Below are 44,796 nucleotides of genomic sequence, written 5' to 3'. Positions count from 1 at the left end.
CTCCAGGTGCTCGACGACGGACGACTGACCGACGGTCAAGGACGCACGATCGACTTCCGCAACGTGATCCTGGTGCTCACCAGCAACCTCGGATCGCAGTTCCTCATCGACCCGGCGCTGTCGCCGGAGCAGAAGAAGGAGTCGGTCATGACCGCGGTCCGAGCCGCGTTCAAGCCGGAGTTCCTCAACCGTCTCGACGAAACGGTGATCTTCGAACCGCTGTCGAAGGACGAACTCGCCGAGATCGTCAACCTGCAGGTCGCTTCCTTCGGGGAGCGTCTGAAGGACCGCCGCATCACGCTCGAGGTCACCGAGACGGCCCGCCAGTGGTTGGCCGACGAGGGCTACGACCCGGCCTACGGTGCCCGTCCGCTGCGCCGTCTGGTGCAGAAGGAGATCGGCGACCGTCTGGCGAAGGCACTGCTGTCCGGCGAGGTGCGCGATGGCGACACGGTCACCGTCGACAAGGACGCAGACAAGCCGGAGCTCACGCTCAGCTGAGGACGGGAAACGCCCCGGGATCCGAAAGGACCTCGGGGCGTTTCTTGCTGTGCACAGAACGGGCCGCAGCCGTCAGCCGAGGTACTGCTCGATCGCGCCGACGACGACCTCGGGTTCTTCCAACGGCACCATGTGCCCGCGGTCGTCCAGGACCTTGAGCTGCGCGTGTGGCATCTCCTCGTGGATACGACGAGCCAGCACCTTCGGCGTCAGCTTGTCGCGTCCGCCGACGATCACCGTCGTCGGCGTGTGTTCCAGCCTGGCCAGCGCAGCCACCTCGTCGTGCTTCATCAAGGCGCCGTAGAACGCTCCGTAGGTGATCAGGCTGACCCCGCCGGTGAGCGCCGTGGTGAGCGCGACGTCCTCGTCGCGGGCATCGGCACCGAACAGGTACTCGCGCTGTCGCTTGTCCCGGATCAGCCGTCCCGGCCGTCCGCGGAACGGCAGCCTCGACAAGGCTCGCATGATCTTCTGCTCGCCGGGCAGGCCGGTGCCGCGCAGCCCGCCGGCTGCCGTGGAACAGAACACGACGCCGCGGACGCGGTCGATCTCCTCGGGTGTCGCGGTGCCGGAGTAGGCCATGACGGTCATGCCGCCCATCGAGTGGCCGGCGAGGACCAGCGGCGATGCGTCGGGCACCAAGGCGGCGATCACCTCGCGCAGGTCCTGCCCCAGACGGCCGACCGATTCACCGGACGAGCGGTGCCGGCCGCCGGCGAGAGTGGACTCGCCGTGTCCGCGTTGATCCCACAACACGACGCGCACGCCGTCGTCGAGGGCATCGACCACCCGGTGCCAGGAGCGGTGGGTGAGCGTCCAGCCATGGGCGAGGACGACGGTCGGTGCGTCGGGTGCAGTTGCCTCGGAAGGGCGGCGGACGTACGCCGCGAGCAGGGCTCCGTCCGAGGCGAGGACGGTGTGGCGGTCGAGGGAGGTCATGCCTGCCAGCCAACACGAATACGGGGGAATCGCCCGGCTGCGGCACGCACCCCGCGTCGTTCGTGTCGGAACGAACAGCGGCCTGCTCCCGTCGCTGTTGAAGGGCCGCTCGGTTCAAACGGACCCGTTCATCCGAAGTTCTCGAACACAGGGGAGACGATCATGACCAACCACGACAATCGGCCACACAGCGAGCAGAAGCGTGCCCGCCCCAGCCGGCGGACTCTGTTGGCCGGTGCGGGGGCCACCGCGGTTGCCGCAGTCACCGGCGTTGCCGCCGCGTCCTCGGCCAGCGCGGACGGATTCCACTACCCTAAGGTGCGTCCTGGGCTGGTGCACTACGACGATGTGCTGCTGCTCAAGAGCTGGTTGCAGGCCAATAAGTACAAGCCGACCATCGGCAGCAGGTTCAAGGTCGCGTACTACGACCCGCAGACGCAGCAATTGGTCAAGCACTTCCAGGCGCGGTGCCGACTGAAGACCGACATGATCGTCGGACCCAAGACCTGGTGCGCGTTGATTGTCCGAACCGCGGGCCGGCAGAAGCTGCGCCGGGGGATGAGCACGAACGACGTCCAACTCCTGCAACTGGCGCTCAATGCCCGCTTCGACTCCGGTCTGAAGGCCGACGTGAAGTTCGGGGCGGCCACCGAACGTGAGGTGCGGCGCTATCAACGGATGGTCGGCCTGAAGGTCGACGGCGTCGTCGGTACGCGCACCTGGGAACGCCTCGCCGACGGACGCTGATTCATCGAACACCGTCGTGTCCGACGCGCGGTCGGCTGCGGGAACTTCCGGGGTTACCCGCGCGTCGGACAAGTCGGCCCGGACGGGCATCTCGATGGATAGGTTGGTTCCCATGCGCGTACGCACTTCGAAGTCCTCCGCACTCAGTACGGCCGGCGCCGTTGTTCTGGCGGCGTCCTTGCTCGTGACCGGGTGCAGCAGCACCAAGGACAAGAAGGAGGGGCCCACCGGCTCGTCCGGCAAGGAACTGACCGCCACCGACCGACTCACCGAGGCGAAGAAGGTGCTCGACGGCACCCCCGGGTACCACTTCAAGCTGCAGGGCACGGATGTGCCGAAGGACAGCAGCGGGGTGCTCTCCGGCGAGGGTGACGTCATCGCCAAGCCCGCCTTCAAGGGCACCCTCAACGTGCAGGCCGGGTCGCTCGCCGCGTCGGTGCCGGTGACCTCGGTCGACGGCAAGACGTGGGCGAAGATGCCGTTCTCCGCCAAGACCACCACGATCAACCCCAACACCTACGGTGCTCCCGACCCGAACGTGCTGTTCAGCAAGGACAAGGGTGTCTCGACGCTCCTGCCACAGACCAAGGGCGCCAAGCTCGGCGGCAAACTGCGCGACGGCAAGGACATCGTCCAGGAAATCACCGGCTCGCTGCCGGGCAGCGCGATCAAGGCGGTGCTCTACATGGGCGACGGCACCGGCACGTTCTCGGTGAAGTACGGACTCACCGACGACAATCAGGTGCGCTCGGCGCAGGTGATCGGACCCTTCTTCAAGGGCAGCGACAAGACACGCTACGACCTGACCTTCACCAACTACGGGCAGACGGTTGACATCACAGCGCCCTAAGGCGCTGCTGGCCACGGCGTCCGTCGCCGTCGCCCTCGCCGCCGCCGACACCTACGTCGTCGTCCTCGCCCTGCCCGACATGATGCAGGGCGTCGGGCTGGGCATCGACGCACTTCAGAAGGCAACCCCGATCATCAGCGGGTTCCTGCTCGGATACATCGCGGTGTTGCCCCTGATCGGACGCTTGGCCGATCTCGTCGATCGCCAGCGGATCCTGATGTGGTGCCTCGCGTTGTTCACCGTCGGCTCGGCAATCACCGCAGTCGCGGTCGATCTGCCGGTACTGGTGGCCGGACGCGTCCTTCAGGGCATCGGCGGCGGGGGCCTGGTGCCCGCGACGCTCGCGATCGTCGCTTCGCTCTGGCCCGTCGGCCAACGGGGGACGGCGTTCGGTGTGGTCGGCGCCGTGCAGGAGGTCGGCAGTGTGCTCGGCCCGTTGTTCGGCGCCTTGATCCTGCACCTGTGGGACTGGCGAGCGATCTTCTGGGTCAACGGAATCGGCGGCATCGTGCTGGCGATCCTCATCCGCCTCACCGGTGGCCGCAGTTCGCGCAGCGAACTCGCCTCGACGACCATTCCGCGGTGGTGGCACGCCCTCACGGCCGTCGCCGCACTGGCCTGCGTGGCGCTGCTCGGTCTCGCGCTCGTCGCACCCGAATCACTGACCACCTCGATCGAGTACGGCGACCCGTTCGTGCCCTACGAAGGACACGACGCACGGTTGATGACACCGGTCGGGCTCTGGGGTCTGGGCGCACTGTCCGCGCTGTTGGTGCTGTCGGCGCGGTACTGGTGGCCGATCCTGCGCCGTGCCGACCTGTTCGGGGCGTTGCTCATCGCGACCGTGCTGGGCTGCCTGGTGCTCACGTTCTCCTCCGCCAACCCCGAGACCGAGGTCGTCGGACCGATGGGTCTGTGGTTGTTGCCACTCGGCCTCGTCGCGATGGCCGTCTACCTGTGGTGGCACCGGCGGGCGAAGGAACCACTCATCGCCCGTGGCGCTGTGGTCGGACGCGTCCTGCCGGCCCTCGCGGTCTCCCTCCTGGTGGGCACCGCGATCGTCGCGATCGTCGTCGACGTGCCGATCCTGGCCCGGCTCACGGTGACCGATGACCAGACCGAGGCCGCGGTGATCCTCGTCCGGTTCCTGATCGCGGTACCCGTCGGTGCGCTCGTGGGCGGTTGGTTGCTGCGCAAGGTCGGCCCGGGCATCGTCTCCGCCGTGGGTCTGGCGCTTGCCGCGGTCGGGCTGTTCGCGATGTCACGGTGGAGCGGAAATGTCCTCGACACCGCTCAGGCGACCGTGGTGCTGATCGCCGTCGGGCTCGGCGTCGGCCTCGCGATCGCCCCGGTCAACGACGCGGCGCTCGCCGACGCGCGCGAGTCCGACCACGGCGTGACCTCGGCGCTGATCGTCGTCTCGCGGATGGTCGGCATGGTCGTGGGACTCGCATTGCTGACCGCCATCGGGCTGCACCAGTACTACCAGGAGATCTCGGCGATCTCGGCGCCGACTGAGGCCGACTACCGCGCGGCCGGGGTGCGACAGGTCAACACCGTCTTCCTCGGGGCGGCGATCGCTGCCACTGTGGCGGCGCTGCTGTCATGGTTCCTCGGTCGAAAGCCGTTGCAACGCATCGACGGTGAGCGGGCAACCACCGCGCTCTGATCGCTGCGCTCAGCGGCTGGTGAACTCGTAGTCGACCCATTCGGGGTTGCGGACCCGACGCTCGAACTCAGCGACCGTACCCGGCCAGAGGGTGCGGTTGCGGCCGCCCTTGTCGAGGTACCAGCTGCTGCATCCGCCCCGCTGCCACACGGTGTCGGCGCTGCGCTCATCGATCTGCGCCATGTGAGCCGGCACGACCTCCGGACGCACGCTCACCAGCTTCGCACCGCGGCGGTCACGCTCGGCGAGCAACTTCACGACCAGTTCGACCTGGGCCTCCATCATCAGCAGCACCGAGGTGTGGCCGAGTTCCGCGTTCGGCCCGAGCAGCATGAACATGTTCGGGAAGTCGGGCACGGTCACGCCGTAGTAACTGTCGATGCCCTCCTCCCAGCGCTGGGTCAGCGAGGCGTGCTTCGCGCCGAAGACATTGACCGACTTCCAGGCGGCGCTCGGATCGAACCCGGTCGCCAACACCAGCAGGTCGAGCGGGTGCTCGACACCGTCGGCGGTCACCAGACCGTTCGGTCCCGCATCGATGATCGGCTCGGTCGCCAGCTTCACGTTGCGGCGTGAGAGTGCCGTCAAGTAGTTGTCCGACAATGGAATTCGCTTGCAACCCAGCGTGTAGGCAGGCGTCAACTGCGCGCGCAGCTCTTCGTCGTCGACGGACGATCGCAGATGGTGCATGGCGCGCAGGCGCACCGCCTTCATCAGCGCGGGCTGCTTGACGAACCCCAGCGCGCGAGTCTCGTTGGCGGCCCTGATCTTGGCTCGTCGCGCCTTCATCAGCGCCGGACGGCGCTCGTACCGCTCCGAGGTCGCTTCGGAGATCTCGTGGTCGTTCTTGGGCATCACCCAGGTCGGTGTGCGCTGGAAGACGGTGAGCGCCGCGGCGTCCGCGGCCAGTTCCGGAATCACCTGGACGGCGCTCGCGCCGGTGCCGATGACGCCGACCCGCTTGCCGGTGGCGGTGGTGCCGGGCACCCAGGTGGCGGTGTGCATCAGTTCGCCCTGGAACGCGTCGAGGCCGGGGATGGCGGGGGCGGTCGGCACGTGCAACGAGCCGACGGCGAGCACCAGGTCGCGGCAGGTGACGGTCTCCAGTCCTCCGTCGGGTGTGGAGTAGGCGACCTCCCAGCGCGAGGTCTGCTCCTCGAACCACGCCTGCTGCACGGCCGCGCCGAACTGCACATGCCGGCGGACGTCGTACTGCTCGACGACGTACAGCAGGTAGTCCTGGATCTCGTCGCCCGGCGCGTAGGCGCGCGACCAGTCCGGGTTGAGTTCGAAGGAGTAGGAGTACAGGTGGCTCTCGACGTCGCAGGCCACGCCCGGGTAGCGGTTGTCGCGCCAGGTGCCACCGATCTCGTCGGCCTTCTCCAGCACCAGCACGTCGCGTCCGGCGGCCTTCGCCGCGATCGTCATCGCGATACCGGAGAACCCTGCCCCGATCACGACCATGTCGTGCTGGACGGCGGGCTGCAGGTCGGGCTGAATGGTCATGCCGAGCCGATTCCCCAGACCACTATGAGCACGATGTAGCCGACGATCAACAGCGTGCCGAGCCCGCCGATCACGATGCCGGCGATCGCCATCCCCTTGGATCCGCTGTCGTTCTGACGCTTGGCCTCCGGCAGCGCCATGAAGCCCAGGACCAGACCGATGGGGAAGCCGAACCCGCACAGACAGCCGGCCAGCGACGTGACCAGCGCCGCGATCGCCATGCCGTTGGTCTGCGGTTGCTGGGGAAAGCCGCCCGGAGGCGCGTAGCCGTATTGGTTGTCGTACTGATTGCCGTAGGGATGCGGGTACTGCGGTGCGCCGTACTGCGCAGGCTGCGCGTACTGCTGGGGTGCGCCGTAGGGGTTCTGCGGTGACTGATCGTTCACGGACGGGTCGTAGCCGTTGCCGCCGTAGGGGTTGTACTGCTCGTTCCCGGCGCCGTACGACGGCCGGCCGTAACCCTGGGCATGACCCTGCCCGTAACTCCGATCAGGCGGGGGCGAGCCGTAGGGCACTTCGCGCGTACCGGATGAGTCGTCGATCGGTTGCGTATGCGGCTTGTTCAGCGCACTCGGGTCGAGTCGCGGGGTCGCCCGGGTCGGCTCCTCGGAGTACGGGTGCTCGGGGTCGTAATTGCTCATGCTCTGCTTTCCCGGTGTTGAACGGCCGGGACGACCCTAACCGCCGCGGCTTCAGTCGAGCGTGACCACCACGGGCGCGTGGTCGGATGCGCCCTTGCCCTTGCGCTCCTCGCGATCGATCATCGCGTCGGTGACCCGGGAGGCGAGGGCAGGGGACGCCAGCGCGAAGTCGATGCGCATGCCCTGCTTTTTCGGGAAACGCAACTGCGTGTAGTCCCAGTAGGTGTAAACGCCCGGGCCGGGGGTGAAGGGTCGGACGACGTCGCTGAAGCCGGCGTCGACGATGGCCTGGAAGGCCGCACGTTCGGGTGCGGTGACATGCGTCCTGCCCTCGAAGAAGGCGACATCCCAGACGTCGTCATCGGTCGGCGCGATGTTCCAGTCGCCGGCGAGAAGGATCTGTGCGTCCGCGTCGTCGGCCAGCCAGCCCGTGGCGTCGTCGCGCAGCCGGGACAGCCAGTCGAGCTTGTAGTGGTAGTGCGGGTGGTCGATCTCGCGTCCGTTGGGGATGTACAGCGACCACACCCGGACGCCACCGCAGGTAGCGCCGATCGCGCGGGCTTCGGGTGCGATGGGTTCGCCGAAGCCGGGCATGCTCGGGAAGCCGACCGCGACGTCCTCGATGCCGACGCGCGAGATGATCGCGACGCCGTTCCACTGGTTGAGGCCGTGATGCGCGAGCTCGTAACCCTTGGCTGCGAGGTCGAGCATCGGGAACTGGTCGTCACGGCACTTGGTCTCTTGCAGGAGCAGGACGTCGAGATCGTGACGCTCGAGCACCCCCATCACTCGGTCGATGCGGGAGCGGACGGAGTTGACGTTCCAGGTCGCAATACGCACGGCCCGAGCCTAATCGCCGCCACCGACGGCCCGGGTCGGGCCGGTTCATGGGTGGGTTCATGGGTGGCGCGACCTAGGATCGGCGCCATGCCTACCGCACTCGTCACCGGCGCCAGCGCCGGCATCGGCAAGACCTTCGCCCACCAGCTCGCCGCGCGCGGCCACGACCTCGTCGTCGTCGCCCGTGACAAGAGCCGGCTGGAGGCGCTGCGCGCCGAGCTCGAAGCGCAGCACGGCATCCGGGTCGACGTGCTGCCCGCCGACCTCGCCGACCGCACCCAACTCGGCACCGTTGCCGACCGGGTCGGCGACCGGCAGCGTCCGGTCGACCTGCTGGTCAACAACGCCGGGTTCGGCCTGCGCAAGTCGTTCATCCGCAACACGGTCGAGGAAGAGGAGCAGATGCTCGACGTGCTGGTGCGCGCCGTGCTCGTGCTCTCGCACGCCGCCGCCCTGGCGATGAAGGAGCGCGGGGCCGGCAACATCGTCAACGTCTCCTCGGTGGCGGGCTTCATGTCGTCGGGCACCTACTCGGCGGCCAAGTCGTGGGTCACGGTCTTCTCCGAGTCGCTCGCCGTCGAACTCGCCGACACCGGCGTCAAGGTCACCGCGCTCGCCCCCGGCTTCACCCGCACCGAGTTCCACGACCGCGCCGGCATCAAGGCCCGCCAGGCCGCCCCCGACTTCATGTGGCTCGACGCCGACAAGCTGGTCTCCGACGGCCTGGCCGACGTCGACAGGGGCAAGATCCTCAGCATTCCGGGCGTTCAGTACAAGATCGCCGCCGGACTCCTGCGCGTCGTGCCCCGCTCGATCGTGCGCAAACCGAAGCTGGTGCGCCGTCACCGTCCGAACAAGGACTGAGCGCTCCCGCTCTAGGCTGTGAGCCGTGACTGACGCCGCTGCCGACAACTTCGCCACCACCTCCAACACCCCGGTCGACCTCGCCGCCGACCGCGCCCGCCTGCTCGAGCTCATCAAGGAGCAGGCCGTCGTGCACGGTCGGGTGACGCTCTCCTCCGGCAAGGGGGCCGACTACTACGTCGACCTGCGCCGCATCTCGCTGTCGGGCGAGGCCGCCCCGTTGGTCGGACGTGTGATGCGCGAGTTGACCAAGCAACTCGACTTCGACGCCGTCGGCGGACTCACCCTCGGCGCCGACCCGGTGGCCACCTCGATGCTGCACGCCGCCGCGGCCGCCGGCGACCGGCTCGACGCGTTCGTGGTGCGCAAGCAGGGCAAGGCCCACGGGTTGCAGCAGCGCATCGAAGGACCGTCGATCAAGGGCCGCCGGGTGCTCGTGGTCGAGGACACCACCACCACCGGCGCGTCGCCGACCGACGCGGTGCAGGCCGCCCGCGACGAGGGCGCGGAAGTCGTCGCCGTGGCCACCATCGTCGATCGCGCCACCGGTGCGCAGCAGGTCATCGAGGACGGTCTGGGCGTGCCCTACCTGTCCGCGTTCAGCCTGCAAGACGTCGGACTGGCCTGACCGGCGCCGCACCTCGCGGTCGACCCACGTGACGTGGGTCACTCCACGCCTCCTTCGGGGGTGGATCTGCGCAGGTCAGGACGCTTCACCACGCGTGGCCGCGGCGGTGAGGTCGGTGTGACCTGCGTGTTACGCAAGCAGTCGGCCGACGAAACACGGCGTCCATAGCGTTCCTCGCACTCGCTCACCGTCCGGGTGGGCACCTGCGTGCGAGGCGTTCATGGTCACCACAACCACCGAGCCGACCGATCTGGCGCTCGCCCCTCCCGTCGACACCGTCGACACCGCCGACGGGCTCGCCCGTCGGCCGGGACGTTGGCTCGACGGCTGGGACCCCGAAGACCCCGCCCAGTGGGTGGCGCACGGCCGCTCGATCGCACGGCGCAACCTCGGGTTGTCGGTGCTGGCGGAGTTTCTCGGGTTCGGGGTGTTCGCGCTCTGGGGCATCGTCGTGCCGCAACTGGCGGCCTTCGGCTACGTCGGCACGAACGCGTTGACCGACAGCCAGCAGTTCTGGCTGCTGTCGATGCCGGTGCTCGTCGGATCGGCACTGCGCATCCCTTACAGTTTCGCGGTGCCGCGGTTCGGCGGTCGCAACTGGACGATCATGTCGGCGCTGCTGCTGCTCGCGCCCACCCTCGGGTTGGTGGTCGCGCTGGAGAATCTGGCGCCCTTCCCCGTGCTGCTGCTCGTCGCTGCACTGGCCGGGTTCGGCGGCGGCAACTTCGCCTCGTCGATGACCAACATCTCCTTCTTCTTCCCGGCCGCCCGCAAGGGAGCAGCGTTGGGGCTCAACGCGGCCGGCGGCAATCTCGGCACGGCGGCGGTGCAGTTCGTCGTGCCGTTCGTGGTGGTCTGGGGAGCCGCGACGGCGACCGCCCCAAACCTCCCAGCGGCCGGTTGGATCTTCGTGCCGGCCGCGCTGTTGGCGGCATTGCTCGCCTGGCGCTTCATGGACAACCTGACGATGGCGGCGAACGACGGGCGCTCGATGCGACGGGCCACCCGGCTGCCGCACACCTGGCTGCTGTCGCTGCTCTACATCGGCACCTTCGGTTCGTTCATCGGGTTCGCAGGAGTCTTCCCGAAACTGCTGCACGACGCGTTTCCGGCCGAAGGTCTCAAGCTCGCCTTCCTCGGCGCCCTCGTGGGTTCGTTGAGCCGTCCGCTGGGCGGTATCGCCGCCGACCGGGTCGGCGGCTGGGTGGTCACCGTGGTCTCCTTCCTGGCGATGGCGGTCGGCGCCGGCGGTGCGGTGATCGCGTTGCGCACCAACGACTTCGGGCTCTTCATGGTCAGCTTCTGCTGGCTGTTCGTGTTCACCGGCGTGGGCAACGGATCGATCTACCGGATGATCCCCGCCGTCTTCGACGTGACGGCCACCGACCGCTCGCCGGCCGGTCGGGCCACGGCGGTGCGGACGGCGGGCGGCGCGATCGGGATCGTCGGCGCGATCGGTGCCTTCGGCGGGTTTCTGGTGCCGCAGGGCTTCGCGCTCTCCAAGTCGCACACCATCGACGCCGCCCACCCGGCCGGCACGATCGTGCCCGCGCTGCTGGTGATCCTCGGGGTCTACCTGCTGATGGCGGCGATCACTTGGGCGGCGTACGGCCGCAAGGGTTCTGCCCTCGGCAGCCACCGGATCTGAGGCGTGGCGATGACGCTCACCGACCTCGACTCGCCGCAGCGGCGGACGGGCACGACGGGCACGACCGGCACTGATACCGGCACTGATACGCACTGCCCCTACTGCGCGCTGCAGTGCGCGATGCGGCTCGAACCGGCTGACGACGGCAGGCTCGCGGTGCAGCCCCGTGACTTCCCGACCAACCAGGGCGGTCTGTGCCAGAAGGGTTGGACCGCAGCCGAACTGCTGGCGGTGCGCGACCGGATCACGACGCCGATGGTGCGGGACGCGGGCGGTGAACTACGCGCGGCGACCTGGCAGGAGGCGTACGAACGGATCGTCACCGCCGTCCGTGCGGCGCAACGGGCCGACGGCCCCGACGCGGTCGCGGTCTTCGGCGGCGGTGGCCTGACCAACGAAAAGGCTTACAGCCTGGGCAAGTTCGCGCGGGTCGCCCTCGGCACCGCCCTCATCGACTACAACGGCCGGTTCTGCATGTCGTCGGCCGCCGCGGCGGGCAACCGGGCGTTCGGGCTCGACCGCGGTCTGCCCTTCCCGCTCGCCGACCTCGGCGGCGCCGACGCGGTGCTGCTGGTCGGCAGCAACCCGGCCGAGACGATGCCGCCGATGACCCGGCACCTGGCCGGCGCCCGGCAGCGCGGCGGTCTGATTGTCATCGATCCGCGGCACAGTGCGACGGCGGCGCTCACCGACGACGGGGCCGGCCTGCATCTGCGGCCGCTGCCCGGCACCGACGTGGTGCTGCTGCTCGGCCTGCTGCACGCGGTGATCGCGGCGAGCGGCACCGACGACGACTACCTCGCGGCCCGCGTGGAGGGTTGGGGCGCGGTGGCAGCCGCGGCTACGTGCTGGTGGCCCGAGCTCACCCAGCAGGCGACCGGTGTGCCCGCCGATCAGATCCGGCGGGCCGCCGAACTGCTCCTGGCCGCCGCACCCCATCGCGGGGGAGCGGGGGCCTACGTCATCACCGGACGCGGCGCCGAACAGCACGCGCACGGCACCGACACCGTCACCGCAGCGATCAACCTGGCGCTCGCGCTCGGGCTGCCCGGTCGCGTCGGCAGCGGCTACGGCTGCCTCACCGGTCAGGGCAACGGGCAGGGCGGACGCGAACACGGCCAGAAGTGCGACCAACTGCCCGGTTACCGCAGCATCACCGACGCGCAGGCACGGGCGCATGTGGCAAAGGTGTGGGGTGTCGATCCCGACGCCATCCCCGGGCCGGGCCGCCCCGCGGTCGAACTGCTCGACTCGCTCGGTCGTCCCGGCGGCCCACGGGTGCTCTTCGTGCACGGCGCCAACCCCGCCGTCTCGGCACCCGACGCAGGCACCGTCCGCGAACGGCTCGCCAGTCTCGACCTGCTCGTTGTCGCCGACTTCGTGCCCTCGGCGACGGCCCGGCTCGCCGACGTCGTGCTGCCCGTGCCGCAGTGGGCCGAGGAGGACGGCACGATGACCTCCCTCGAAGGACGCATCCTGCAACGGGCCCGAGCAACAGACCCGCCCGACGGGGTGCGCGACGAACTCGTCATCTGGGCGCAACTCGCCGAACGTCTCGGTGCACCAGTGCAATTCGCGACCGACCCGATCGAGGTGTTCGCCGAGCTCGGGCGGGCCAGCGCCGGCGGCCGCGCCGACTACGCCGGAGCCGATCACGAGCGGGTGGCCCGCGAACCGGTGTACTGGCCGTGCCCCGACCGCGAACACAGCGGCACCCCACGGATGTTCCTCGACCGGTTTGCGACGCCGTCGGGTCGGGCGCTGGCGGTCGTGCCGTCGGTCGTCGGGGTCGACGACGATCTGCGCGAGGGCGCGCGCACCTACCTGCTCACCGGACGCGTGCTGCGCCAGTACCAGTCGGGCGCCCAGACCGCCCGCGTCGCGGCCCTCGGTCGGCCGGGCGAGCACCGGTTCGCCGAGGTGCACCCGCTCACCGCCCACCGCATCGGCGTCGAGGACGGCACACCCGTGCGCATCACCTCGGCGCGTGGCTCGTTCGTCGCTCCGACGCGGGTGACCACCGCGGTGCGGCCCGACTGTGTGTTCGTGCCGTTCCACGGCGACGGCGACAACCAGTTCTGCAACGACCTCACCAACCCGGCCACCGATCCGGTGAGCGGGATGCCGGAGTTCAAGGTGTGCGCGGTCGACGTGTCGCCTGCTGAGCACGGAGCAGGGACATGAGCGGCGACATGAGCGGCGACTCCAATGCACACCGCGTCGTCGTGGCCGGCCACGGCATGGTCGCGGCCCGCTTCGTCGAGGAACTGCAGACACTCGCCGCCCCGGGCGCCGTCGCGGTGACCGTGCTCGGGGCCGAACCGCACCTGCCCTACAACCGGCTCCTGCTCTCGGAGGTGATCGCCGGTCGGGCGAACATCAACGCGCTCACCCTGCCGGCCGCGTCCGAGCCGGTCGTCGTGCGCACCGACACCACGGTCGTCTCGATCGACCGCGCCGCGAAGGCGGTGACGGACGCCGACGGCGTGGTTCACGACTACGACACCCTGGTCTTGGCCACCGGCGCCGAACCACGGGTTCCGTTGCCCACCGACGATCTTCGCGGTGTGCGCACGCTGCGCACCATCGACGACTGCCGCGACCTGGCGGCGGCGGCGCGCCCCGGCCGCCGGATCACCGTGCTCGGCGGTGGGCTGCTCGGCATCGAACTCGCCTGCGGCCTCGCCCATCGCGGCGCCGACGTGACGGTAGTGCACCGGACGCCGGCCCTGATGGATCGCCAGTTGGACGCCGCTGCGGCACAGGTGCTCGCCGACTCGCTGCGCGCCCAGGGCATCGGGGTGCTGCTCGATGTCGAGGTGGTCGACGTGATCGGCCACGACGGCGCGGTCTGCGGGCTGCGCACCGCCGACGGCGCCGAGCTGCCGAGCGACCTCGTCGTGGCCAGTGCGGGAGTTGTTCCGCGCACCGAACTCGCCTGTGCGGCAGGGCTTCCGGTCGAGCACGGCATCGTCGTCGGTGTCGACCTGCGTAGCCCCGAAGACCCGGCCGTCGCCGCCATCGGCGACTGCGCCCAGGAGGAGGGCCGCTGGACCGGGATGTTGGCGCCCGGCTGGGAGCAGGCTCGACGCCTCGCCCACGACCTCGTCGGCCGGCCGGTTCGTGCCTCCGGGTCTGCCGATGCCGTCGTCACCCTCAAGGCGCGCGGACTCTCGGTGGTCACCATGGGCGCCGCCGGTGGTGCCGGACGCACGGTGACCCTCAGCGACCCGGGCGCCGGTCGGCACGTGAGTGTCGAGGTCGCGGCTGAACGGGTCGTCGCCGCGACCTGCATCGGCGCGCCCGACCTTGCGGCCGACCTCACCGCGGCGTTCGAGCGGCGCACACCCACGCCGAAGGACCCCACCCATCTGCTCTTCGCCGAGCTGCCGACCGGCACGGGCGCGGGCCAGGGTGCGGACCGCACCAACCTCGCGACCATGCCCGGCAACGCCACCGTCTGCCGGTGCAACGGCGTGACGAAGCGGGAGATCGTCGGCGCGCACGCAGCGGGTGACCGCGACGTCGAGGCGGTCGCCGCACGCACCCGGGCCACCACCGGATGCGGCGGATGCGCCTCGGCGGTGGAGGGGCTGCTCGCGTGGATGGAGGAGGTCGACCCGCCGTCCGACACCCGTCCGGCGAACGCGACGCCGTTGTCCACCCCGGCCGCGGCAGACGCGCACGCGACCCTCGGCGCTCACCCGTCGCCGGGCTCACCGTGAGCACGAATTTGCCTGCCCGAAACATTTTCGGACCTCGTGCCGAAACACGACGCACCTACTTTCGAACCATCCCGATGACCCCCGACGAAGCCAGGAGCCTGCGATGAGCCCGACCGACCCGAATCAGCGACACGTCGTCGTGGTGGGCGCCGGCATGGTCGCGCACCGCTTCGTCGAAGCCCTCCGAGCCCGGGACAACGCCGACAGCTACCGGGTGACGGTGCTGGCCGAGGAGCCGCGTCCGCCCTACGACCGCGTGGCGTTGACCTCCTACTTCACCGGCCGCGACCCCGACGACCTCGCGCTCGGGCAGGACCAGTTGTGGCGCGACCCGCTGGTGCGCCTGCGCAAGGGCGTCCGCGCGCTGCGGGTCGACCGGCTGGCCCGCGTGGTCGAATTGTCGACCGGGCAGTTGCTCAGCTACGACCACCTGGTGTTGGCCACCGGGTCGTACGCGGCGGTGCCGCCGGTGGCCGGCAAAGACCTGCGCGGATGTTTCGTCTACCGCACGATCGACGACGTCGCCGACCTGCGGTCGTTCGTCGAGAAGCTGCGGGCCGACCATCCGGGCCGGCCGGTGCGCGGAGCCGTCGTCGGCGGTGGCCTGCTCGGGCTCGAGGCGGCCGGCGCGTTGCAGGCGCTCGGCGCCGAGGCCACCGTGGTCGAGTTCGCGCCCCGGCTGATGCCGTTGCAGGTCGACGAAGGCGGCGGAGCGCAACTGCGCCGGCTCATCGAGGCGTTGGGGGTCACCGTCCGCACCGACACGGCCACCGCCAAGATCACCGACAAACGCACCGGACGGGTGCGGGCGATGACCTTCGCCGACGGCGACTCGATCGACGTCGAGGTGGTCATCTTCGCCACCGGCGTGCGACCGCGCGACGAACTCGCCCGCGACGCCGGTCTGACGATCGGCGAGCGGGGCGGAGTGGTCGTCGACTCCGGCTGTCGCACCGACGACGAACTGGTCAGCGCGATCGGTGAAGTGGCCTGCATCGACGGTCGGGTGTGGGGGCTCGTCGCGCCGGGCTACGCCATGGCGGAGGTGGTCGTCGACCGGCTGCTCGACGGTGAGGCGACCTTCCCGGGTGCCGACTCCTCGACCAAGCTGAAGTTGCTCGGCGTCGACGTCGCCTCGTTCGGTGACGCCTTCGCCACCACGTCTGGTTGTCTCGAGGTGGCCTATGCCGACGCGGTCAACGGCGTCTACAAGAAGCTCGTCGTCAGCGACGACGCCCGCACCCTGCTGGGTGGCATCCTCGTCGGCGACGCCAGCGCCTATGCTTCGCTGCGCCCGATGCTCGGTCAGGAACTCGCCTTTGACCCAGCCGCTTTGGTGGCACCCGAAGGCGGCGAAGCGGCGCAGCTGGAGCTGCCCGACGAAGCCACCGTCTGCTCGTGCAATAACGTCAGCGCCGGGCAGGTGCGCCGGGCCGTCGACCAGGAAGGGTGCTGCAGCCTCGCGGACGTGAAGGGCTGCACGAAGGCCGGCACGAGCTGCGGCTCCTGCCTGCCGCTGGTCAAGAAGATCACCGAGGTGCAGCTCGCCGCGGCCGGCGTCGAGGTCACCAAGGCACTGTGCGAACACTTCTCGATGAGCCGGGCGGAGCTGTTCGGCGCCGTGCAGGTCACCGGCCTCACCACCTTCAGCGCGATCGTAGAACGGCACGGCACCGGTCACGGCTGCGATGTCTGCAAGCCGACGGTCGCCTCGATCCTCGCCAGCCTGGGCAACGGGCACATCCTCGACGGCGAGCAGGGCGGCCTGCAGGACACCAACGACCACATGCTCGCCAACCTGCAGAAGGACGGCACCTACTCGGTGGTGCCGCGCATCCCCGGCGGCGAGATCACCCCGCAGGGCCTCATCGCGATCGGCCAGGTGGCCGCCGACTTCGACCTCTACACCAAGATCACCGGCGGCCAACGCATCGATCTGTTCGGTGCCCGGGTCGACCAGTTGCCGGCGATCTGGAAGCGGCTCGTCGACGCCGGCTTCGAGTCGGGCCACGCCTACGGCAAGTCGCTGCGCACGGTGAAGTCGTGCGTCGGACGCACCTGGTGCCGCTACGGCGTGCAGGACTCCGTGGGCATGGCGATCGCCCTCGAACTGCGCTACCGCGGACTGCGATCGCCGCACAAGCTCAAGGTCGGGGTGTCGGGTTGCGCGCGTGAGTGCGCCGAGGCCCGTGGCAAGGACGTCGGAGTCATCGCCACCGAGAAGGGATGGAATCTCTACGTCGGAGGCAACGGCGGATTCACCCCGCGCCACGCACAGTTGCTCGCCGAAGACCTCGACGATGCCGGCCTCGTGCAGGCGATCGACCGCTTCTTCATGTACTACATCCGCACCGCCGACCGGCTGCAACGCACGGCCGCCTGGCTGGAGGAGATCGACGGCGGGCTTGACCACGTGCGCGACGTGATCCTGCACGACAGCCTCGGCGTGGCCGCCGACCTCGACGCGGCGATGGCAAAGCACGTCGACTCCTACTCCGACGAGTGGCGCGACGTGCTCGACGACCCGGCCAAGCTCGCCCGGTTCGCGTCGTTCGTCAACGACGACACCCCCGACGACGACCTGCACTACGTGGTCGAGCGCGGCCAACGGCGTCCGGCCACCTCAGCCGAGCGCAGCGACCCGCAGATCGAGGTCGTCGATGCGGCGCGCCGTCCGGTGTTCCTGTCCGGTCCGACCCTGGAGATTCGCCGATGACCGATGAGATGACCGACGCGGTCACAGACGCGATGGCCGACCCGATCACAGACCCGGCGACTGCTCCCATCCACTGGACGCCGGTGGCCGACCTGGTCGCCATCCCGTTGGAACGCGCGGTGCCGGTGCGCGTGGGCGCCGCTCAGGTGGCGGTGGTGCGGCTCATCGACGGCTCGATCCACGCCGTCGGCAACCGGGACCCGTTCAGCGGGGCGCAGGTGATGGCCCGCGGCATCGTGGGATCGATCTGCGTCGGAGGCACGATTCACCGTACGCTTGTTTCTCCTATGTATAAGCAGACGTTCTACTTGGCGACCGGTCGGTGCACGACCGACGATCAGGTCTGCCTGGGCACCTGGAGCACCCGGGTGGTCGACGACCGGCTCGAGGTCGGCGAGTGCGTCGTCCCGCCGACCACGACGGATGTGTTGAGCGCATGACCCCGTTGCACGCGATGGATCTCGCCGGTAAGCCGGTGCTCGTCGTCGGTGGCGGCCCGATCTCGGCCGCTCGGGTTGCGGCGCTGCTCGCGACCGGCGCGACCGTGCGCGTGCACGCACCTACCCTGTGCGAAGACCTGCGCGATCTCTACACGTCCGACGCGATCGCCTGGAACACCGCCGCGGTGACCGCCGCCGATCTTGCCGACGTGTGGCTGGTCTCGGCCGACGAACAAGACCCCGCCGAGACCGAGCGGCTGCGTGCCCTTGCCACCGCGGCGAAGGCGTGGTTCGAGGGCGGCGACGCGCGCACCTACGACGCCGCGACGATCGACGACGCGGTCATCGAGGCCAACGTGACGCTGCGCGAGATCCGTCCCGAATCCTCGACCGGCAAGGTCGTGCTGGTGGGCGGCGGCCCGGGCGCCGACGACCTCATCACCGTGCGCGGACGCCGCGAACTGGCCCGCGCCGATGTGGTCGTCACCGACCGCCTCGCCCCCGTCGGGCTGCTGCGCAGCCTGGGCTCGACCGCCGAGGTCGTCGACGTCGGCAAGACCCCCTACCGCCACCCCGTGCCGCAGCACGAGATCAACCAGATCCTCATCGACCGCGCCCGCCGCGGGCAGTACGTCGTGCGGCTCAAGGGCGGCGACCCGTTCGTTCTCGGACGCGGCGGCGAGGAATGGATCGCGTGCCGCGAGGCCGACGTCGAGGTCGAGGTCGTGCCCGGCGTGAGTTCGGCCTTCGCCGCGCCGCTGGCGGGACTGGTGCCGGTGACCCACCGCGGGGTGGCCGCCGGCGTGCTGATGATCTCGGGTCACGACGAGGTGTCACCGGACGTGCTCGTGCAGTGGCCGCACACGATCGTCGTGCTCATGGGCATGGGGCGGTTGCCCGAACTCGCCGCGTCGCTGGTGAGCGCCGGCAAAGACCCCGCGACCCCGGTGGCGGCGGTGCACAAGGCATACAGCCCGCAGCAGCGCAGCGTGCGCGGCACCCTCGCCACGATCACCGAGCAGGTGCTGACGCAGCAGATCGGCAATCCCGCGGTGATCGTCATCGGCGACGTCGTCGGCCAACTCGCCGATCCCACCGATCTCACCGACCCCGACGGTGCTGACCCGGGCAACCCGCACGCCGTGAACGGATCTTCGTGAACCCGGTGGGCGACCAACTGGTCGGTGCCCGGGTGTTGCTCACCGGGCAGCGCCGCAGCGCCGAGCTCGCCGCAGCCCTCGAGCGGCGCGGTGCGCAGATCGCGCACGCCCCCACCCTGTCGGTGGTGCCTCACGTCGACGATGCCGAACTCCTGCGCGCGACAAAGGAGTTGATCGCCGAACCGCCGCAGATCGTGGTTGGCACGACCGGTGTCGGCTTCACCGGATGGATCGAGGCCGCCGACGCCGCGGGCCTCGCCGACGAACTTCTCGCCATGCTGCGCGACACCCGCATCATCGCCCGCGGCCCGAAGACCAGCGGCGCGCTGCGCGCCGCCGGACTCGAACCCGACTGGGTGGCTGAATCGGAGACCAACGCCGAGGTGCGCGACTTCCTGCTGTCCGAATCGATCGCCGACCTGCGGATCGCGGTGCAACACCACGGCGCCGGCTCCGACGGTCTCGACGAGGCGTTCACCGACGCGGGCGCCACGGTGCAACCGCTCGTGGTCTACCGCTGGGGGCCGGCTGCCGACCCCCGAGCCGTCGCGGACGGCGTCCGCCGCGTGGTCGACCGGGAGTACGACTCGGTGGTCTTCACCTCCGCACCCGGAGCACAGGCCTTCCTCGACAGCGCCCGCGGCCTGGGTCTGGAGCGGGAGTGTGTGGCGGCGATGGCCGTCGACGGCGGCGTCGTCGCCGCGGCCGTCGGCCCGGTCACCGCGGCCCCGTTGCGGCTGGTCGGGATCGATCCGATGGTGCCCGACCGTTTCCGGCTCGGCGCGCTGGTGCGGTCGTTGGTGGCGCACCTGCCGGTGCACGCGACACAGGCGGTCACCCCGGCGGGCACCCTGCGGGTCTGGCGTTCGGAGGCGGTGCTCGACGGCCGGCGGCTCAGCCTGTCACCGGCCGGCCTGGCGGTGCTGCACCGCCTCGCGGCCGCCGACGGTGCGGTGGTGACCCGCGAGCAGATCCTCGCGGTGCTGCCCGGCACCGCCGTCGACCCGCACGTCGCCGAGGTCGCCGTCGCCCGACTGCGCGACGCGCTGCCCGACCGTGATCTGGTCACCACCGTCGTCAAGCGGGGTTACCGCCTGGCGGTGGCCGACCGATGACGCGTGCGCTCGTCGTCTGCGCCCACGGCACCGACAACCCGCAGGGGCAGGCTGTCGTGCGCTCGATCGTCGCGCAGGTCGCGCGCCGTCGCCCCGACCTCACCGTGCGCGAGGCGTACGTCGACGTGCAGCAACCGGAGTTGCCGCAGGTCGTGAACGACCTTGCGGCGCAGCACGATTCGGTGGTGGTCGTGCCGCTGCTGCTGTCGTCGGGCTTCCACACCGAGGTTGACGTGGCGCAGGCCGTGGCGGCCCACCCGCACGCCCACGCCGCGCCCGCGCTCGGTCCGCACGCGTTGCTGGCGCAGGTGCTCGTCGACCGGCTCGTCGACGCCGGCGCGACGCTGAACGCCCCGGTGGTGCTCGCCGTCGCCGGATCGAGCCGCGCCGCCGGCGCGACGGACGCCGAACGGATGCGTGACCTGCTCGCCGAACGCTGGGCCGGGACGGTCGCGCTGGGCTATCTGGCCGCCCGGCAGCCTTCGGTGGACGACGCCGTCCGGGTGGCTGCCGCAGAGCACGGCGGCGACCCGGGCGCGGTGGTCGTCGCGAGTTACCTCATGGGGCCCGGCTTCTTCCACGACCGGCTCACCGGCCTCGGGGCACGGGTGTCGGCGCCGCTGGGCGACGACCCGCGGCTGGCCGAGTTGGTGCTGCGGCGGTTCGAGGGTGTGGACAGCTGATCCGGGAGCCGACCAGCACGTAGGCTGAGCGGCAATGCAACAGAAGGAGACTTGCTGATGACGTGGGTTCTGCTCGCCATCGTCCTGATCATCGTCCTGCTCGTGGTGTGGGGCATCTCGTCCTACAACGGCCTGGTGAAGAAGCGTAACCAGGTGCAGGAGGCCTGGCACCAGATCGACGTCGAACTCAAGCGACGTCACGACCTCATCCCAAACCTCATCGAGACCGTGAAGGGATACGCCCAGCACGAACGCGCAACGCTCGACGAAGTGCTGCGCGCCCGCTCGGCCGCGATCAGCGGCGGCGACACACCGGCAACCGCTGCGCAGAACGAGGGCCAGTTGACCCAGGCGCTCGGACGCCTCATGGCGGTCGCCGAGGCCTACCCGGATCTGAAGTCGAACTCCAACTTCCTCGGACTGCAGAACGAACTGTCGTCCACCGAGGACCGCATCGCCTCGGGTCGCCGCTACTACAACGCGATCGTCCGCGAACTCAACACCGCGATCGAGTCGATCCCGACCAAATTCCTCGCGGGTCCGGCCGGTGTCGCGCGGGCCGAGTACTTCGAAGCCGAGGGCAACGAGCGCGCCGTCCCGAACGTGAACTTCGGCACCGGTCCCGGCGGTACCGCAGGTGGTCCCGGCGGGTACAACATGCCCGACCCAGGTGACCCGGTCGAGCCGCACTCAACGCAGTACCCGCAGATCGAGCAGCAGGGTACGATGCCGAATCCCCTTCCGGGACAGCAGTATCCGCATCAGCAGTCGCAGCCGCAGGGTTACCCGCAGCAGGGTGGCCAGCAGCCGCAGGGCTACCCGGGCCAGGGCAACTGACCGCCTCGTAACAGTCGGAGCAGGACGAAAGGTCCGGACACCCCCGCGGTGCCCGGACCTTTCGCGAAGCAGTACGTCAGGCGCGCACCAGACGCAGGTATGGGTTTCGCGAGGTCCACCAAGAGAGCATCAACTTCGCAGGTCAGTGCACTTTGCCGACTACTGTGATGACGTGAGTACGGCGACGCTGCAACGCGATTCATCGGGTCTGCTGCCGTTGTGGCGCGCCGCCCAGGTGTTCCGTCTCGCCTCGCTGATCTATGCCGGTGCGGTGCAGTGGACCGTGGTCGAGCATTACGTCCGACCCTTGCTGAGTTGGGCCGTCTTCGCCCTGATGTTGATCTGGTCGGGCATCGCGGCGATGCTGCTCGCGTTCGGGTACCGCCGCCGCCGGCAGGTCGTCGCAGCCGAGGTCGTGGTGACGCTGTTGCTCATGGCTAGCACCTTGATGGTGGGCGGTAAGAACAACTATTTCGATCGCCACCAGACGGTGCCTACGACCTTTTGGGCCGCGAATGCGGTTGTCTCCGTCGCGATCCTGCTCGGTCCGTGGTGGGGACTGGCGTGCGCCGGTCTCGTCGGGCTGTCGGCGCTCGCGATCTGCAACCAACTCGACAACATCGGTTTCGACGCGACGCTGCCGATTCTGCTGACCGTCGGCCTTGCGGTCGGGATGGGAGCCCAGATCGTCCGGCGTGCCCGCGAGCAGATAGACCGGGCGATCCGGCTCGAGGCGGCCGCATCGGAGCGCGAACGACTGGCCCGGGAGGTGCACGACTCGACCCTCCAGGTGCTCGCGCTCGTGCGTCGCAGGGGCGCGGAAATCGGTGGTCCGACAGCCGAACTCGCCCGACTGGCCGCGGAGCAGGAGGACGCGTTACGCAAACTGCTGTCTCGTCAGGCCGGCGTCGAGGCGCCGGTGCCGGTGCCGGTGCCGGTGCAGCGTGACCTGCGATCACGCCTTGAGGAAGTACTGCCGACGCAGGTTTCCCTCGCCGCGCCCGGGCAACCGATCGTGCTGCCCGAGCAGATGACCGACGAGATCGTGGCCGTCGTGTGTGCCGCGATCGACAACACCGCCAAGCATGCCGGCGCCGACGCGAGGTCGTACGTCCTGCTCGAGGACGATGGCGAGGAGATCGTGGTGGCGGTGCGGGACGACGGGGCGGGTTTCGACCCGTCCCGGCTCGCCGAGGCAGCGGCCGAGGGCAGGATGGGTGTGAGCAAGTCGATCAGGGGTCGCGTCACCGACCTCGGCGGCACGGTCGACCTGTTCACCGCGCCCGGTGAGGGCACCGAGTGGGAAGTGCACATTCCGTCGACGGGAGCCGAGCAGCGATGACGACGATCATGGTGGTCGACGACCACCCGATGTGGCGCGACGGTGTCGGTCGTGACCTCACCGAGCACGGATTCGAGGTGGTCGCAACCGCGGATTCTGTTGCGGCAGCGGCGAATCGAGCAGCTGCGACCAAGCCTGACGTCGTCCTGATGGATATGCACCTTCCGGACGGAAACGGCGCACAGGCGACGGTCGCCGTGCTGGAACACTCACCGGCGACCCGGATTCTCGTGCTGTCCGCGTCCTCCGAGCGCGAGGACGTGCTGGAAGCGGTAAAGGCCGGTGCCAGCGGATACCTGGTGAAGTCGGCGAGCCAAGCCGAACTCGTGGAGGCCGTCACCGCCACTGCCGAGGGACAAGCGATCTTCACGCCCGGCCTGGCCGGTCTGGTGCTGGGGGAGTACCGCCGGATGGCGACCGTCCCGACGGGCGACGGACCGGACCTGCCCAAGCTCACCGACCGCGAGACCGAGGTGCTCCGGTTTGTCGCAAAAGGCTTGAGCGCCAAGCAGGTCGGCACCCGCCTCGGTGTCTCGCACCGCACCGTCGAGAACCACGTCCAGTCGTCCTTGCGCAAACTCCAGCTGAGCAACCGCGTCGAGTTGGCGAGGTACGCCATGGAGCACGGCCTCGACTGAGACCCGGCTCCGGTGTGAACGCCGTCGTCTGTACGCGTAGGTAGGGGAACGTTCAGGAAGTACCTATGTCGGTTGAGTAGTGCTACTCATGTCCGTTCGGCCGCGCCGAACCAGGGTTGAAGGCATGAACACGACACCGAACACTCAGCCCGGCCCGCAGGGTCAGCACCAGTACCCGAACGGCGCTCACTACAACACCGGATCCGGTCCGCAGCCGGCCTATCAATACCCTCCGCTCCGACCACAGGTCCGCCGACCGTGGTGGGAGCGCGACGGGGTCATCGGCAAGATCTTCGCCGGCGCAGGGGTCTTCGTGACCCTCATCGGCGTCGTCATGCTGCTGGTCATCGCTGCCCGAGCAGGACTGCTGCGCCCCGAGATTCGCGTGGCCGGCGGCGCACTGCTGTCCGGTCTGCTGCTCGCAGGATCGATTCGCCTGGAGTCGAGCCTCGGTGGACGCATCGGTGCCATCGCACTGGCCGCGACCGGTACCGCCGGCCTCTTCCTGTGCGTGGTCGCGGCGACCAACTTCTACGAATGGATCCCCGGAGCCGCCGGACTCGTGATCGCCGCGGCGATCGCGGCCGGCACGGTGGCGATCGCGATGCGCTGGAACTCTCAGGCTCTTGCGGTGATGATGACCGCCGGAGTCGGCGTGCTCGCCCCGGTGCTGACCGAAGGTCTCACCGTCCCGCTGATCGCCTTCCTCGTGCTGTTGCAGGCGGCCGGCTGCGTCCCCGAGTTCTCCAAGGACTGGCCGGCCATCGCAGCCGCCCGCACCCTGCCGGTGGCGCTCGCGGCGACGGTCGCCGCAGAACTGGAGTCGTACCGGGCCAGCACGCACGTCGCGGCCTACCTCGTGGCCACGATCGCTCTCGCCTCGGCACTGATGGCGAGCCGTCGCACGAACGAATGGATCACTGCCTGCGTGTACGCCGTCGCGAGTGTGCCGATGATCGTCGCCGTCACTTCGCTGACCGGTCCGGTCGCCGCGATCGCCGGCGCGGCGATCGCCGTGATGACCCTCGGCGCGGTGGTCGCCGCCCGACCGGTGGGTACCGGTACCTCTGCAGCCGCGGCTCTCGTGGTCGGTGCTGCACTGATGGCGTCCGCAGTGACCGTCACCCGCGGTCCGTGGTTGTCGGTGATCCTGCTCGGTATCGGTGTAGTCCTGGCAGCGTCCACCTACCAGGTGAAGAACCACTACGCCGCGGCGTTGTCGATCGTCTTCACCGCGGCCGGGTACCTCGCCGTCGCTGTCACGGGAGTCGGGACCTCGGTCGAGGACGAACCCGGCGTCGCGTTCACCGCGGGTCTGTTGATGACGATCTCCGCTCTGCTGATCGCGCTGGTCGGTGTGCGCCGCTACGGTGCGGACAAGGAAGGTGCCACCGCGCTCGGCACGATCGCTCTGCTGGCGAGCACCGGTCTGGTGCACCGCGGACTGTTCGCCCTCGTGCTCGGCGACGGCGGCCGCCCGGTTGCGCAGTTCGCGATCACGGTGACCTGGATGCTGATCGCTTCGGCGCTGCTGTGGCTGAGCCTACGCGTGGAGGGCAGCGCGACCGCGACCGTTTCGATGGGGCTGAGCGTCAGTGTCCTGGCGCTGGGCAAGCTGTTCCTGCACGACTTGTCCAGTCTGGACGGCATCGTCCGCGCCGGTGCCTTCATCGTCGTCGGTCTCACGCTCCTGGCGGCAGGCGCCGGGTACGCTCAGGCGTTCGCCAAGCGGGCCGCCGCACGTGGGGTGGAGGAGGAGCAGAGCGCCCCTCAACAGCCGCGCCCGATGGTGACCTGGTGAGCGGCATCGCAGACAGCGAGGCGCCCGGACCGAAGCGGTCCGGGCGCCTCGGCGCGTTCGCCGATCAGTTCTTGTGATCGCCGGTGACGATGTCGCGGGCCGCGTCCGTGGTCTCGTCGATGATCACCTCGGCCTGGCGGCGGTGGCGGACGTACTCGACGATCATCGGCAGCACCGAGAACGCCACGATGATCAGGATGGCGGTCTCCAGGTTGTCGCGCACGAACGCCACGTTGCCCAGCAGCGCGCCGGCTCCGACGATCAGCCCGACCCACAGGACGGCGCCGACACCCGACCAGGTGAAGAACCGACGGCGGTCCATCTTGGAGACGCCGGCAACGACGGTGATGAACGTGCGCACGATCGGCACGAAGCGTCCGATGACCAGGGCCTTGTTGCCGTGCTTGTCGAAGAACGCGTTGGTCTGGTCGAAGTACTTGCGTTTGATGATGCGCCCGTCCCGCTCGTACAGCGGTTCACCTAGTTTGCGTCCGATCTCGTAGCCGACGACGTTGCCGGCGAACGCGGCGATCATCAGCGCTGGGATCGACAGGTACAGCGGGATGCCGATGCCCTGGGAGCTGACCGAGAACATGCCGACCGCGAACAGCAGCGAGTCGCCGGGCAGGATCGGGAAGAACAGGCCGCACTCGATGAAGACGATCGCGAGCGAGATCCAGAAGAACGCCCCGCCGTACTGCTCGAGGAGCCACGCAGGGTCCATCCAGCTCGGGCCGAGAGCGACAGGAGCGAAAGTATGCATCACGGGACACCAGCGTACGGGGACGGATGATCGTTCCCTGAATGTCGCCCGCGAGCCGCCGTAATAGGCAGTGTCGCCGCCACTGAACGGGTGACCAATCTGCGGAATCGCCCGAATTCGGGCGGCGCCGCCCGCGGACGCTTCGGCCATGCTGCGTTCTTCTCCGCCGGCCTGTTCGCCCGGCGCATCGGTGTGGTGTCCACGGTCGTCCTGCTCGCTGCGTGCGGTGCGCCGAAGTCGGATTCGTCGAGCTCGACCAGTTCGTCTGCGGCCGGTTCGGGTACGTCGGCTGCGGCGTCCTGCGACAAGGCGTCGCTGAAGACGAAGACCGCGGGCAAGCTGACGATCGGCACCGACAACCCGGCCTACGAGCCGTGGTTCTCCGACAACACCCCGAGCAACGGCAAGGGGTACGAGTCGGCCGTCGCCTACGCGATCGCGCAGGAACTCGGCTACACCAAGGCCGAGGTGGTCTGGGCGAAGGTGCCGTTCAACAACGTGATCACCCCCGGCCCGAAGGCGTTCGACCTCGACCTCAACCAGGTCTCGATCAGCGAGGACCCTGACCCAGCTCGCCGACGAGTGGCTGTCCAAGCAGGGCGCGCCGAAGCTGTCGTGACCCGCCGCGTCCGCCCAGCAGTCGTCGTCGGGAGCCGGCGATGACCGCTGCCCCGAACGAAGCAACGACCAAGGACGACTGGACCCCGTCGGCCGTCGAGCGGGAACGGGCCGCCTACCGGGCGAGCCGGCAACGGAGATCCGCGCTCATCGCGACATTGAGCACGATCGTGGTGCTCGGTGTCGCCGGCACGTTGCTGGTCACCAGCCCGGGCTGGGCCGCCGTGCACGAAACCTTCTTCAACTGGGAGAAGGCGAAGGAGTCGTTCCCCGATGTGCTGCGCGGGCTCTGGCTGAACATCAGGGTGATGCTCATCTGCGGCGTCGTCATCCTCGCGTGCTCGATGCTGCTTGCGGTGATGCGCACGCTGCGCGGCCCGGTGTTCTTCCCGTTACGGATGTTCGCGGTGGTCTACACCGACCTGCCCCGCGGTCTGCCGTTGCTGCTGTTGCTGCTGCTGCTGGGGTTCGGCATGCCGGCGCTGGGTCTGCAGGGGCTGCCCGACACCAGCATCTTCTGGGGTGGCGTCGCGCTGGTGCTGTCCTATTCGGCGTACGTCGCGGAGGTGCTGCGCGCCGGCATCGAATCGGTGCACCCGTCGCAGCGTGCTGCTGCCCGGTCGCTCGGGCTCGGCTACGGCCAGACGTTGCGGTTCGTGGTGATGCCGCAGGCGGTGCGTCGGGTCATCCCGGCCCTGATGAACGACCTCGTGTCGCTGCAGAAGGACTCCGGTCTCATCGCGGTGCTCGGTGTGGTCGACGCGATCAAAGCGGCCCAGATCTCCACCGCCGTCGACTTCAACTTCACGCCGTACGTCGTCGCCGGCTTCCTGTTCGTCTGCCTCACGGTGCCGATGGCACGGTTCACCGACTGGTACGCGCGCAAGCAGGGCTTCCAGGGTGCGGGAGGGATGCTGTGAGCCTGCTCGAACTCGACGGTGTGCGGAAGACCTTCGGCGCGCACACCGTGCTGCGGCACGTCGACCTCGCCGTCGACGAAGGCGAGTGCGTCGTGCTCATCGGGGCCTCCGGCTCGGGCAAGTCGACGATCCTGCGCTGCATCAACCTGCTGGAGGAGGTCGACGACGGTGTCGTCACCTTCGCCGGACGCGACATCACCGACCCGCGGGTCGATGTCGACAAGGTGCGTGCCCAGATGGGTGTCGTCTTCCAGGCGTACAACCTGTTCCCGCACATGAGTGTGCTCGACAACGTCACGCTCGCGCCGGTGCGTGTGCACAAGCACGACCGAGCCGAGGCCCGCGATGCGGCGATGGGCATGCTCGAGCGGGTCGGCCTGGCGCACAAGGCGAAAGCCCGCCCCGACGACCTCTCAGGTGGTCAGCAGCAGCGCGTCGCGATCGCTCGCGCGCTGGTGAACTCCCCGCGGCTGATGCTGCTCGACGAGGTCACCTCCGCGCTCGACCCCGAACTCGTCGGGGAGGTGCTCGATCTGCTTGGCGAACTCAAGCAGGAGGGCGTCACGATGATCCTCAACACCCACGAGATGGGGTTCGCCCGCTCGGTGGCCGACCAGGTGTGCTTCCTCGACGGCGGACAGATCGTCGAACGCGGCGCCCCCGAGCAGGTGCTGGACCATTCGGAGAACCCCCGTCTGCAGCAGTTCCTGTCGCGTCTGCTGCACTGAGCCGCGTGTCTCAGCAGAACTCGGGCGACAGCCAGGTCGAGGACGAGATCGGTGTCGGGCCCTGGCCCGGCGACTGGCCGGTCGACGATTCCGGTGCCGTGCAGGCGCCCTACGACGAGCAGTTGTTGCGCGAGGGCGACCGGCGCAACGTCGAGGACCGCTACCGCTATTGGAGCCTCGAAGCGATCGTCGCCGACCTCGACACCTCCCGGCACGACTTCCATGTCGCGGTCGAGAACTGGGAACACGACTTCAACATCGGCTCGGTCATCCGCACGGCGAACGCGTTCAACGCCAAGGCTTTCCACATCGTCGGCAAGCGGCGGTGGAATCGGCGCGGCGCGATGGTCACCGACCGCTACCAGCACGAGTTCCACCACCCGACGGCCCAGGACCTCGCTGACTGGGCGGCCGCCGAGGGTCTGACGCTGGTGGGTATCGACAACGTGCCGGGCTCGGTGCCGATCGAGCCCTACGACCTGCCGCGCGGGTGCGTGCTGGTCTTCGGGCAGGAGGGGCCTGGGTTGTCGGCGCCGATGCGCGAGGTGTGCGAGGTGATCCTGCACATCGAGCAGTACGGCTCCACCCGTTCGATCAACGCCGGCGCGGCCGCGGCGGTGGCGATGCACGCGTGGATCCGTCGACATGTCTGGGGTCAGCGGCCGAGCCTGCCGATCGCCCGCCCAGACTCGCGTCGTACCGTGCAGCCATGAGCGCACGAAACGGAATGAGCCTGCTGCCCGCGACCGAGGTCCACACCGCGCCGGTCGTGGCGCTGGGACTGGTCGGCGGTTTCCTGGTCGCCCGCGAGAGCGGCATCCGCCCGCTGGGTGGCGTGCTGTTAGCCGGTTGCGGAGCACTGGCCGGACGCACCTGGCTGGCCAAGGGTGGCCCGGTCACCGCCGGCGCGCTGAGCGCTCTGTACCTGGGCGGCTTCGGCGGTTCGCACCCGCTGGCCAAGAAGATCGGCGCGTGGCCCTCGGTCGCTGCCGTCACAGCGCTCGCCGCGGGCGCGGCGTACGTCGCCTCCGACCGCCGCTGAGCTCACGCCGCGCCGGCCGAGGAGCCCGGTCGTTGAAGACCCCGGCGGGTTGAGGTTGATACTGGCCGCCTCAGTCGGCTCCACCACGACTGGATTCTGCCCGACCCAGCCTCACCCCAACGGATCAGCCGGCCTCAGCACCCTCGGCACGACGGATTTGGGGGCATCGGCTGGCAGTATTAGAGCGTGGAGTCTCGGATGGTCGCCGCTGGCGAAGAAGTCTGGCTCCACGTTGCGACGTGCGGCGAGGGCCCTGATGTGCTGGTCCTGTCGGGAGGGCCCGGATGCGTGAATTACCTGTCCGATGAGACATTGGCCCCGCACGGATTTCGCGCGTGGTTTCCCGACCCTCGCGGGGTGGGCCGTTCCGGCGGCGGCCCGCATGACATGGCGCAAGCGATCCTGGATCTCGAAACCATTCGTCACGAGCTTGGCATCGCCGCCTGGATGGTTATTGGACATTCCTGGGGATCGGACCTCGCAGTGCGCTACGCGCTGGAGCAACCTGCGCGTGTCAAGGCGGTGATTGGTGTCGCTGGTCATGGCCTGCATCGTGACCGGGAATGGTCCGACGCCTACGAAGCCGGTAAGTCGGGTGAACCATCAATCGCGATCGACTTCGTGCCGGAGATTCACGATTCCTTGTGGACATCCTTTCCGGACTGGATTCACCAGCCCACCCTCTGGCGACGCCTGGCTGACACGGCCGTCCCCATGCGCTTCATCGGAGCCGGCCACGACATCCGTCCGAACTGGCCATTGAGACAACTGGCGGCGCTCGTGCCCCGCGGCGAGTTCGAGTTCGTGCCCGACGTTGTCCACGACTTCTGGCATACAGACGGCCAGCTATGGCGTGCAACTATCACCGATGCCTGCACGCGCTATCTCTGATTCAGGCCCTCCACGCACGGCTCGCGCATGGCGGTGCGTCAGCCTCAGAGGAAGCGGGCTCCCTCGACGGAGGACTTCGGGCTCACCTTGCCGATGCGGGCGATGACCAGCTGGGTCGTCGAGTCGACGTCGCCGGTCTCATCAAGGATCACTTCGCCCGGCACGTTCAGAACGTCGTTGGCGACGTACCACTGCCGAAGCCTGTCAGGCTCGACCTTCGCTCGCATCGGGCGCCCCTCGTGTCGGCGCAACGTCTCCTCCAAGGGGACATCCAGATAGAACACATGAGCCGGTCCGCGATGAGTATCGATCAACTCGCGCAGCATGTCGCCGTAGTGCTCGGAGCAGAAGATCCCTTCGAGGATGACGTGGTAGCCGATACTGACGCAGTATCTGGCGCTCTCCGCGATGAAGGCGATGTTGTCCCCGCCCGCCACGTCATGTTCGCGCAGAACGGTTCGACGGAAGTGATCCTGGCCGATGTTCGCCGTACCTCTCCCCATGGCGAGCTGTAGTCGCCGGGCGATGGTTGTCTTGCCCGATCCGGAGTTGCCGCGCAGGACGACCAGGTGCTCACCGCTCACGCTTATGACTATGCCCTAGTCCGGGAGGTCCGATTTGCGATGCAAAGGACGCTTTCAACCCCTCGCGACCGAGTTCGAACCGACGGTGCACGCTGTCACGCGACTGCGGTCTCGGTGTGGGCGTAGTGCCAGGTGACGCCGGTGTCGGTGACGGTGGCGGTGAGGTGGTCGCGGTGGACTATGCGGTGGTGGGTGTTGCACAGCAGGGCACTGTTCGCCAACGAGGTGTCGCCGCCGGCCCACCAGGATTCGACGTGGTGGACGTCGCACATGACCGGTGGTCGGTCGCACCCGGCGTAGGTGCAGTGTTTGTCGCGGTGGATCACGGCTCGTCGTAGTTCGTCTTCCACCAAGCGTTTCTTGCGGCCGATGTTGAGGGGTTGGTTCTTCGATCCGAGGACGATCGGCAGGATCTTCGCGTCGCAGGCGAGTTGTCGGACGGTGTCGGGGGTGACGCCGGTGCCGGTGTCGCTGATCCCGAGGCCGGCGAGGATCCCGGCGAGGACGAGGAAGTCGACCGTGACGACCAACGTGGCGGATCCGCGGTGTTTGATCTCCCGGTCTGCGTCGACGGCTTCGGCGCCGAGACCCAGCAGCAACACCAGGGCGTCTGCGCGACGCTTCCCGGCGCTCCTGAGGTCGGGCTCACCGGTCTTCTGTGACGTGCCGTCTGGGCCCGGGGTGTGCCGGTGGTGCGGATCATCGCAACACGCTGATTTCGGTGATGGTCCGGCGAGCGAGTCGACGGCCTGCTTCAACTGTTCGGCGTGATCGGGCGACAGGTCGGCGGTGAACCTCACCATCCCGTTCGGTTCGTCCGACCAGGACAGTGATTCGACGCGTTGGTGCTCGTCCTCAGCCTGGTCGAGGACCTCGTCGCCGTACTGGGCGAGGATGCTCTTGGTGAGTTCCCGGACGGTTTTCGCGCCGGCTCCGACGTCGAGGGTGAGCAACCAGCCGTAGATCTCCTCGCGGCTCGCGGTCGGGATGACTGCCCGGATTTTGTCGATGTTGTCGAGGCAGGTTTTCGCGATGGTGGTGTTGGTCCGCCCCGACTGCAATGCATCTGCCAACGGTTTGTTGAGCGGGGAGCGGACGGCGTCGGCGATCTTCGCGATCCGGGAGGCGTGGGAGGGTTCGAGACCGCACTGCCACGGCTCGTCCACATCATCGGCGGAGGCGGAGCCAGGTTCGTCGACCGGCACGAGCGGCCCTGCAGCAGAGACGGTGTCGGCACTCAACACAGCGGTGGCGGACTCGCCGGTCGACAGCCGCCGCACCCACTGTGTCGCATCAGCCGCTGTTGACCGGTACACCGCACCACGCTCGATCGCGTCGGACGCGATGCTCACCATGGCTGCTTCGGTCGGTTGGTGCACCAGTGCGAGTGATCTCATCGCCGCAGTGAGTTCGGCATCAGTGAGGTTGTCGGTCAACTGCGCCAGCCGGATCACCGCGGCCAACGCGTCCGACACCACTGCCGCGCAGGCGGCAGCTTCACCCGGATACGAGTCGTGCATGCCTTCGGACAACGCCTCGAACGATTCGTCGGTGGTCATGCCGGTGCCTCCTCCCCAGGTGCTTTCGGACTACCTTCATCGTACGCTTGTTCGAGCCAGAAGAAAAGACTTTGCACGACGAATTCTCTTGAAAGACAGAAGAATTCGATACCCATCGGTATCCACAGCCCTAACCGGAAGACTGGTTTGTCCACAGGCAAATCAGGGCCGGCTGGGTGGGCTGTGGACAGGCAGTGACACCACTCGCAAACGCTGCACGTCGGCACATGGTCGATCGCCGGTGGCGCACACGGCGCCACGGCCGTTCGCGGCAGTGAGATCCGCGCGACGGGAAACTGAACGAGTTTTCTTCGCGCGGCTGTCGATGTTCGTCGACCCCGTTCGTCATGGTGATGTCAGAACACATCGAAACAAGGAGCGAACATGGCCAGGTATCTGATTCTGCTGCCGGCACCCGAGGAGTTTGCGCACGAGCCCGAGGATCTCGTATTCCCGCACCCTGACGTCGAGGAGCACTGAGATGACCGAGTACATGGTGCTGATCGTCGGCGACGCCGACCGCTGGTGGACGACGATGACGGCTGAGGAGCGCAAACACGGCTACGAGCAGTACAGCCTGTTCAGCAAGTCGCTGGTCGAGCGCGGCCACAAGATCACCGGCGGCGCTGAACTGCACGCCTCCACCGAGGCGAAGCATCTGCCGCCGGGCACGACGACCGAGACGATCGGCGGCTACTACCTGGTGGAGGCGACCGATCTCGACCAAGCGGTGGCGTGGTGCGAACTGCTGCCGGACTGCTACAGCCTGGAGATCAGGCCGGTCGTCGACATCGACGTCTCGGCGTAGATGTCGCTCGAACAGATCCACCGCGACGAGTGGGGCCGACTGCTGGCCCTGCTCGTCGCGCACTCGCGCCGCCTCGACCTCGCCGAGGACGCGCTGGCCGAGGCGTTCGAACAGGCGGCGCGCGTCTGGCCGGGAGACGGCACTCCGACCAACCCGGCCGGCTGGCTGATGACGACCGCGAAGCGCCGGATCGCCGACCGGGTCAGGGCCGAGGCGATAGCCGCCCGCAAGCAGCCGTTGCTGGCGATCGACGAACGGAATCGCATGCAGGACAACGACCGTGGTGACGAGCTGCTGCGGCTGGTGCTGCTCGCGGCGCATCCGGCGCTCGCGCCCGAGGCAGGCGCCGCACTGACCCTCCGGCTCGTGCTCGGCGTGCCGACCGGCGACATCGCCAAACTCTTCCTGGTGAGTGAGCCGACGATGGCGGCGCGGCTGACTCGCGCGCGCAAGAAGGTCATCGCTGCGGGCATCCCGCTCGCCCTGCCTGACGCCCGGGTGCTGCCCGGACGTCTCGACACCGTGGCCCAAGTCGCCTATCTGGCGTTCACCGCCGGCTACGCACCCGGCAGCGGCCCCGACCTCGTGCGGGTCGAACTGGCCGGTGAGGCAATCCGATTGGTGCGGTTGATGCGTTCGAGCAGCCCGGTTGCCCGGGCGAGCCAGTCGCTCACCGCCCTGCTCGGACTCATGCTGCTGCAGCACTCCCGGCGCGACGCACGCGTGGGCGATGCCGGTGAGTTGGTGCGTCTGCCCGACCAGCAGCGTTCGACCTGGCACCAGCACGAGATCGCCGAGGGGCTCGACCTGCTCGGCGTGCTCACCGGACGGGAGACGTCACCTGCGATCGAGATCGACGGCCCGGTCGCGGCGTCCTACCTGCTGCAGGCGTTGATCGCCGCTGAGCATGCCCGGGCCGCCCGTGCACAAGACACCGACTGGGTGACGATCGCCGACCTCTACCGGCAACTCGAAGAGCTCACCGGGTCGCCGGTCGTGCAACTCAACCGGGCCGTCGCCGTGGCCCAAGCGGGCGACCTCGACGCCGCGATGGCGCTGGCCGACGGTCTGCTGACCGAACTGCCGATCAACCACCGACTGCACGCGGTGCGGGCGGAGTTCCTCACCCGTGCAGGGCGAACGACGCAAGCCCGGGACGCCTATCGCGAAGCGATCTCGTTGTGTGCCAACGATGTCGAGCGGTCAGACCTTGAGCAGCGACTCGCGTTCGTAGTTGACCCAGAAGGTCAGTAGAGCGGCCGGACGTCGGTGCGCGCGACATCCTGGGCGGGCAAGGCCTTCGTCAACAGGTAGTTCGTGCGGATCCGGGTGGCGCATGCGCTGTCGTTGAGCAACAGATGGCCGACCTTGTTGCCGGTGACCAGCCGCGAACCGGGCGACATCGCGTGGGCCGAGCGGGCGCCGACGATCGAGGTCGCCGGGTCGTAGAGCGCGTTCATGAACAGGATCGGCGTGGCCGGACGCCGGTCGAACGGTCCGCGATAGGCGCCCTTGCCGACACCGGGCCAGCTGGTGCACAGCGAGTTGCTCCAGGCGCCGGCGGCGTCGAAGCCACGGGTGCGATCGCGCGTCGCCGCGGCCGCGCGCCAGGTGGCCCACCGGTCGTACGGGTCGAGCGAGTCGGAGCACATCACCGCCTGCCGGGTGACGTCGAGCACCTCGCCGGGCAGCCCGAAGCCCTGTCGCGCCGGCGACGCCTGGCGGTCGACCGTGGCCGCTGCCGCAGCGGGAGAGACCTGCTTGCCGGTGAGGGCGAGGTAGAGGTTGTGCACGTCGTCGAGTGCGCCGGGCACGGTGCCGTAGGAGAACCCGACGAAGGTCAGTTGCCGGTCGCCCAGGAGGGCCCGAACCTGATCCAGGTCGCGGGCGTCGTCGGCCGTGGTCATGTGTTGCAGCAGGGGGCCGCCGGTGCGCCGGCAAGCAGCCCGTACGGCGTCGTCGTGGCTGATCTGTGCGCGAGCCTCCGCGACCGTGACCGGAAAACCGGGTTCGAGACTCGGCGGTGTGGTGGTGCCCGGACGGGTCGTGCAGGAGACCTGGCTCGACCGGCCGACCCCGCGCGGGTCGACCGCGACGATGTCGAACCGATCGGTGACCTTCCGGCCGAGCATGCGGGCGAAATCGTCGACCTTCGCGGTGGCCGCCTCGCCGGGGCCGCCGGGGTTGACGAAGATTGCCCCGACCCGAGCCGATGGCACCGAGGCGCGCCGACGCTCCACCGCGATCGTGGTCGATCCTGCCGCCGGGTTGTTGCGGTCGAGCGGCACCGACAACCGCGCGCACTGGTGGGTGCGCACGTCGGCACACTTCGCCCAGCGCAGACCGGGTGTGGTCGCGGCGTCGGCCGATCGGGGCAGTGCGTTCGGCACGAGGGCGAACAGGGCGGCTGCGAGCGAACTCGCAACCAGGCGGCGGGACATCGGGCTCCGTTCGGGAGTCGTCGGTGAGGGGGTGCGGCCGCCGGGTCTCTTCGGACCGCTCGGCACGGCTGCGCACCAGCGTGCCAGACTCGTGGCAGCAGGGCGAGGAGGCCACGCTCGCCCACGAACACGAGGGAGAGACCCAATGCCCATCGCAACACCCGAGGTGTACGCCGACATGCTCGACCGCGCCAAGCGGGAGGGTTTCGCGTACCCGGCGATCAACGTCAGCAGCAGCCAGACACTGAACGCGGCACTGCGCGGATTTGCCGACGCCGGTAGCGACGGCATCATCCAGGTCTCCACCGGTGGCGCCGAGTACCTGTCCGGCCCGACGGTCAAGGACATGGTCGCCGGTTCGCTCGCGTTCGCGACCTTCGCGCAGGAAGTCGCGAAGAACTACGACGTCAACATCGCGCTGCACACCGACCACTGCCCGAAGGACAAGCTGGACGGCTTCGTCCGCCCGCTGATCGCGGCGTCCACGGAGCGGGTCAAGAACGGCGGTCTGCCCTACTTCCAGTCACACATGTGGGACGGCTCGGCCGTGCCGCTGGACGAGAACCTCTCGATCGCGCGCGAACTGCTCGACCTGTGCGAGGCCGCGAACATCGTCCTGGAGATCGAGGTCGGTGTCGTCGGCGGCGAGGAGGACGGCGTGGCCCACGAGATCAACGACAAGCTGTACTCCACGCCCGAGGACGCTATCGCCACTGCGAAGGCGCTCGGCGTCGGCGAGAACGGTTACTACATGACCGCGCTCACCTTCGGCAACGTCCACGGCGTCTACAAGCCGGGCAACGTGAAACTGCGCCCCGAGGTGCTGAAGAAGGCCCAGGACGCGGTCAAGGCCGAGTTCAACACCTCGACGGACAAGCCGTTCCACCTGGTCTTCCACGGGGGCTCGGGCTCGACCGCCGAAGAGATCAAGGAAGCGGTCTCTTACGGGGTCGTGAAGATGAATGTCGACACCGACACCCAGTACGCGTTCACCCGTCCGGTGGCCGGTTGGATGCTCGGCAACTACGATGGCGTGCTGAAGATCGACGGCGAGGTCGGCAACAAGAAGCAGTACGACCCGCGTGCCTGGGGCAAGGCGGCCGAGGCCGGCATGGCCGAGCGCATCGTCGAAGCCTGCGAGAACCTCGGCTCGGCCGGAACCCACAAGTGAGCGGCGAGAACCTGCTCGGGATCCCCGAGACCAAGCTCCCTGTCGACCCGGCCGCCCAGAAGCTCGACGACGGCGTCGACGTGCGCGATGTCGCACGCGGTTACCCGGCCTCGTCGCTGGTCTGGGCGACATTGGCCGAGGACGCATTGGACGACGGCGAGGTGATCGAGGCATACGCCTACGCGCGCACCGGCTACCACCGGGGCTTGGACTCGCTGCGCAAGTCCGGCTGGCGCGGGCAGGGTCCGGTGCCGTGGGAGCACGAGCCGAACCGTGGTTTCCTGCGGGCGCTCGCCGTACTCGCGAAGGCGGCCGGCGAGATCGGCGAGGAGGAGGAACACCGTCGGTGCGCCGACTTCCTGCGCGACTCGTCCGCCGCCGGAGCCCGCGAACTCGGTCTTTGAAGAAACCCCTGACGAACCTGTCTCACGAGGGCTGACGCCGCGTGAGACAGGTTCGACCTTTCTCGTCCGGACGTGTGCTCGTCTCGTAGCGTGAGGAGCGGCCTTTCCGATGACGGAAGGCGGAAGACGAGGAGACCACGGTGCCTGAGACAGACCCGATGACCGAACCCGCCGGACGGCGCTCGGTGCCAAGGGAACTGGACTACCCCGAAATCACGATCCCGCAGATGTTCGAGGACTCCGCGCAACGTCGCGGCAGCGCCGTCTGCACCGACTTCCTCGGTCGCACCCGCACGTATGAGCAGATCGCGGACGAGGTGCGTCGCGTCGCGATGGGCCTGGTCACCCTCGGTGTGGAGCACGGTTCGCGCGTCGCGGTGTTGTTGCCGACCTGCCCGGAGAACCTGGTCGTGACGCTCGCGGCGCTCCGTCTGGGCGCCCATGTCGTGCAGCACAACCCGCTGTACTCCGCCGGTGAATTGGAGCCGATGTTCCTCGACCACGGCGCGAAGGTGGTCGTGGCCTGGGACAACGTCGTCCCCGCGGTGTTGTCGCTGCGTGAACGCACCCCGGTGGAGCACGTGATCGGGGTCGACCTCACCAAGTCGTTGCCGGCGAAGCTGCGGCTGGCATTGCGTCTGCCGATCGCGAAGGCCAAGGAGTCGCGCAAGAAGCTGACCGCGGGGTCGTTGCCGGACGGCGCGCGACCGTTCGCGAGCCTGGGCGAACACGGTCCGCTGCCGCTCGGGCAACCCGGTCCGCGCCCGGACGACATCGCGGTGATCATGTACACCTCGGGCACGACGGGTCGCCCGAAGGGTGTGCCGCTCACGCACGCGAACCTGCTGGCCAACTGCCACCAGGGTGTCGCCTGGACCGGACTGCGATTCGGCGAAGAGCGGTTCCTTGCGGTGCTGCCGATGTTCCACGCGTTCGGGCTGACGGTTGGTGTCCTGTTGGCGCTCGTCCTCGGTGCGCAGATCAGCATGGTGCCATCGCCCGAGCCGAAGTTGATGCTGGACGCGATCAAGCGCAGTGACACCAACTTCTTCGTCGGGGTGCCGCCGCTGTTGGAGGCGATCCTGGACGAAGCCGAGAAGAAGGACGTCTCGCTGCGCGGTCTGGAGTGGGTGTTGTCGGGTGCGATGTCGATGCCCGCCGAGTTCGTCCAGCGATGGGAATCGGCTACCGGCGGACGGCTCATCGAGGGTTACGGGCTGACCGAGACCTCGCCCGTCGTCGTCGGCAACCCGTTCGACTCGACCCGCCGGGCGGGCACGATCGGCCTGCCGTTCCCCGACACCGACACCCGCATCGTCGACCCCGACGAGCCGTCCCGCGACGTGCCGGAGGGTGAGGAGGGCGAACTTCTGGTGCGCGGACCGCAGGTCTTCGATGGCTACCTCGACCAGCCGGAAGAGACCGAGAAGGCATTCGTCGACGGTTGGTTCCGCACCGGTGACCTTGCCCGTCACGACGGCGAGTACCTCGTGATCTCAGGCCGGTTGAAGGAGCTCATCGTCACCGGCGGGTTCAACGTGTCGCCGATCGAGGTCGAGGCGGTCCTGTGCAAACACGAGTCGATCCGCGACGTGGCCGTGGTCGGCATGCCCTCCTCGCGCAGCGGGGAACAGGTCGTTGCGGCCGTTGTGGCCGACGGAGAACTCCCGTCGAACGAGGAGTTGCGCGCATGGGCCAAGCAGCACCTCACCGCGTACAAAGTGCCGCGTCGCTTCGTCGAGGTGGAGGAATTGCCCACCAACCTTCTCGGCAAGGTCGTGCGACGCGAGGTCGTCGACCTCATCCCGGACGAGTGAGGACTACCGGAAGTTGATCGAATTCCCGTGCGGATGAACGGTTCCCAGTAGTTCGGGTGCGATCTCAGCGTCGTCGCGCCAACGCCGCAGGCCGACGTGGGTTCCCGTCAGACGGTCGGCGTCCGCGTGGTCGTCGCGGACGTCGGGCAGGCCTGGGACGCAACCCGGCGGCTCGGCGGTGACCCAGCTGACCGGGCGAGCGGATGCCACATCATCAAGGGTTCGCGCGATCAGCGGACGTCGTTCGCGCGGCAGGTAGGTGACGGCCCAGGAGGAGAAGACCACCAGGTGGTCGTCCCCGCGCTCGATGACGCCGGGGAGCGCGTCGACCATGTCACCGCGAACGAGCGTCGGTGGATGGTCGCGCAGTCCCTCGACCGCCGCGTCGAAGCGTTCCACCCGACCAGGCATCTCCGGCCAGATACAGGCACGCAACCAGCGCAGGTCGTCGATGTCGTCGGGACCGATCGGATCGGCGTCCAGACCGATCCGCCGTGCGATCGGTGGGATACGGAGTTCGATGGCGGATCCCAGGTTTTCGGCCTCACAACGGACTCGGGCATGTAGCGGGCCGAACGCCACGTCGCCGACTGCCACTCGATAGTGCTCGATGTTCAGCAGGAAGCCGGCGCTGGCACCCAGCTCCAGCAACGTGATCGGGGTGTCGGGCAGGTCGGCACATGCACGGGCCACCATCGCTCGCACGTAAGTCGAGCGGTTGACCTCGTTCGTCTGCGTCGTCCGGGTCGCGACCACCTGCGACAACTCGTCGTGGAACTCGGTGATCGCTCGTCGGACATCCGGCCACGGGTCCTGAGCCGGGCGTGCCCTGGGGGAGAACCAGTGTGCCGCAGGTGAATCCGGACGGCGCATCGCCAAGTCATGCAGCGCAGCAAGCAGGAGCACGGGACGGGCCTGTCCCGGCGCAGCCCGGCACAGAAGGTCGATCGCGTCCGGGTCGTCCGCCATGCCCGCGACGATCGCTGCGTACACCGGTACCTCGGAGTGCATCGAGGCGAAGTCGAGGCAGCGCTGCCTGGCGACCTCGGGGGAGTCGGCCGTGTCTCGAACGTCAGGCATGTCGCTCCTACCGGTAGCTGATGAGGTCGCGGTCGTGCTCGAAGTGGCTGTGGTCGTTGTAGCTGAGCAGGGTCGGCGTCGGACGGCGCCCGCGCAGGAACTTGCTGACCGCGCCATTGACGGCCACTTCGTTCAGTCGCCCCCAGGCCTTCGCCACCTCGGGGCCGGCATCATTCGTACCAAGAGTCGACAGTGCGGCAAGCACGGCGATGGGTCCACCGGAACTTGACACGACCGCCGTGCCCGGTCGCTCGGCCAGTTCGGTGGCCGCCTCACGGACCCGCCGAACGAACGTGGGGAAGGACTCGCGATAGTCGCCGTCGTGTTCACCCCCGGTCCAGCGGTCGACCGACGCGAGGAAGAGGTCCTGGAACGCCCGCGCCGGATTCTCTTGCGCAGCAAGGGCTTCCAACAGCGCGGGCCGGGTCGCGTACTCCGGGTGGGCAGCGGCCAGCAGGCCGTCGTGATCGAACTCGTCCCATCGGTCATCGGTCTCGACCGGGCAGGACCAACCACTTGCGGCGGTGATGCCTGAGGCCGTCTGGCCGTGGCGACGCAGTGACCCACGCACGATGACCGCGGGCTGCGCCATGCGCTCGCCCAGGGCACGCCCGGTGACCCCCGCCTGATGTTCGCCGAGCGGCGACAACAGGTCGTAGTCGTCGCCGGTGATGGATGCCTGTCCGTGGCGGACGAGGATCAGCAGACTCATTCGGGACCTCTCGTGAGCGGGGGCTGCGCCATTGTCCAACACCGGCGCGGCGTCGTTAGATTGGCGTCCGTGGACGGACGACTCGCGGTTCTGGGTGTGGACGCGATCGGTGAGGCCCTCTACCGGCAGGTGCTGCGCACACCGGGCCGGGCCTTGTCGGCCCACGTGCGTGAACTCGGTTGCTCCGATCACGACGGCGAACGCGAGGTGCAGCAGTTGCGCGTCCACCGCCTCGTCCGGATCTCCCAGGACGGGACGCTCAGCGCGGATCACCCCAGGGCGGCGCTCGAACGGGTCGTTTCGGTCGAGGAGGCGAAGCTGGCCACCCGTCGGCAGCAACTCGCTCGCCTGCGCGACTCGATCGATCAGTTCGCGACCGATTACCGCGTGGGACAGGAACGTTCGTCATCCACCCCGCCCACCCGAGAGCGGGTCGACGGGGCCCTGCTCACCTCCATGCACGAGCAACTCGCCGCGTCGAGTGTCGGGCCGATCCGGCGGACCCGTGCTCACCCGCCCGACCGGGACCCGACCGAATACCCGACCACGGTCGGCCAGGTCGAAGCGGGCCGTGAAGTGCGAACCCTCTACGTCGCTTCGGCCGTCGACGGCAGTGCCGGGTGGATGCAGCGTTGGGCCGACGTGGGTGAAGTGCAGCGGGTCGCGCCGTCAGTGCCCTCGGAGTTCGTGTGTTTCGGCACCGACGCCGCGCTGGCGACGACGCAGTGGGGCAGGTCGGACGGTGACTGGGTCATTCTGCGCGACCCGATGGTCGTGGCCGCGTTCGTCGAACTGTTCGACCGGCTCTGGGCGGGCGCCGCGACGGCGCCCGATGATGTCGACGGCGACGGACTGCTCGACCTGATGCGTCAGGGTCTGAAGGACGAGGCCATCGCGCGCGTTCTGGGCGTCTCGCTGCGCACGGTGCGTCGTCGGATCGCCGCCTTGATGGACGCGCACGGGGTCGAGACGCGGTTCCAGCTCGCTCTCGAGGTCGCCGAGCGCGCCGACCGCAACCGCTGAACACGACGGCAGCGAGACGCCCCGGCCGCAGGGAAGAGCCGGGACGCCTCGCTCGATGCGTCGGTGACGATGTCAGTGACGCATCCGTACACCGGTCAGTACTGCACCGGTGCGGTCACCGAGATGTGCAGGTGGTCGTAGTGACCGAGGGTGACCTGCCCGGCGTGGCGGTGCTCGCGCCAGCCCTTCTCGTTCAGACCCGGCTTCTTGTTCCAGATCTTGTTCTGCCAGATGACGTACTGGACATCGAGCTTGCCTGCGTACTTGCGCAGCCACGCGGCGGCCTGGTCACCTTCCTTCTTGGTCGCGCCCTTGGGGAAAACCCCGAACCTGCCCGGGAAGCAGTCGATCGCATTGCCGGAGTTGTGGTCCGACTTCTGGCCTGGACGGTAGGCACTCACGTCGCACTGGATGCCCGGGAACGCCTTGGCCATCTCCTTGCGGACGTGCGCGGCCCGCTCGGTGAGGTTCGGTGCCTGCGACATCGCGCTCGGGTGCGGGTTGTTACGCGGCGCCTTCGGCAAGGAGCCGTTGGTGCTGCCGGACCCCTTGCAGACCGGGATCCACAGGTTGGTCTTGATGTACGCGTGCGACACGTACTTACCGGGGCCGATCTTGTCCCACCAGTTCGTGGTCGACCGGGTGCCCTTGACCCACTGGCCCTTCGTCCGGCAGGTGATCTTGACCTTCGCTCCCTTCTTGAGCGAGCCGACGCGTGCCTCGTCGGTGGACGGTCCGGACCGCACCGACAGCGGATCGGACTTCGTCATCACGGTGCCGGTACGGATCTTGGACCCCTCGGCATGACTGACGGCTGCGTGTCCACCGACTGCGGTGCCCGCCATGAGCGACGTGCCGACAACGGCGTAGACGATCTTCTTGCGCTTGGATACCTGCATGGGTGTTTCCTCCCTGTGCGGTCGGGGCTGAACCGTGCCCCGGCGTCCGGCCGGGCTGTTCCCGAGCTGCGGACATGGAGTCGATGCAGCCGGGTGTCAGGAGGTGCCGTGTCAGAGGGAGCGGTGAACAGTCGATGGACGTCAGACGCCGTGTCAAACACCTGCCTGACAGTGCCGATGACCGTAAGAAAGGCCTGAAACGATGCCGATTTCACCCTCTCCGCGCCGTGACGTGATCGAGGCGTTCGCGAAGCAACTCCTGGATGTACGTCAGAGCGCCGGACAACCGTCCTACCGGGAGATGGCGAGCCGGTCGGGCTGTATCTCACACACGACATTGCACGAAGCCGCAGCAGGACGCCGGCTGCCGACCTGGGAGACCGCCGAACAGTTTCTGCTCACCTGCGGGGCTGATCCGACCGCTTGGCGGCATGAATGGCAGCGGGCACAGCGGTTGCAGTGGATCGGAGCAGGCCGCGAACCGGATGAACCGGTTCGGGACATCGGCAGCCCGCCGGTCAGCCCGGACGGTCATGCGCCGGATGCTCGGCGATACCTCTTGGCAGGCGCGATCGGAGCGGCAGCCGTCCTCGCGGCAGAGGTGGCCCTGAAGATCGGCATGCGGGCCTGAACCTCCGCTGAACGCAACTCGCCCCGGGAGCCGATGGCTTCCGGGGCGAGTCGCGGTTCACACAGGGATTCGTTCTTCGTGTCGATCACTGTCCTTTTCTCTGGTCGAACACCGACACCCCTACGACCGGCCGACCCCGGCGTCAGGCACCACATCGCGGGGAGCCATTGACACGGAGCTGACGTCTTACACCCGTTGACACGCAGTCGGACACACGAAGGAACAGGAAGATGACGAACGCGTCGCCGCAGCCGGGCACGAACGGTGCAGGGAACAACGGCACCGATCGTCGTCAGGTGATCCTCGGTTTCGCCCAGGCCCTGTCGGACGTCCGGCAGGCAGCCGGACAGCCTTCCTTCCGGCAGATGGCCCAGACCTCCGGGTGCATCTCGCACGCCACGTTGCACGAGGCGACCCGTGGCAAGCGACTGCCCACCTGGGAAGCGACCGAACAGTTCCTCATCGCGTGTGGGGTCGATCCGCACCCGTGGCGCGAGCAGTGGCGTCGCGCGAACCGATTGGTCAGTCGCCCGTCCACCGGGCAACCAGCTCAGCCGACATCCCGACCGGCCGTGACCGGCACTGCGACCGGCACCGCCTCACCGACCCGTGAACCGGACCGTTCGCAGCTTGCCGGCCCGTCGTGGAGTCCTCCCGGAGAGGAAGGCGATGAACGAGTGAAGCAGCTGCGGACCGAAGTCCCGAACACGGGACCGACCAGGACGATGCCGGTATCGGTCCGTACGCGACACGTCGCACGCCGCTGGGAGAAGCTCGGCACTCTGCTCGCTGCCATCGTCCTCATCGTCGGGGGTTACGCGGCTGCGTCCTGGACCCAGCAGTCCTCGTCCAACACCGCGAACGCGACATCGCCCACCGTGAGCAGGCCCTCTTCGACATCTTCGCCGTCGTCCGTCGGTTCGGTGCCCTGCCCGCGCCCCAACGAATCCAGCGTCCGCTCCTGGAAGTCCTCCCGCATCGACGGTGCGGCGATGGAGTACCGGTCCGGACGTCTCTCGCTGTGCGGGAAGGTTGCCGCCGGCGAGACGACGAAGCAGGGATTCACGCTGAAGAACACCGGCACGACGAAGATCTCGGGATGGACCGTGCACATGGTGAAGTCGACCGGCACATGTCTCACCGACGCCGACCGCACCGGACGCATCGCGGACCTCGACCCGGGCGAGACGTTCTCCGCGAGCATCGCTTTCCAGGCGCCCGATCGCGCCGGTGGGTGCAGCGCGGAGTTCGAGATCCGGGACGCGTCCGGCAAGCCCGTCTTCGACGAGGGCTTCACCGTCCCGTTCGCGGTCGTCGTCGCCTGAGCACAGCAGATCGGTGGCCGGTATCGTTGGCCTTTACGAGCCGGCCGACTGGCCGGCCTCGTTCCGTGACGGAGGGGTCTGAGCAGTCAT

General features: G+C 68.6%; 44 protein-coding genes (1 of these 44 running past the window's edge). 33 read left to right on the top strand and 11 right to left on the bottom strand.

Annotated elements, in window-relative coordinates; genetic code table 11:
• Positions 1–501: AAA family ATPase (locus FB459_RS17000; protein WP_170221987.1), on the top strand; the 501-nt coding region annotated here is incomplete at its 5' end.
• Between the two features lie 72 nt (positions 502–573).
• Here the strand turns inward: FB459_RS17000 and FB459_RS16995 are convergent.
• Entirely contained in the window at positions 574–1,440 is an 867-nt protein-coding gene (locus FB459_RS16995) for an alpha/beta fold hydrolase (RefSeq protein ID WP_141929336.1), read from the bottom strand.
• 162 nt (positions 1,441–1,602) lie between these two features.
• On the opposite strand from FB459_RS16995, the gene FB459_RS16990 reads away from it, so the two are divergent.
• From FB459_RS16990 to FB459_RS16980, 3 genes are all read left to right on the top strand, one after another.
• Entirely contained in the window at positions 1,603–2,187 is a 585-nt protein-coding gene (locus FB459_RS16990; RefSeq protein ID WP_170221986.1) for a peptidoglycan-binding domain-containing protein, read from the top strand.
• 112 nt (positions 2,188–2,299) lie between these two features.
• The gene (locus tag FB459_RS16985) at positions 2,300–3,037 is read left to right on the top strand and encodes an LppX_LprAFG lipoprotein (protein ID WP_168990143.1); all 738 of its coding nucleotides are present in this window, start codon (positions 2,300–2,302) and stop codon (positions 3,035–3,037) included.
• On the top strand, positions 3,018–4,706 hold the full coding sequence (locus FB459_RS16980; protein WP_141929334.1) for an MFS transporter: 1,689 nt from the start codon (positions 3,018–3,020) through the stop codon (positions 4,704–4,706). The genes FB459_RS16985 and FB459_RS16980 overlap by 20 nt, the downstream gene beginning before the upstream one ends.
• A gap of 9 nt (positions 4,707–4,715) precedes the next feature.
• Here FB459_RS16980 and FB459_RS16975 read toward each other — a convergent pair whose 3' ends face one another.
• Genes FB459_RS16975 through FB459_RS16965 form a run of 3 tightly spaced genes read right to left on the bottom strand, consistent with a single transcriptional unit; the run spans position 4,716 to position 7,693 of the window.
• Positions 4,716–6,212, bottom strand: a complete 1,497-nt coding sequence (locus tag FB459_RS16975) for a flavin-containing monooxygenase (RefSeq protein WP_205744672.1) — start codon at positions 6,210–6,212, stop codon at positions 4,716–4,718.
• On the bottom strand, positions 6,209–6,853 hold the full coding sequence (locus FB459_RS16970; protein ID WP_141929333.1) for a DUF4190 domain-containing protein: 645 nt from the start codon (positions 6,851–6,853) through the stop codon (positions 6,209–6,211). Before FB459_RS16970 ends, FB459_RS16975 begins: the two co-directional genes overlap by 4 nt.
• Before the next feature lie 51 nt (positions 6,854–6,904).
• Positions 6,905–7,693, bottom strand: a complete 789-nt coding sequence (locus tag FB459_RS16965) for an exodeoxyribonuclease III (RefSeq protein ID WP_141929332.1) — start codon at positions 7,691–7,693, stop codon at positions 6,905–6,907.
• Between the two features lie 87 nt (positions 7,694–7,780).
• Here FB459_RS16965 and FB459_RS16960 point away from each other — a divergent pair, with 87 nt between their 5' ends.
• The 14 genes from FB459_RS16960 to FB459_RS16895 all read left to right on the top strand — a co-directional run bounded on the left by FB459_RS16960 (position 7,781) and on the right by FB459_RS16895 (position 25,290).
• A complete protein-coding gene (locus tag FB459_RS16960; protein ID WP_141929331.1) occupies positions 7,781–8,557 on the top strand; it encodes an SDR family NAD(P)-dependent oxidoreductase in 777 nt (258 codons plus the stop codon).
• A 25-nt stretch (positions 8,558–8,582) separates the two neighbouring features.
• Entirely contained in the window at positions 8,583–9,185 is a 603-nt protein-coding gene (gene pyrE, locus FB459_RS16955; protein ID WP_141929330.1) for an orotate phosphoribosyltransferase, read from the top strand.
• Between the two features lie 220 nt (positions 9,186–9,405).
• On the top strand, positions 9,406–10,833 hold the full coding sequence (locus FB459_RS16950) for an MFS transporter (RefSeq protein ID WP_141929329.1): 1,428 nt from the start codon (positions 9,406–9,408) through the stop codon (positions 10,831–10,833).
• 9 nt (positions 10,834–10,842) lie between these two features.
• Positions 10,843–13,017 carry a molybdopterin oxidoreductase family protein gene (locus FB459_RS16945; protein ID WP_141929328.1) on the top strand — a complete coding sequence of 725 codons (2,175 nt, stop codon included), beginning with the start codon at positions 10,843–10,845 and terminating at the stop codon, positions 13,015–13,017.
• The gene (locus FB459_RS16940; RefSeq protein ID WP_170221985.1) at positions 13,014–14,558 is read left to right on the top strand and encodes an FAD-dependent oxidoreductase; all 1,545 of its coding nucleotides are present in this window, start codon (positions 13,014–13,016) and stop codon (positions 14,556–14,558) included. Before FB459_RS16945 ends, FB459_RS16940 begins: the two co-directional genes overlap by 4 nt.
• A gap of 103 nt (positions 14,559–14,661) precedes the next feature.
• Positions 14,662–17,274, top strand: a complete 2,613-nt coding sequence (nirB, locus tag FB459_RS16935; RefSeq protein ID WP_141929327.1) for a nitrite reductase large subunit NirB — start codon at positions 14,662–14,664, stop codon at positions 17,272–17,274.
• Entirely contained in the window at positions 17,271–17,714 is a 444-nt protein-coding gene (locus FB459_RS16930; protein WP_240795917.1) for a nitrite reductase (NAD(P)H) small subunit, read from the top strand. Before nirB ends, FB459_RS16930 begins: the two co-directional genes overlap by 4 nt.
• Positions 17,711–18,874, top strand: a complete 1,164-nt coding sequence (cobA, locus tag FB459_RS16925) for a uroporphyrinogen-III C-methyltransferase (protein WP_141929326.1) — start codon at positions 17,711–17,713, stop codon at positions 18,872–18,874. The genes FB459_RS16930 and cobA overlap by 4 nt, the downstream gene beginning before the upstream one ends.
• Positions 18,871–19,989, top strand: coding sequence for a uroporphyrinogen-III synthase (locus FB459_RS16920; RefSeq protein ID WP_342771360.1), 1,119 nt, complete (start codon positions 18,871–18,873; stop codon positions 19,987–19,989). The genes cobA and FB459_RS16920 overlap by 4 nt, the downstream gene beginning before the upstream one ends.
• On the top strand, positions 19,986–20,672 hold the full coding sequence (locus FB459_RS16915) for a sirohydrochlorin chelatase (RefSeq protein ID WP_141929325.1): 687 nt from the start codon (positions 19,986–19,988) through the stop codon (positions 20,670–20,672). The genes FB459_RS16920 and FB459_RS16915 overlap by 4 nt, the downstream gene beginning before the upstream one ends.
• A 57-nt stretch (positions 20,673–20,729) precedes the next feature.
• The gene (locus FB459_RS16910) at positions 20,730–21,509 is read left to right on the top strand and encodes a LemA family protein (RefSeq protein WP_141929324.1); all 780 of its coding nucleotides are present in this window, start codon (positions 20,730–20,732) and stop codon (positions 21,507–21,509) included.
• Positions 21,510–21,681: 172 nt separating this feature from the next.
• A complete protein-coding gene (gene macS / locus FB459_RS16905) occupies positions 21,682–22,851 on the top strand; it encodes a MacS family sensor histidine kinase (protein ID WP_211345222.1) in 1,170 nt (389 codons plus the stop codon).
• Positions 22,848–23,489: a response regulator gene (locus FB459_RS16900; protein WP_141929323.1), complete on the top strand. Its 642-nt coding sequence runs from the start codon at positions 22,848–22,850 to the stop codon at positions 23,487–23,489. Before macS ends, FB459_RS16900 begins: the two co-directional genes overlap by 4 nt.
• A 124-nt stretch (positions 23,490–23,613) precedes the next feature.
• Positions 23,614–25,290, top strand: a complete 1,677-nt coding sequence (locus FB459_RS16895; RefSeq protein ID WP_170221984.1) for a DUF2339 domain-containing protein — start codon at positions 23,614–23,616, stop codon at positions 25,288–25,290.
• A 64-nt stretch (positions 25,291–25,354) separates the two neighbouring features.
• Here the strand turns inward: FB459_RS16895 and FB459_RS16890 are convergent, their stop codons facing one another.
• Positions 25,355–26,053: a DedA family protein gene (locus FB459_RS16890; RefSeq protein ID WP_141929321.1), complete on the bottom strand. Its 699-nt coding sequence runs from the start codon at positions 26,051–26,053 to the stop codon at positions 25,355–25,357.
• A 90-nt stretch (positions 26,054–26,143) separates the two neighbouring features.
• Here FB459_RS16890 and FB459_RS16885 point away from each other — a divergent pair, with 90 nt between their 5' ends.
• The 6 genes from FB459_RS16885 (at position 26,144) to FB459_RS16860 (ending at position 30,252) form a co-directional block, all read left to right on the top strand.
• Entirely contained in the window at positions 26,144–26,716 is a 573-nt protein-coding gene (locus FB459_RS16885; protein WP_141929320.1) for a type 2 periplasmic-binding domain-containing protein, read from the top strand.
• Positions 26,713–27,591: an amino acid ABC transporter permease gene (locus tag FB459_RS16880; RefSeq protein WP_141929319.1), complete on the top strand. Its 879-nt coding sequence runs from the start codon at positions 26,713–26,715 to the stop codon at positions 27,589–27,591. Before FB459_RS16885 ends, FB459_RS16880 begins: the two co-directional genes overlap by 4 nt.
• Complete coding sequence (locus FB459_RS16875) at positions 27,588–28,319, top strand: amino acid ABC transporter ATP-binding protein (RefSeq protein WP_141929318.1); 732 nt, start codon at positions 27,588–27,590, stop codon at positions 28,317–28,319. Before FB459_RS16880 ends, FB459_RS16875 begins: the two co-directional genes overlap by 4 nt.
• A gap of 5 nt (positions 28,320–28,324) precedes the next feature.
• Positions 28,325–29,032, top strand: a complete 708-nt coding sequence (locus FB459_RS16870) for a TrmH family RNA methyltransferase (protein WP_246092507.1) — start codon at positions 28,325–28,327, stop codon at positions 29,030–29,032.
• On the top strand, positions 29,029–29,361 hold the full coding sequence (locus tag FB459_RS16865) for a hypothetical protein (protein WP_168990140.1): 333 nt from the start codon (positions 29,029–29,031) through the stop codon (positions 29,359–29,361). Before FB459_RS16870 ends, FB459_RS16865 begins: the two co-directional genes overlap by 4 nt.
• 198 nt (positions 29,362–29,559) lie before the next feature.
• The gene (locus FB459_RS16860) at positions 29,560–30,252 is read left to right on the top strand and encodes an alpha/beta fold hydrolase (protein ID WP_141929317.1); all 693 of its coding nucleotides are present in this window, start codon (positions 29,560–29,562) and stop codon (positions 30,250–30,252) included.
• A gap of 44 nt (positions 30,253–30,296) precedes the next feature.
• Here the strand turns inward: FB459_RS16860 and FB459_RS16855 are convergent, their stop codons facing one another.
• Together FB459_RS16855 and FB459_RS16850 are read right to left on the bottom strand one after the other, a co-directional pair.
• A complete protein-coding gene (locus FB459_RS16855; protein ID WP_246092506.1) occupies positions 30,297–30,836 on the bottom strand; it encodes an AAA family ATPase in 540 nt (179 codons plus the stop codon).
• 95 nt (positions 30,837–30,931) lie between these two features.
• Positions 30,932–32,395 carry an HNH endonuclease signature motif containing protein gene (locus tag FB459_RS16850; RefSeq protein WP_141929315.1) on the bottom strand — a complete coding sequence of 488 codons (1,464 nt, stop codon included), beginning with the start codon at positions 32,393–32,395 and terminating at the stop codon, positions 30,932–30,934.
• Positions 32,396–32,876: 481 nt separating this feature from the next.
• Between FB459_RS16850 and FB459_RS16845 the strand changes: the two genes are divergently transcribed.
• Both FB459_RS16845 and FB459_RS16840 read left to right on the top strand, forming a co-directional pair.
• On the top strand, positions 32,877–33,203 hold the full coding sequence (locus FB459_RS16845; RefSeq protein WP_141929314.1) for a YciI family protein: 327 nt from the start codon (positions 32,877–32,879) through the stop codon (positions 33,201–33,203).
• A complete protein-coding gene (locus FB459_RS16840) occupies positions 33,204–34,457 on the top strand; it encodes an RNA polymerase sigma factor (protein ID WP_141929313.1) in 1,254 nt (417 codons plus the stop codon). It begins immediately after the preceding gene.
• Here the strand turns inward: FB459_RS16840 and FB459_RS16835 are convergent.
• Positions 34,451–35,644, bottom strand: a complete 1,194-nt coding sequence (locus FB459_RS16835; RefSeq protein ID WP_170221983.1) for an alpha/beta fold hydrolase — start codon at positions 35,642–35,644, stop codon at positions 34,451–34,453. The two genes, FB459_RS16840 and FB459_RS16835, sit on opposite strands and share 7 nt — an antisense overlap.
• Positions 35,645–35,789: 145 nt before the next feature.
• Between FB459_RS16835 and fbaA the strand changes: the two genes are divergently transcribed.
• The 3 genes from fbaA (at position 35,790) to FB459_RS16820 (ending at position 39,036) form a co-directional block, all read left to right on the top strand.
• Entirely contained in the window at positions 35,790–36,815 is a 1,026-nt protein-coding gene (gene fbaA / locus FB459_RS16830) for a class II fructose-bisphosphate aldolase (protein ID WP_141929311.1), read from the top strand.
• On the top strand, positions 36,812–37,219 hold the full coding sequence (locus FB459_RS16825; protein ID WP_141929310.1) for a DUF3151 domain-containing protein: 408 nt from the start codon (positions 36,812–36,814) through the stop codon (positions 37,217–37,219). The genes fbaA and FB459_RS16825 overlap by 4 nt, the downstream gene beginning before the upstream one ends.
• 140 nt (positions 37,220–37,359) lie before the next feature.
• The gene (locus FB459_RS16820; RefSeq protein WP_211345220.1) at positions 37,360–39,036 is read left to right on the top strand and encodes an AMP-binding protein; all 1,677 of its coding nucleotides are present in this window, start codon (positions 37,360–37,362) and stop codon (positions 39,034–39,036) included.
• 3 nt (positions 39,037–39,039) lie between these two features.
• Here FB459_RS16820 and FB459_RS16815 read toward each other — a convergent pair whose 3' ends face one another.
• Together FB459_RS16815 and FB459_RS16810 are read right to left on the bottom strand one after the other, a co-directional pair.
• Entirely contained in the window at positions 39,040–40,116 is a 1,077-nt protein-coding gene (locus tag FB459_RS16815) for a DUF2332 domain-containing protein (protein ID WP_170221982.1), read from the bottom strand.
• Between the two features lie 7 nt (positions 40,117–40,123).
• Positions 40,124–40,828, bottom strand: a complete 705-nt coding sequence (locus FB459_RS16810) for a histidine phosphatase family protein (protein WP_141929308.1) — start codon at positions 40,826–40,828, stop codon at positions 40,124–40,126.
• 69 nt (positions 40,829–40,897) lie between these two features.
• Here FB459_RS16810 and FB459_RS16805 point away from each other — a divergent pair, with 69 nt between their 5' ends.
• Positions 40,898–41,851 (top strand): helix-turn-helix domain-containing protein, encoded by a 954-nt coding sequence (locus FB459_RS16805; protein ID WP_141929307.1) that lies wholly within the window; start codon positions 40,898–40,900, stop codon positions 41,849–41,851.
• A gap of 95 nt (positions 41,852–41,946) precedes the next feature.
• Here the strand turns inward: FB459_RS16805 and FB459_RS16800 are convergent, their stop codons facing one another.
• Positions 41,947–42,750, bottom strand: a complete 804-nt coding sequence (locus tag FB459_RS16800; RefSeq protein WP_141929306.1) for a VldE C-terminal domain-containing protein — start codon at positions 42,748–42,750, stop codon at positions 41,947–41,949.
• A 202-nt stretch (positions 42,751–42,952) separates the two neighbouring features.
• On the opposite strand from FB459_RS16800, the gene FB459_RS16795 reads away from it, so the two are divergent.
• The 3 genes from FB459_RS16795 to FB459_RS16785 form a co-directional block, all read left to right on the top strand.
• Positions 42,953–43,381: a helix-turn-helix domain-containing protein gene (locus tag FB459_RS16795; protein WP_129624660.1), complete on the top strand. Its 429-nt coding sequence runs from the start codon at positions 42,953–42,955 to the stop codon at positions 43,379–43,381.
• A 230-nt stretch (positions 43,382–43,611) separates the two neighbouring features.
• A complete protein-coding gene (locus tag FB459_RS16790) occupies positions 43,612–44,706 on the top strand; it encodes an NBR1-Ig-like domain-containing protein (RefSeq protein WP_141929305.1) in 1,095 nt (364 codons plus the stop codon).
• Between the two features lie 88 nt (positions 44,707–44,794).
• Positions 44,795–44,796, top strand: partial view of an adenylosuccinate synthase gene (locus FB459_RS16785; protein WP_141929304.1) — a 2-nt sliver only. The gene runs 1,303 nt beyond the window's last position; only 2 of the gene's 1,305 nt are visible here; the start codon is cut by the window's right edge — 2 of its three bases fall inside, at positions 44,795–44,796; the stop codon falls past the right edge of the window.

This window comes from Yimella lutea (assembly GCF_006715095.1).
In the GTDB taxonomy this organism is placed as follows: domain Bacteria; phylum Actinomycetota; class Actinomycetes; order Actinomycetales; family Dermatophilaceae; genus Yimella; species Yimella lutea.
This window is presented reverse-complemented; position numbering and strand designations above follow the sequence as displayed.

Coding starts and splice junctions, on each gene's coding strand:
- FB459_RS16995 (WP_141929336.1), bottom strand. CDS start 1,440: ATGACCTCCCTCGACCGCCACACCGTCCTCGCCTCGGACGGAGCCCTG.
- FB459_RS16990 (WP_170221986.1), top strand. CDS start 1,603: ATGACCAACCACGACAATCGGCCACACAGCGAGCAGAAGCGTGCCCGC.
- FB459_RS16985 (WP_168990143.1), top strand. CDS start 2,300: ATGCGCGTACGCACTTCGAAGTCCTCCGCACTCAGTACGGCCGGCGCC.
- FB459_RS16975 (WP_205744672.1), bottom strand. CDS start 6,212: ATGACCATTCAGCCCGACCTGCAGCCCGCCGTCCAGCACGACATGGTC.
- FB459_RS16970 (WP_141929333.1), bottom strand. CDS start 6,853: ATGAGCAATTACGACCCCGAGCACCCGTACTCCGAGGAGCCGACCCGG.
- FB459_RS16960 (WP_141929331.1), top strand. CDS start 7,781: ATGCCTACCGCACTCGTCACCGGCGCCAGCGCCGGCATCGGCAAGACC.
- FB459_RS16950 (WP_141929329.1), top strand. CDS start 9,406: ATGGTCACCACAACCACCGAGCCGACCGATCTGGCGCTCGCCCCTCCC.
- FB459_RS16945 (WP_141929328.1), top strand. CDS start 10,843: ATGACGCTCACCGACCTCGACTCGCCGCAGCGGCGGACGGGCACGACG.
- FB459_RS16940 (WP_170221985.1), top strand. CDS start 13,014: ATGAGCGGCGACATGAGCGGCGACTCCAATGCACACCGCGTCGTCGTG.
- nirB (WP_141929327.1), top strand. CDS start 14,662: ATGAGCCCGACCGACCCGAATCAGCGACACGTCGTCGTGGTGGGCGCC.
- FB459_RS16930 (WP_240795917.1), top strand. CDS start 17,271: ATGACCGATGAGATGACCGACGCGGTCACAGACGCGATGGCCGACCCG.
- cobA (WP_141929326.1), top strand. CDS start 17,711: ATGACCCCGTTGCACGCGATGGATCTCGCCGGTAAGCCGGTGCTCGTC.
- FB459_RS16915 (WP_141929325.1), top strand. CDS start 19,986: ATGACGCGTGCGCTCGTCGTCTGCGCCCACGGCACCGACAACCCGCAG.
- FB459_RS16910 (WP_141929324.1), top strand. CDS start 20,730: ATGACGTGGGTTCTGCTCGCCATCGTCCTGATCATCGTCCTGCTCGTG.
- FB459_RS16900 (WP_141929323.1), top strand. CDS start 22,848: ATGACGACGATCATGGTGGTCGACGACCACCCGATGTGGCGCGACGGT.
- FB459_RS16895 (WP_170221984.1), top strand. CDS start 23,614: ATGAACACGACACCGAACACTCAGCCCGGCCCGCAGGGTCAGCACCAG.
- FB459_RS16890 (WP_141929321.1), bottom strand. CDS start 26,053: ATGCATACTTTCGCTCCTGTCGCTCTCGGCCCGAGCTGGATGGACCCT.
- FB459_RS16880 (WP_141929319.1), top strand. CDS start 26,713: ATGACCGCTGCCCCGAACGAAGCAACGACCAAGGACGACTGGACCCCG.
- FB459_RS16865 (WP_168990140.1), top strand. CDS start 29,029: ATGAGCGCACGAAACGGAATGAGCCTGCTGCCCGCGACCGAGGTCCAC.
- FB459_RS16860 (WP_141929317.1), top strand. CDS start 29,560: ATGGTCGCCGCTGGCGAAGAAGTCTGGCTCCACGTTGCGACGTGCGGC.
- FB459_RS16850 (WP_141929315.1), bottom strand. CDS start 32,395: ATGACCACCGACGAATCGTTCGAGGCGTTGTCCGAAGGCATGCACGAC.
- FB459_RS16845 (WP_141929314.1), top strand. CDS start 32,877: ATGACCGAGTACATGGTGCTGATCGTCGGCGACGCCGACCGCTGGTGG.
- FB459_RS16840 (WP_141929313.1), top strand. CDS start 33,204: ATGTCGCTCGAACAGATCCACCGCGACGAGTGGGGCCGACTGCTGGCC.
- FB459_RS16835 (WP_170221983.1), bottom strand. CDS start 35,644: ATGTCCCGCCGCCTGGTTGCGAGTTCGCTCGCAGCCGCCCTGTTCGCC.
- fbaA (WP_141929311.1), top strand. CDS start 35,790: ATGCCCATCGCAACACCCGAGGTGTACGCCGACATGCTCGACCGCGCC.
- FB459_RS16815 (WP_170221982.1), bottom strand. CDS start 40,116: ATGCCTGACGTTCGAGACACGGCCGACTCCCCCGAGGTCGCCAGGCAG.
- FB459_RS16810 (WP_141929308.1), bottom strand. CDS start 40,828: ATGAGTCTGCTGATCCTCGTCCGCCACGGACAGGCATCCATCACCGGC.
- FB459_RS16800 (WP_141929306.1), bottom strand. CDS start 42,750: ATGCAGGTATCCAAGCGCAAGAAGATCGTCTACGCCGTTGTCGGCACG.
- FB459_RS16795 (WP_129624660.1), top strand. CDS start 42,953: ATGCCGATTTCACCCTCTCCGCGCCGTGACGTGATCGAGGCGTTCGCG.
- FB459_RS16790 (WP_141929305.1), top strand. CDS start 43,612: ATGACGAACGCGTCGCCGCAGCCGGGCACGAACGGTGCAGGGAACAAC.